The sequence below is a fragment of the Rahnella sp. BIGb0603 genome (assembly GCF_024808755.1).
GTDB classification, from domain to species: Bacteria; Pseudomonadota; Gammaproteobacteria; order Enterobacterales; family Enterobacteriaceae; genus Rahnella; species Rahnella contaminans.
On sequence record NZ_JANUEX010000005.1, the window covers coordinates 230269 to 287939 of the forward strand.

The following is a 57671-nucleotide window of genomic DNA, read 5'->3' on the forward strand; positions in this document are numbered from 1 at the left end:
AACACGCACCGCCAGCAATGAACAACAAACCCGTCAGGTGGCCAGGAATGCGGAAATAAATCAGCAAAAAACGGCTCAGGTGGCTGAACGTACAGAATCGTTAGCCAGCATTAACAACAAAACCAGCAGTGCGCCTGAAGGCTTCAAATTCTCAGGCTATGCCCGTTCCGGCGTGATCATGAATGATTCCGGCACATCAACCGAAAGTGGCCCGTACGTGACCCCGGCCGGGCAAACCGGCGGTGCGGTGGGTCGTCTGGGCAACGAAAACAACACCTACGTTGAATTAAATCTGGAACATAACCAGACCCTGGCCAGCGGCGCGACCTCCCGCTACAAAGTCATGCTGGCGGACGGCCAGCGCAGTTATAACGACTGGACCGGTGCAACCAGCGATCTGAACATCCGCCAGGCGTTTGTTGAATTAGGCTCTTTGCCGACGTTCAGTGGTCCGTGGAAAGATTCGACGCTGTGGGCAGGTAAACGATTTGACCGGGATAATTTCGACATTCACTTCCTCGATTCCGACATCATTTTCCTTGCCGGGACCGGTGGCGGTATCTATGACGTCAAATGGGGAGAAAACCTGAAAAGTAACTTCTCACTTTACGGACGTAACTTTGACGATCTCGAAAATAAGAATAAAGACGATACGCGGATTGAGAACTACATCGTCACGGCGAACAACTACGCCGGACCTTTCCAGTGGATGCTCAGCGGCCTGCGCGCCAAAAACAATCAGGATCGCGAAAATACCGGCACTCAGGGCATCACGAATGCCGCCGATACCGGCTTCCACACCCTGCTGGCGTACCACGGGGACAGCTTCTACGGGCTGCGCGACGGGACATCCACGACCGCACTGCTTTACGGTCATGGCCTGGGCGCAGAGGTTAAAGCGCTGGGTTCGGACGGTCATCTGACCGATAACGCGAATACGCTGCGTCTGGCAACTTACGGGATCACGCCGTTAAGCAAAAACTGGAGCATCGCCCCTGCCGTTCTGGCGCAGCAGAGTAAAGACCGCTATATCTCCGGCGATGATTACAAATGGGTGACGTTCAACACCCGCCTGATTCAACAGATCACCGAAAACTTTGAACTGGCGTATGAAGGCAGCTATCAGTACATGGATCTCGATCCGCAGGGTTACAACGATTACAACAAGGTGAAAGGCGGATTCTACAAACTGACCTTTGCGCCAACCTTCAAAGTGGGTGATATCAGCGACATGCTGAGCCGCCCGGAAATTCGCTTCTTCGCCAGCTATATGGACTGGAGCAAAGATCTCGACCGCTATTCTTCCGGCGATTCGTTCGGCACGGATGGTTTTACCGCAGGCGGACAGTGGAATTTTGGTATCCAGATGGAAACCTGGTTCTAAAAAACAGGGTGTGATTCACCAGGACGCGCCCGGTTAAACCGGGCGATGTCGATAATAAAAACGGTAAGGGACAAAATGAATATCAATGCAATTGCGACGCAGTTGCTGCCATTACTTGGCGGCAAAGACAATATCGCCAGCGCGGCGCACTGCGCGACACGCCTGCGTCTGGTGCTGGCCGATGACAGCCTGATCAATAAAGGTGGCATAGAAAAAGTTGAAGGCGTGAAAGGCTGTTTCAGCAATGCGGGCCAGATACAGATTATTTTTGGTACCGGTCTGGTGAATAAGGTTTACGCCGAGTTCATTAAAGTGGCGGGCATCAGCGAGTCCAGCAAGTCTGAAGCGGCGGATATTGCGGCGCAAAAACTGAATCCGTTCCAGCGTATTGCCCGTGTGTTATCCAACATTTTTGTGCCGATTATTCCGGCGATTGTGGCTTCCGGTCTCCTGATGGGCCTGCTCGGCATGGTGAAAACCTACGGCTGGGCCAATCCTGAGAGCGCGATTTTTATCATGCTCGACATGTTCAGCTCGGCGGCATTTATCATTCTGCCGATCCTGATTGGCTTTACGGCGGCGCGTGAATTTGGCGGTAATCCGTTCCTGGGGGCCACGCTGGGCGGAATTCTGACCCACCCTGCGCTGACCAATGCCTGGGGCGTTGCCAGCGGTTTCCACACCATGAATTTCTTTGGTATTGAAATTGCGATGATCGGCTATCAGGGCACGGTATTCCCGGTGTTGCTGGCGGTCTGGTTCATGAGTTTCATTGAAAAACGCCTGCGAAAAATCATCCCTGATGCTCTGGATTTAATCCTCACGCCGTTCCTGACGGTGATCATTTCGGGATTCATCGCGTTCCTGATTATCGGCCCCGCGGGTCGTGCGCTGGGTGACGGAATTTCGTTTGTGCTCAGCACGCTGATCGCGCATGCAGGCTGGTTCGCCGGGCTGGTATTTGGCGGATTATATTCCGTGATTGTGATCACCGGGATTCATCACAGCTTCCATGCGATTGAAGCCGGGCTGCTGGGGAATCCGAACATTGGCGTTAACTTCCTGCTGCCGATCTGGTCAATGGCGAACGTGGCGCAAGGCGGTGCCTGTCTGGCGGTGTATTTCAAAACGAAGGATGCCAAAATCAAAGCCATCGCCGTGCCTTCGGCCTTCTCGGCCATGCTGGGCATTACCGAAGCGGCAATTTTTGGTATTAACCTGCGATTCATGAAACCGTTCCTCGCCGCGCTGGCGGGGGGCGCGCTGGGCGGAGCCTGGGTGGTGGCGATGCACGTGAATATGACGGCCGTCGGCCTGACCGGTATTCCGGGGCTGGCGATCGTACAGGCCAGTTCGATCCTCAGCTATCTGATTGGCCTGGTAATTGCTTTTGGCAGCGCATTCCTGCTGTCATTGTTGCTGAAATACAAAACGGAGAGTGAATGATGACGGAAACGAGCTTGCTTAAACAAGCCCTGCGCAGCGTGGTTGCAGGGCAGGTCAAAGCAGCGTCGGACCCTTACCGGCCCGGCTGGCATCTTGCGCCACCGGTAGGATTACTCAACGACCCGAACGGATTTATTCAGCATAAAGGCCGTTATCATGTTTTCTATCAGTGGAATCCGCTGGCCTGTGCGCATGGCGCGAAATTCTGGGGGCACTGGAGTTCGGCGGATTTACTGAACTGGCGGCACGAACCGCTGGCGCTGGCACCGTCGGAAGCCTACGAAACCCACGGCTGTTATTCCGGTTCTGCGGTCAGCGATCACGGTCACCTGACGCTCATTTATACCGGCAACGTGAAATACCCTGATGGCAGCCGCACCGCGTTCCAGTGTCTGGCGCGTGAAAACGCAAAAGGTGAATTTGATAAAACCGGCCCGGTGCTGGATTTACCGGAAGGCTATACCGGTCATGTGCGTGACCCGAAAGTCTGGCGAAAAGGCGGCCACTGGTTCATGGTGCTGGGCGCGCAAGATCTCAGCCTTCAGGGCAAAGTCTTATTGCTCCGCTCTGACGACCTGCTCAGCTGGGAATTTCTGGGCGAAATTGCCGGATCGAATCTGAACGGATTAGGGGATTTCGGTTACATGTGGGAGTGCCCGGATTTATTCAGACTGGACGGTCAGGACGTGCTGATTTGCTGTCCGCAAGGTCTGCCTGCGCAAGCAGACCGTTATCTGAATACCTTCCAGTCGGGCTATTTTGTCGGGCATCTGGATACCGAAAAAGCGAAGTTTCCGCATGGCGAATTCACGGAGCTGGATCTGGGATTTGAGTTTTATGCGCCGCAAACGACGCAAACCGATGAGGGGCGCCGGTTGCTTATCGGCTGGATGGGTATCCCGGACGGCGATGAGTTTTATCAACCCACGGTGGAAAACGGCTGGCTGCATACCCTGACCTGCCCGCGCGAACTGACGCTTGTAGCCGGTAAAATTTTTCAGCGCCCTGCCCGTGAATTGCAGGCTCTTCGCGGCGACATGCAGCAGTGGCAAGGGCTGGCGGACGACGCACCGGTTTGGGATGTTACCCGTGCTGAAGTGGACATTGAAACCGTACAGGCTTTCAGCGCTGATTTTGGCGGAGACCTGCTGCTGAGATGGGACGGTGATTGTCTGCATCTGACGCGTAAAAACCGGCGCACCGGATTGCCGGAAGAACGTGTCTGGCACGGCTCATTACGCAAACTGACGGTAATGTGCGACAGCTCGGGCATCGAGATCTTCATCAACGACGGGGAAGCGGTGATGACCTCACGCTATTTCCCGGTATTACCGGCCAGATTAAACTTCAGCGGCCATTACCCGATTGCGCTGCGCCACTGGCTGTTAGCCGATTGCGTGTTAGAATAAAAACCTTTCCGGACAACAGAATATGGCGCAGTGAAAAAGACCAAACGCATCACTATCAGTGGCATAGCAGAGCTGGCTGGCGTATCGAAATCGACTGCCAGCCAGGTTCTTAACGGACACAGCAAGAAGTTTCGCATCTCCGATACGACGCGCGATCGCGTGCTTGCGGTGGCCGCCGAGCAGCATTATCAGCCCAGTATCCACGCCCGTTCACTTAACGTCACCCGCAGCTTCACGCTGGGTCTGGTTGTCCCGGAAATGACCAACTACGGTTTTGCGGCCTGTTCCAACGAGCTTGAAACGCTCTGCCGCGAGAACGGCATGCAACTGCTGATTGCCTGCACGGATGAGAACACCAGTCAGGAAACCATGGTGGTGAATAACCTTATCCAGCGTCAGGTAGACGGACTGATCGTGGCGTCCAGTATGCTCAGTGATGCGGAATACGTGAAAATCAGCCAGCAGTTACCGGTGGTTCTGTTTGACCGTCATTTGCAGGAAACGCAATTGCCGCTGGTCGTGTGCGAAGCCATCGAATCCTCGGCCGAACTGGTCGCGCGGGTGGCAAAAAAGCATCCGGATGAGTTTTATTTTCTCGGCGGCCAGCCACGCATCTCTCCAACGCGCGACCGTCTGGCCGGTTATCAGCTGGGGCTTGAGCGTGCGGGTGTTAGCCTGAATCCTGAATGGATAATGTACGGAAATTATCATCCCAGCTCAGGTTATGAAATGTTTGCCAATCTTTGTGCCCGGCTCGGGCGTCCGCCTAAAGCGCTGTATGTCGCGTCCTGCGGGCTGATGGAAGGAGTATTGCGTTATATGAGCCAGCACAAACTGCTCGGGAGCGATATTCATCTGTGCAGTTTTGACGATCACTATCTTTATGACTCACTCACGGTGAAAATTGATACCGTCGCGCAGGATTGCAAAGCGCTGGCAATTCATTGTTTTGACATGATTATCAGCCTGATCAATGAACAACCGACTGAGCAGATTCAAAGCTATTTAGCGCCAAAACTTCACTGGCGGCATCCAGATTCTGCGGAAACCACAAACTGAATATCATCCTGCGCGCATGAATCTGTTGACCCGAGGAATGCGCCTGAATCCATCACTTCACATCAATCTGGAAAATGCGTAAAAACGCCCTTTTCCCTTCTTCAGTAAACGTGACTTCGCGATAGCCCGGCGTTCTGTTCAGCCACCCTTTTCGCTCAAAAGCGGCCAGTAAAGCGGCGCCGGAATCGCCCCCGAGATGGAAACGTCGCTCGCTCCAGTCGAGACACGCGCAGCTGCTTTTGCGCCGGGTGTTCGGGTTCAGAATGGCGCCTAAATTTTCAATATGCTGCTTACCGGCGGGCGTCAGCGCATTACCGTCAGGTTCCAGCCAGCCTTCGTTACTCATGAATTCGTAAATCCCGACCGCGATTTTTCCTGCCAGATGGTCATAGCAGGTTCGCGCGACGCGCAAATGTACCGGCGTTTTGGGCTGCGGCGATTTCATGGATTTCATGGAAATCCCCATCAGGGTTTCCAGAAGATGGGCGACATCGCTGCCAGCCAGCCGGTAATAACGGTGTCTTCCCTGCGAAAGGCAGGTAATTAACTCGCTGTTGAGGAGTTTGGTCAGGTGCGCGCTGGCCGTGGACGCCGCAATATTGGCGACCGAACTCAGCTCTGTCGCGGTCCACGCGCGGCCATCCATCAGCGCGCAAAGCATGCTGACCCGCGAAGGGTCAGCAATGGCCGAAGCAACCGCGGATAACGACAGTTCAAGCTGCAATCCGTCATCATCCGTTTTACGAACGTTGGGTAAACTCATTCAGTCGGTACGTCCCATTCTGCTGTCACCTGTGTGGCCAGTGTATTGTTATCGGTAAGCAAAATCAGCCGGTTATCGTGATCGCTGTACTGCACCAATATGTTAATCCCGTTCTGCGCGATGACTGCGGCAATGGCACCCAGTTCTCCGGGGCGTTTCTGTTTCAGCTTTCTGATGACCGGCTTTGTGACCTGCCGGACGTCCAGCCCGGCGGCCGCCAGCACCGTGCGGGCCAACTCGCCCTCTTCAACCAGAAAATGCGCATGGCTTTCATCGCCTGCCGTAAACACACCGCCGCCTTCAAGCCCTACACCATTTTTGCCGAGGACAGAACCGAGGCGCGCCAGCTCACCGGGCGCATTGCGGAGAATAACGTGAATATCATACATGCGAATAACCTCCTTTTTCAGATGAATAGTCCCTGAGAACCTCAACAACGCGGATCCGGTAAAAAGAGAAAATAGTGTTCCGTCCCTCGGATTGTGCAGCCTGATGTTTCAGATTCTTTTTCCACGCCAGCACCGACGCTTCATTTTCCCACCATGACAGCGACAAAATTTTTCCCGGTGTACTCAGGCTCTGAAAACGTTCAATAGAAATAAAACCCGCAACGTCGTCCAGCAAAGGTTTTAGCTCTGCGGCCAGCTCAAAGTAGCGGTCCCGTTGTTCAGGAAAGGCGTCAGCCTCGAAAAGTACAGCGATCATAAAATGCTCCGGTATGAATGTCTTCGGAGCTCACTATAAGACGCAAAAATGGGTGACACTTCGGTGGCGGACGAAATGTTGATGTTCGTATCCCCCCCACTTTTCAGAATAAAAGCTGACGGGTAAAGTACATGCCCTGTTTGCCTCTGTGACGGAAAACGATCCGCTGTAATTTACCGCTACCTGAAACTCCACTGCACGCTGACCACAAACACGGAAGGAATGATGATCCCGGTTTCTACGCCGAAATAGCTGGTGAAGTTGTACTGGATGGCATGGTAGATGTACGGTGAAAATCCGATGCCGGTGACTTTTTTGAAATCCTCATAGGAACCGTCATCGCCGCAGTGTTTGAAAGCGTCGAAAAAGAACTCGCCGGTATAACCGTAGACGCCTTTAAATACCCAGTTGGAATCTCCCTGGATCCAGTCCCGGCGCAGCCCGAGCGCAATACAGCGGTCGCCGAAGCTGTTGTTCATGGTACCGACCAGTGCGCTGTATTTGGAGTCTTCAGAGAATTTACGTTCTACCGACATGAATTTATTATCGAAAAACTCGTTGTATTGCCCGTAGTTACCGGTCAGGTGGTAAACAAAAGAACCGGTATTGAAGGAATATAAATTAATTTCATCGGCATGAAGACCCACGGCGACAAGGAGTAAGAAGAAACACAGAACCCGGCTTGAATTTTTTATCATTTAGATAATCTCTTTGATTATAAAGACATAATTTTATCTAAAAAATTTAAATCATTGATATGAGCGTGATCAGGCCCGTAAAAATTATTCTAAGACAGGATTTGTGTTTGTACAAAAAAGCCCCGCTAAATCCGGCAACAAGGCGGTGCCTGTTGCCGGACATTTATTCAGACCGCAGATTTATTCGTTTTTAGCCCCCCTTCCCAGTTCAACGTCAACGTGATGATCCTGCCCGTCATCGGTGAGCGGGATCTCATCATTCGCCAGCAAGTTGCCGTCCAGCGTCACGCGATATTCTTCCGTACTTTTGCGCACGGTAATCAGATAACGGCTGCTGCCTTGCTGGTATGCGACGCTGATTTCCGGCCAGTTTTCCGGAAGCTGGCTGTGAATGGAAATGGTGTCGCCTTTGCGCGTGATCCCTAGCAATGATTCGGTGATCAGGCGGTACGTCCACCCGGCGGAACCGGTATACCAGCTCCAGCCACCGCGTCCGCTGTGCGGCGCGCCCGAATAGATATCAGCCGAAATCACGTAAGGCTCGGCTTTGTACCGGCCAACCGCCTCTGCGGTCAGGCTGTGATTGATCGGGTTGATCATCGCCATCAGTTCCCAGGCACGCTCAATATTGCCCTGTTTCGCAAAGGCCATGACTGCCCAGATAGCGCCGTGCGTGTACTGGCCTCCGTTCTCGCGGACACCCGGCAGATAGCCGCGAATATAACCGGGGTTCGGGCCGTTGCCGTCGAAAGGCGGCGTCAGCAGTTTGATTAAACCAGCGTCATTGTCGACCAGGTATTTATCTACTGACTGCATGGCGCTGGCGGTGCGGTCAGGTGTTCCCGCACCGGAAAGCACCGACCAGCTTTGGGCGATGGCGTCGATCTGACATTCGTTATTCAGATGCGAACCCAGCGTTTGTCCGTCGTCAAAATAGCCGCGCAAATACCAGTCGCCGTCCCAGGCGTGATCGTTGAGATTTTGTCTGAGCCGCGCAGAGTGTTCACGGCAAAGCGTGGCGACCTCTGCGTCCTGACGCTCTTCCGCCAGCGCGCCATAACGTTGCAGAACGTCATAGAGGAAGAAGCCCAGCCAGACACTTTCGCCGCGTCCACCCAGCCCGACCAGATTCATGCCGTCATTCCAGTCGCCCGCGCCCATCAGCGGCAGGCCGTGGTCGCCCAGCTTCAGCCCGTTTTTCAGCGCGCGGACGCCGTGCGCCCACAGGGTTTCCTGCGTGTTGCTGACCAAAGGTTGTTCATAGAAAGATTCCTCGCCGGGAGCCAGCAGACGCGATTCGAGGTATGGCACGATTTCTTTTGCCACCGCGCCATCACCGGTCACGGCAATATAATGACTGATTGCCAGCGGCAGCCACAGATAATCGTCCGAGCAGCGCGTGCGGACGCCATTGCCGGTCGGTGGATGCCACCAGTGCTGGACGTCGCCTTCAATAAACTGCCGCGAGGCGCACAGTAGGATCTGCTCGCGCATACGTTGTGGCGCGGCATGCGTCAGCGCCAGCGTATCCTGCAACTGATCGCGGAAACCAAACGCGCCGCCGGACTGATAATACCCGCTGCGCGCCAGTATACGGCTGGCGAGGGTCTGATAAATCAGCCAGCCGTTAGTCAGTAAATCGACGGATTTATCCGGCGTGGTGATCTGAATTTTATCCAGCACCTGATGCCAGTGATGATGAACGCGATCCAGCTCAGCCTGTGCTGCGCCTTCCTGGAAGAACTGATGGATCAGCGCTTCGGCGTCTCCGGCGTTTTGCCCCAGACCCAGCGCAAAAGTAAAGGTGCGCTGATCGCCGTCAATCAGCGTGGTCGCTGACTGTACCGCGCCGCAAGGATCAAGCATTGCGCCGGTTTTATCCGACAGGCGCTGCGTCTTCATTGCTGCGGGTGATGCGGCGGAACCTGTTCTTCCGAGGAAATCACGGCGGTCGCCGCTCACGGAACAATGTGCGCCGGTCACGGCAAAAAAGGCCGTGCGCGGTGAGCCGTTGCTGGTGTAATGATTGGTCGCCAGCACGCCGCAGCCCTGCACAACGTGTGCCGCCGAGGTGACAATATGCATGGCTGATTTCACCCGCAGATCGGCCATCACCCACTCGACGTAACCGGTCACCGAAAGCCTGCGCGGCCTGCCGGAAACGTTGGTCAGCGTCAGCATGATCAGTTTGACCGGTGCGTGCTCAGCGACCAGCACCGTCATTTCGCTGCTGATCCCCCGTTCGGTATGCTCGAAAACGCTGTAACCAAAACCGTGTCGCGTCACGTAGCCGCCGGGTCCTCGCACGGGCAATGGTGCCGGCGACCATACGCTGCCGGTCTCTTCATCGCGCAGATAAAACGCTTCGCCGGAACTGTCGCTGACCGGGTCGTTTTCCCACGGCGTCAGGCGGTATTCATGGGCATTTTCATACCAGGTATAAGCCTGACCACTTTCCGAAATCACCGAGCCAAATTCCGCATTCGCGAGCACGTTCGACCATGGCGCAGGGGTATTTGCTCCGTCGTTGAGGACTATCTGATACTCACGCCCGTCCGGCGAGAATCCGCCATGTCCGTTGAAATAACTGAGGTCACGTGGAGGAGCCGTGACCGGCTGATTGTCGTTTAGCGTGCGTACCGGCAGTAAAGCGGGCAGTGAAACATGCGGTGGCTGCATGCGCTGATTCAGCTGATCTGCCAGCGACCCGCGGCGGTCGTCGATCACCACGCGGGCGACGCTCATCAGCAGTGTGCGGTCGTCCTGCGTCATCTGTTCGCCATTACGGACAAAAATGCCGCCCGGAATATCGGTCTGGCTGGAACCCGCGCCGGACGCCACCAGGCTGAGGATCTGGTTTTGCAGCGCCTGCTGGTAGCCGCCGGAATCATTACACAGAATCACCAGATCGACTTTCAGCCCTTTCAACCGCCAGTAATGGTGCGCACGGATCAGCAACGTCACCAGCCCGATATTTTCATTGCTGGTCATTGTCAGCAGAACCACCGGCAAATCGCCGGAAAGCGATTGCCCCCACAGGCCGGATTGCCCGCGACGGTTAGCGCTGACCGCCTGCGCATCGCCGCGCATTTCCTGACTGGCGAACAGAATGGCACCGGCCAGCCGGTTAAACAGCCCCGCGTCTTCCTCGGTGGCATTCAGCTGACGCAGCACCACCTGACTGTGCGACCAGGTGATTTCAAATACCCGATCAGCAATATGGTGATCGCGGTATTTTTCCAGCAACGCCAGACTTTGCAGGCGGGTGTCGGCAATCCCGTAAACCATATCGATGATGACCGGTACACCGGGTTTCAGGCGGATGCGCTGACGGATTGCCATCACCGGATCCAGCACCGCACCGGCGCTGTTACTGAGTGCCCCGGCACGGCGCAATGCCTGCGGATTGGAGGCCGTATTGCCGCGCCCGATAAACTGCGCGCGGTCAGTTTCAAATGACGTTTCCCGCTCGACGGAACCGTGGATCGCCATCATGTGGAACATCCACGGGCACTGTTCTTCCGGCTCGCGCGGGCGGCGATGACACAGAATCCCTTCCTGCGCGGGCAACAGTTCAGTCTGCACAAACAGATTGCTGAATGCCGGATGCGCCGCGTCATTAGCCGCCGGTGCCAGTACGACTTCGGCATAAGTGGTAATTTCCAGCTCACGGGCATGGCGGCCATGATGCGTGACCGTCATCCGGCGGATTTCGACATCATCTTCCGGTGAAACCACGATATGCGTCTGCATCGTCAGCGAACCGTGCGTGCGGCGGAACTCGGCACCGGCATCGGTCAGTACGGCGTGATACGTGCCCTTTTGTTTGCCGAGCGGCTGCCACGTATTGCTGGTGACCGTGCCGGATTCCGGATCACTCAGATAACAGAATATCCCCCGGTCATCGCGCGTCGCATCTTCCCGCCAGCGTGTCAGCGTCAGGTCTTTCCAGCGGCTGACGCTGCCGCCCGCCTGCGTCACCATCAGATGATAATTCGTATTGGAAAGCAGCTGAACTTCCGGCGCCGGGCTGTCGGCGTTGCTGAATTCGCGCAGCTCGATATTCACTTTTTGCAGCGTGCTGTCGTGGGATTCGAAATGACGGCGCGGGCTGTAAAGCTCCACGGCGTCCGGTACGCGTTCCTGCAAAAGCAGGCGCGCAGACTGGAATGCCGCATTCGCCGCAAAGCGCGCGTTCATGGGCGCATCGAGCAGCACATTCGCCAGCGCCAGAAAACCCATGCCCTGATGGTGAGCCATGTACGAGCGCACCACGATGTAAATCTGCCCGCGGATCAGGCGAGACGGCGTGTAGTCGAGCGCGTCATAAAAACCGTATTCGCCGCGTGCGCCGCGATTTTCCAGCTCAGCCAGATTGAGGCAGGCTTCCTGTGGCCGGATCATCAGCGCCATCAGCGTGGCGTAAGGCGCGACGACCATGTCTTCGGCGAGCCCGCGTTTCAGCCCGAGGCCGGGCACGCCAAACGCGTGATACTGATAATTCTGGTTGAGATCAAACGCGGCATACGCGGACTCCGAAATCCCCCACGGAACCTTGTTCTCTCTGCCCCAGGCAATTTGCCGGTCAACCGCGGTCTGGCACATCTGCACCAGCAGCGTGTCCGGATACGCAGGCATGACCAGCTGCGGCATCAGGTATTCAAACATCGAGCCGCTCCACGACATCAGCGACGGTTGCTTGTCGATCACCGTGAACAACCGGCCCAGCGCGAACCAGCTTTTTTGCGGCAACTGATTGGTGGCAATGGTGACGTAATTGGTGAGGCGGATTTCCGACGGCAGCAGATCGTATTTCCCGCTGTCCATTTTATGCGCGTCGCAGTTATAGCCGACGGTCAGCAGATGAGTGTTTTTGTCGTAGAGGAACTGGAAATCCATGCGCGCATGGTCGTTCAGGCGTTTCTCCAGCTCACGGATGATGTCAAGCCGCTGACGCGCCAGCCCGATCGCGCGGGATAAATCCGGCTGCGTTCGTGCATCCTGTTGCGCCAGCCATTGCAATGAAGGCAGGACGCTGCTTTGCACTTCCGGCGGGAACACACCATAAAACTCAGTCCACTCTTCCAGACCGGCGTCAATTTGTGCGGCCAGACGTTGCAGCCAGACGCCATCTGCAGGCGTGATCAGCGCGCGCATTTCCCGCAAAGGATCCAGCGCCTGCACGTTTGCCGCAGTATGCGGCATCAGCTGGCGGAGTTTGTTCAGCACCGGCATTGGCGTCTGCTTTTCGGCCATTTGCAAGGTATCTTCCAGCCCGGTCAGCCACTGTCCGATATCCATCGCAGGCAGCGTGCGCCACAACCGTAAACCGGTGCTGAGCGTCAGTAAATGCCCGGCCAGATTGCCGCTGTCCACGCTCGAAATGTAGCGCGGATTCAGCGGTTCCAGCGTGCGCGTGTCGTACCAGTTATACAGATGACCGCGATAATGCTCGAGTTTGTCGAGCGTATCCAGCGTCAGGCTGGTGCGTTCCAGCACCTCTTTTTGCGTGAGGTAGCCGAAATCCCACGCGGTAATATTGGCCAGCAAAGAAAGGCCGATATTGGTGGGTGACGTGCGGTGTGCAATGGTGGGCTGCGGGATTTCCTGGAAGTTATCCGGCGGCAGCCAGTTTTCAGTTTCCGTGACGAAATCTTCGAAGAAAGCCCAGGTCTGGCGCGCAGTCTGGCGCAGGAAAGCGTGTTGCAGAACATTGAGATCCGGCATCTCACGTTTTGCTGGCTGACTGAGCCAGCACAGAATGCGCGGCGCCAGAAACCACAGAATGCCCAGCGGCAGTGCGAATGCCAGCAGCGGCAGATGGGAATACGCCGCCACTAAAATTACCGCCACACCGGCCAGCGGGTTGGCCCACATCCGGCGATAAAAATATTCCGGAGAATGCGCCCGGCTTTGGGCACCAATACTCACGCTTGCCCATTCGTGCAGTTTGCGATGGCTGACGTTCAGCCGCCACAGCGTCAGCAAAATTGCCTGTACGGAGTAAACCGCTTCATGCGGCAAAGTCATCAGGTGCAGAAAAATACGCGAGACCCGGCTGACGGTGGCAGAAAATACGCTTTTCAGATGCGGGATCAGCGCGCGTCGCGGGCCTTTATTGAACAAATCCAGCACCAGCGCAACCCCTGCAGGGAACAGCAACATAAAGCTGATAAAACCGAACCAGTAAAGCTTGTTGGGCACCAGAATCAGCGTGCTGAAAATGAGGATTAATAAGGCGGGCGCGACCAGACTGCGGCGCAGGTTATCAAACAGTTTCCAGCGCGAAAGCAGGGTCAGCGGATTGCGGGCGCGCTGGCCGTCTTCCTGGGTCACCCGTAAACCCAGCCAGTTCAGAAGCTGCCAGTCACCGCGGATCCAGCGGGTTTTGCGCGCCACATCCGCCAGATAATGGTCAGGATATTGCTCGTATAACACCACATCGCTGAGCATCCCTGAGCGGGCGTAACAGCCTTCCAGTAAATCATGGCTGAGCACCAGATTTTCCGGGCAGGTATTTTCCGTGGCCTGAATAAAGACATCCACGTCGTAAATGCCTTTCCCGACAAATGAGCCTTCGCCGAATAAATCCTGATAGATATCGGACGACATGGACGAGTACGGATCGTTTCCAGGCACGCTGCTGCATAACGCGGCGTAACGTCCCTGCCCGTTTTCCGGGATTTCTTCCGCCAGCCGTGGCTGGAGAATGGCGTAACCGGAAACCACCCGCTGAAGCTTTTCGTTGTACACCGGATGATTCAGCGGATGCGCCATCGCAGCCACCAGCTGATGCGCCGTCGCGCGCGGCAGAACCGTATCGCTGTCGAGCGTAATCACGTATTTCACCTGCCGCAAATGTTCCTGCGTGCTGCCTTCAATCAGCGAGAACGGCTGGCCCTCATCGCGCAGCCAGCGGTTCAGCGCGTTCAGTTTACCGCGCTTACGCTCATACCCCATCCACACGCCCTGCGCCGTATTCAGTTCACTGTCGCGATGCAACAGCGAAAACCGTGCGCCCTGCGTGGCGGGATAACGGCGGTTCAGGGACTGGATCTGGCGGGTGGCGTAAATCAGCAGCGCGTCATTTTCAGGATTATCGCGTTGAGTGCTGTCATGGAAATCACTCAGCAGCGCGAAATTCAGGTGCGCGAGCATGTTGCCGATGTAACACACCTCGAGGCTGTTAATCAGCGCATCAATATTTTTCTGGCTGCCCAGCAGACAGGGAATGACCACCAGCGTACTGGCGTTTTCAGGAATACCCCCGGCGAATTCCAGACGCGGCAACGGTTGCGGCGTGCGGCTACGGGTGGTGATTTCACTGAGAAGATTAAGCGCAAACTGGCTGGCGACCAGCACCACCGGGATCAGCAGCGCCCACCAAAGCCAGTGCAGCGCCGGATGTGCTGAGCGGTAAAGCGCATCGGCGGTAACGGCCGTGGTCAGCAGCAACAGACTGCCGAGCCACGAAAGCAGCGGCGTCTGGCTCAGTCTGGCGCGTATACGGGTGATCAGGGAAGAACGGGCGTTGAGATCTTTCTCTAACGTTTTTCTCCCGGCATCAATCAGATAGTAGCCGACGTGTTGTTGCTGATAAGAAACCGTTGCCTCGCGGGCCAGAGCTACGGCGCGGGCGGCGACAAAGGCTTCGTCATGACGGGAATTGCGTGAGAGACGTTCAATCTGATGGCGGTAATTATCGCGGGTATCAAAATGCATCAGCGGATAAATCCCGGCCGGGTCGCCGTGCAACGTCTGCTCCACCACGCTGAGATTTTCGGCAAAATCAGCCCAGTCCATTTCGGTCAGCTGGCGTAAACCCATAATGCTGTTGCTGACAGAAAGCTGATTAGCGGCCAGCTGCTGGTTAAATTTGTCGATCACTTCACGTTGCGTCAGCCCGACTTCGCTAAGGCGTTGTTCCACCCAGGTCAGCGGCAGCGCCAGCATCGAGCCATGCCCTTGTAAGCGACGCACCAGTTCGGCGACAAACGCGCTGGTGCGCGGCGGATTGGTGCGCGCCATATCGGCGATAATAATGATCTGACCGGACGGATCGTTTTCAGCGCTGTCTTGCAATTTATTGACCCAGTAATCGGCCAGATTGCGTTCCTGCTGGGCATTCGCCACTTCAATGCTGACGCGGCGCAGATTCTCAATCAGCGCCAGCCGCAGCATGCCGGGAAATGCCCACAGCTCGCCGAGCGTCAGCGGTTTGACGCTCTGATAGGTGGTAAAAAATCGGGTGAGCGTGGTGACATCCAGAAGCCCGTCACTGTGGCTGACGACTTCCGTGGCGATGTCATATATACGCGGGCAGAAATGCGGAGCGCCGAGCGACGGCAGGCCTTTGCCGAAGTTTTTCGGCAGCAACTGACGTACCAGGCGGATTTGTTCTTCAATCAGATAAAAGTTATCGAGCAGCCATTCACCGGCCGGCGTGATGCTCGCTTTCTCTCCGTTGCTTAAAATCAGACAACTTCGGGTCAGGACTTTTTCATTATCATCGAGGCGTTTAAGCAGGTAATACGGGAGTTTTTTACCGGAGAGCTTGTGCGAGAGCGCCAGTTTCCCGCCGTAGCGTTCCATCTGATCTGCCGAGAAAAGCTCCGTGCGGATCGGCACCGGTTGCTCCAGCGCGCTGGCCCGGTGACGCCGCGTGATTGAAATAACAGGCGGTGCGCGTTTGCTTTTGAACCAGTTAATGACAGTCTTTTTCACATCTTCATACCATACGCGGACCCGAGAAGGCAGTTGCCTGAGCTGCGATTAGAGTTCACATAAAAAGGAGAGAGGGTAAAGGTCAGGGAGGCAGAACGGGTTTATCACCCGCAGCGGGCAATACTTTTCATACTAGTCTTTTTAGTGGTAGTCAGTGGGTTTATTTTCCAGATCACAACATATTTACAGAGCGGACATCTCTGTGTAATATCGCCGCCAGACATCAGGGTGCCCGCCCTTTTGCGTAAGCGTTAACGTCAACCAACGCACTTTCTGCAGGATAATCCTGCTCATTGTGCGGTGTATTTATGACTCAGCCTCAGACGTCGTCGGCGCGTCCTTCGTCAATTGCCAATTCTGCTTTTTTCCTGTTTCTTATCCTGCTCACGGCAGCGAATTTACGTTCCCCGATCACCGCAACCGGTCCGGTTCTGGCAGATATTTGCGCGACGTTTGGACTGAGTGCTTCAGCCGCCGGGCTGCTCAATTTTATCCCTTTGATCCTGTTTGCGGCTATTGCGCCGCTGGCTTCCTGGTGCGGAAATAAAACCGGACTGGAGAAAAGTTTATGGGTCGCGGTTTGCCTCATCACGCTGGGCTCTGTAGTGCGCGTGATGCCGTATGCCAGCGGATTGTGGGCCGGCACCGTGATCCTCAGCACCGGGATTGCTGCGGCAAACGTGCTGCTTCCGCCGTTAATTAAGCGCGATTTTAAACTCCATACGACCAAATATATTGGCCTGTATGCCTCAACCATGGCGATTACTGCCAGTCTTGCCTCCGGCATCGCGGCTCCTTTGCAGCACACCAGTGGTTTTGGCTGGAGATTGTCGCTCGGCATCTGGATTGTTCCTGCCCTTATCGCCACCGTCGCCTGGCTGCCTCTGTTGAAAAATACGCAACCGCGTGAATTATCGCGTCAGCAGGCGGCGCCTGGCCGGTTGAAATCACCGTGGAAATCCATGCTGGGCTGGCAGGTTTCTTTGTTTATGGCGCTTCAGTCGATGGTTTTTTACACCCTGATAGACTGGTTCACGCCTTACGCCAGTTCACACGGCATCAGCCAGGAAAGCGCGGGCTGGATGTTATTTGTCTATCAGGCGGTGGCGATCGTGGCCAATCTGGTCTGCATGACGGCGCTGAAAAAATACCGGGATCAGCGCGGGATCAGTTTTATCGCCTCACTGGCCATTTTCACCGGATTAGCCGGGCTGCTGATCTTCCCTGCTTTGCCCTTGTTGTGGCTGGTTATTGCCGGTCTTGGCGCTGGCGCTTCCATGGTGATTTGCCTGTCGTTATTTAATCTGCGGGCGACCGACCACCGCCAGGCAGCGGCACTTTCCGGGATGGCGCAATGCGTGGGGTATGGCGTGGCGGCGCTGGGGCCGTTAGTTTTTGGCATGCTGCACGAAGTCAGCCACAGCTGGACGGTGCCTTTGATTGTGCTGACGGCAGTTAACGCGCTACAGCTGGTGATTGCCCCGCTTGCAGGTCGCGCCAAACATATCGGGTAAACGGACGTCACTTTTAAAATTTGTTGTTAAAAAATTCAGGCGGATTTCTCCGCCCGTTTTTTTCGTAATTTGTCACATCACCGTTTTAGCTGATATCTGCGCCGTTGGTGGCGATCACTTTCTGATACCAGTGGAAAGATTTCTTCTTGTAACGGTTGCCGGTGCCGGAGATTTTGTCATCGAGATCGACATAAATCAGGCCGTAGCGTTTGCTCATCTCGCCGGTGGACATACTCACCAGATCGATACAACCCCATGGCGTGTAACCCATCAGATCCACGCCGTCTTCAATGGCTTCTGCCATCGCAGCGATATGCTGGCGCAGGTAGTTGATACGGTAATCATCGGCGATAAAGTGGTTTTCATCCGGCTTATCGACGGCACCTAACCCATTCTCAACAATAAACAGCGGCTTTTCATAGCGGTCGTAAAGCTGGTTCAGCGCGATGCGCAGGCCCACCGGATCGATTTCCCAGCCCCAGTCGCTGGCTTCGAGGAACGGGTTACGCGCGCCACCGAGCAGGTTGCCTTGCGCGGACACCGCGTCGGGATTGGTTTTGTTGATGGTTGAAGACATGTAATAGCTAAAACCAATGTAATCCACCGTGTGCTGTTTAATCAGCGCCAGATCGTCCGGCTGAATGTCCAGCACGACGCCCTGCGATTCCCATAAACGTTTGGCGTAGTACGGATATTTACCGCCCGCCTGCACGTCCGCGCAGTAGAAGTTAAACGCCTGTGTCTCTTTCAGGGTTTCCAGCTGGTTCACCGGATTGCAGTCATAGGCGTAATGGGTGGCGAACAGGATCATGCAGCCGATCTGAATCTGAGCATTCGTTTCGCGGGCAATTTTGACCGCCAGGCTGCTGGCCACGAACTGGTTATGCCATGCCTGGAATTTGGCCTGAGCTTCCAGCGCGCCGGTTTTGACCGTCAGCCCCTGGCTCATGATCGGGAAATGCGCCGCACTGTTGATCTCGTTGAAGGTCATCCAGTATTTCACTTTATGACCAAATCGCGTCAGCACCGTGCGGGCAAAACGCTCGAAGTGGCCGATCAGTTCACGGTTTTTCCAGCCACCGAATTCGGTCGCCAGATGCAGCGGCATTTCGTAGTGGGAAAGGGTAATTACCGGCTCGATACCGTGCGTGATACAGGCGTCAATCACCTTGTCATAGTGCGCCAGACCGGCTTCGTTCGGCTGTTGTTCAATGCCATCTGGATAGATGCGTGTCCAGGCGATAGAGAAGCGGTAACATTTGAAACCCATTTCCGCAAACAGGGCAATATCTTCCTCAAAACGATGATAGTGATCGATGCCCTTGTGGTTCGGATAGGTGTATTTTTCGGTATCCAGCGTGAAATCAAATTCAGCTGAAGAAACAATGCTTAACCGGTCTTTACCGCCGGGAATGGCATCAACAATCGACAGCCCTTTGCCGTCCTGATCGTACGCCCCTTCAACCTGATTGGCCGCTGTCGCGCCGCCCCACATAAAGCCTTGCGGAAACTTCTCTTTCATAAAAAACTCCCTTGAACAGTCAAAATACCAATGCATGAATAGCGCTGCGAATGAGGATGCCGATGATCGCGCCCGGTAGCGCAAAGCGGAACAGCCGGACGAAGCGGCTGGCGATCCCCAGAAAAATACCGATACCGGGTAAATCGAGCGTCTGGATCATAAAACCACTGGAAGCATTGACCTGCTGCGGGGAAAAAAGCCCGCGATGAATCAGGTCAGACACCACGCCGTAATAGGCGGTGCCGCCCGCAAGCATTTTGGTCAGCGCGGGCAGAACGTACACGTCTGAAATACTGAAATATCCCAGCACTGGCCCGAGCAGACGGGTCAGAAACTCAATCGCCCCGGCTTCTTTTAAAATACCGACGACGGTCAGCGAGAGGATCAGCATCGGCACAGAACCCAGCGCCAGACGGATTGCATCCGAGCCCGCGCCGTTAATGATGGCGATCAGCCCTTTGCCGGCCTTGTCTTCCAGCGGATTACCTTCACGTTCCGGTGCGGTAGCCGAAAGGCGACGGCCAAACAGATAGTAGGTCGCACTGGCTGCGCCGAGTCCACCGACAATAGAAATGATAATCGCCGCGCCCCAGTGCAGGCCGTAAGGAATAAGCGGATAAAACACATTGCCCTGCCCCATGGCAAAAAGCATGGCCAGCGTGGCGGCGAGATGGCGGTCGGACGTCCCTCTCTTTTCCATCAGCGCCAGTGACGCCAGCGGTGCCGCGAAACTCACAAAATTCAGCTGGATCAGGGCAAATACTGCCATACCCGTGACGCCAAAAGGGCGTAAAACCGGCGTCACCAGCCGGACAATCCCGTCGAGAACGCCACGAACTTCCAGGTACTTCATGATGATCAGCATGACCACCATGATTGGGATCAGCGTGTAAAGCGCCACGTTAACTGAGGCTTTCCCCGCCGAGAGAATGATCCCGATAATGTCCATTACCCGCTCCGCAAAAATAAATTGCCAGTAACATAGCGCCAACCTGACGTGTTGTCATGCGGTTGAGCAATGATAAAAAAGCGGCTAACGTAACTGAATGCCTGTCAGCTTCTATGAAAACAGTCAACACGGTAAACCGGCTAACCCGCTCATTTGCCGGACGATCTCAGGAGATTTCCATGTCAGATAAAGTGTCCGCCCAATGTCATTGCGGTTCGGTTGTCTTCAGCGCCGTACTGACTGATGGCTATAACAACGTGCTCCGCTGCAATTGTTCGTTCTGCCGTATGCGCGGGGCGGTCGTCGTCCCGGCTCAGGAAGTGGATGTGATCAAGGGCAAGGACTTGCTTACCGAATACCGGTTCAACACCGGCGAAGCAGCCCATTTCTTCTGCTCAGTTTGCGGGATTTACACCTTCCACCAGCGCCGTTCCAATCCTGAATTCTATGGCGTTAATGTCGCCTGTATCGAAGGCGTATCGCCGTTTGATTTCCCGGTGGTCAGCGTCAGCGACGGCATTAATCATCCAAAAGACGGCGGTAAAGGCGGCGTGGCTGGATATATTCGTTACGAGCCGAAATAAATACGAGACGAAGTAATCTGGCTCTGAAAACTAACAAAAATGGCGTCCCGGTAACGCCATTTTTATTTTATCAAATAAAGTCGCGTCCCGTTTAAATGACAGCGGCCCGTTATCTTTACGGGTTTATCTTTTCTGAATTTACCCTGACATTGTTGTTTCTCTTTTTCTGTCCTAATGTTTTTCCCGAGAATAATTTCTCTCTATGGACAAATAAAATTGCAGCGTAGTTTTGCAAATTTATTCGCATTTCAATTTTGCGTGGAGAATTATTGTGACTAACACAACTGTTGCTATTTCAGAAAGTGATTCAGCGGCTTTGCATTTATTAGAGCAGGCAATGGGATATACCTTTCAGGCGTCACTGCGCGCCGTGGCGGAGTTATGCGTTGCTGATTGTCTGGTCAAAGGCCCTAAAACGCCCGATGTACTGGGCAAAGAACTGGGCGTCAACCCGCGGCAACTCTACCGTGTAATGCGGATGGTGGCGTCTAAGAATATCTTTAAGGAACATGAAAACGGTGAGTTTTCCCTGACGCCTTCCGCCGAATTCTTACGTTCAGACGTCCCCGGTTCCCTGCGTGCGGCAGTATTAATGCTGACGCATGAAACACTCTGGCTTCCGCTCGGAAATGTTATAGAAAATATTCGCGGCGAATCCGCCTTTAAAAATCGTTACGGTATGAATTTCTACGAGTATTGGGCTCAGGAAAGTGCGCATGACGGTATTAATGATTTTGACCGGGGAATGTCATCCATGTCTTCGATTGAAAATAACTTCATCGTTCGGAGTTATCATTTCCCTGATAAATCAACCGTCGTGGATATTGCCGGTGGCATGGGCGGATTATTATTAAAAGTGTTGCAACATAATCCGACGCTGCACGGTATTTTATTCGATCAGCCGCAGGTCTTGCCTAAAAACCGTCTCAGCGAGCTGGGCGATGATTCCCGCTGGGAATTGCATCCCGGCAGTTTCTTTGAATCCTGCCCGACGGCGGATTTTTATATGTTGAAATACATCACGATGGACTGGCCGGAAGAACAGGCGCGCCAAATACTACGCACCTGCCGCAATGCCATGCACGCCGGTTCGAAGCTGCTCATCATGGAACCGGTCATTCCGCGCGGAAACGCCTGGCACGGCGGCAAGGAAGTCGATCTGCTTTTGCTGGCAAGTTTTGATGGCGGGCAAACGCGTTCCGAAGATGAAATCAAAGCGTTGCTGGCGGATGCCGATCTCAAACTGAACCGCATTATTGATACAGGTTGCTACGTCTCGATTGTTGAAGCGGAAATTCGCTGATATCTGGCGGGAAAACGTTGCGCAGATGCAGTGATAAAGGGGCACGCGGGATATTGCCAGTGCGTGCCCCTTCTGTTTCCGTCGCTCTTTGGCAAAAAAGTCAGGCGGCTTTCACTGCGCGGGCTTTTTTCGGTGCAGGTGCTGCTTTTTCTTCCGTTTCTGCATCCGCTTCGACCTGTTCCACGGCTACAGGCTCTGCGGTTTCTTCAGTGGTCTCGTTCGCAACGACCGCTACGGTTTCCGGTAATTTACTGGTGCGCAGGATATGCTGAACGGCATCTTTTTGCTCGGCGAGGTGCAGCGCGATATTTTCCGCCAGCACTTCGTCAATCTCAAGCCCGCTCTGCGATAACCACTCGGTGAAGGTATCTGCCATATCGAGCATCTTGTCGTAAGCGTCTGCATCTTTTTTATTGGCAAATGTCATTTTCTCTTCACCTTTTCTGACGACAACAAATTTTGTTTCAACAGCCATGACTCGCTCCTTATACTGTAATTATATACAGCATATTAATGATGAGTGCAGGATACAACATTCAGCCAGCTTTTTACAGCCCGACTGTATGAAATCTCGACCGGCCTGCGCTACATTCGTACGGTGATCATTAAAACAACCGAAACTCGCGGAGAATACAGTGACAGCAACCGACGTATGCCAGTGGACAAAAGGCGCATTCCATATCACCACGGATAAAACCGCGCAGGATATTCCGGCGATCCATCGTTACCTGACCCGCTCAACGTGGGCTGCCGGAATTGACGAGCAAACCGTGCGCGATTCCGTTGAAAACAGTCTCAACTTTGGTCTGTTTGAAGGCGAAAAACAAATCGGTTTCGCCCGCTTTATCACTGATTACGCCACCTTTGCTTACCTGTGCGACGTCTATGTGCTGGAAGACTATCAGGGTAACAACCTCGGCGGCTGGCTGGTCGAATGCTGCCAGTCGCATCCGGTTTCCGCGCGCCTGCGCCGCATGGTGTTGTTCACCACCACCGCGCCCTGGTTGTATGAAAAATTCGGTTACGAACCGGTAAACAGGCCGGATTATGCGTGGGCGATAACCCGGCCTGATATTTATCGAAAGAAAAGTGACTTGAATGAGGAGGTGTAGCGTTTTGTTTACCGGCTGGCCAGCTGCGTTGTCAGGGTTTCAATCCGCTCGGCCAGCTCTTTGGTCAGCGAGGTCAACTGAATGTTCTGCTGGACTAAAACCAGTAACTGGGCGGAATTTTCTTCAGCCACAGTCTGACGTTTTGCCATCGCATCATCCAGATCTTCACGGTGCTGAGCATCCGTCAGCGCGTGTGCCTGGTCGCGTTCGGCCTGACGGGTCTGCGCCAGTAAAATCAGCGGTGCCGCGTAAGCTGCCTGCAAACTGAAGGCCAGATTCAGAAGAATAAACGGATAGGGGTCGAATTTGGACAGCCCGGAAATGTTCAGGTAGATCCAGACTGCCACAATCACTGTCTGCGCGATGAGGAACGTCGGTGTGCCAAAGAACCGGGCGAATGCTTCGGCTTTGAGGGCGAACCATTGTTCACCAAACGTGTGACTGTGGCCTTTCAGCGGGCGATAAAAACGGAATTTTTTGACGGGCTGCATCGTGTTGACTCTCATGTTTCGGTGAAAACGGCTTACGACGGGGCTTAACTCTATCGCTATTTTGCCGCTTCCCAAAGCAGTGAGAGTCCTGGCAGTATTAACATACCGTCAATGAAACGGTTGTTCCTGCACTGGCGCGTCACACCTTTACTCGTAATTCTCGCCATACAGCCCGATCAGGCGGCGGACAACGCCGTTGGTCCAGCCGAAACCGTCCTGAAGCGGATATTCGCCGCCGCCCCCTTCGCGCGCGGCGCTGCCGGAAATGTGGTATTTCTCAATCAGCTTGTGATGTTTCTGATAAAACTGATTCACCGTTCGCAGCCAGCTGCGGGCGATTTCGTCGCCCAGCGCGTCATTGCCGTACAGCTTGAAGCCCTGGATCGCCATCCATTGCAGCGGTGCCCAGCCGTTCGGTTTGTCCCATTGTTCGCCGGTTTCAAACTCCGTGGCCAGCAAACCGCCGGAAGTCAGCAGCCGTTCGCGCACCACGGCGGCGACCCTTTCGGCCTGTCCGTGCGTCGCGAGCCCGACAAACAGCGGCACCACGCTGGCGGCAGAAAACAGCGCCAGTTGCTGACGATGCCAGTCGTAATCGCGGAAGCATCCGTCTTCGTCATCCCACAGATAGCGGGTAATGGCGTCGCGGCGGATCTCCGCTTTCTGCCGGAACAGCGCCTGCGTCTCACGGTTTCCTTTCAGGCCGGAGATATTCGAAATTGCGTTTTCCAGTTTGTAGAGGAACGCGTTCAGGTCGACCGGAATGAATTGTGTGGTGCGGATACTCGCCAGTCTGTCCGGATCGCGCAGCCAGCGTGAGGAATAATCCCAGCCGGACGCCGCACCGGCGCGCAGATCACGGTAAACTTCATTAGCCGGGCGGCTGGAATGTTTCGCCGTCTCCACGTCTTCGCGCCACGATTCATCACGCGGCGTATCCCTGTCGTCCCAGTAGCGGTTCAGCAGCGTGCCGTCTGGCAGGCAAACCACGTGACGGTATGCCTGATTGGGCATCAGCGATTCCGCGCCGTCCATCCAGAATTCGTACTCTTTCAGCAGATGATCCAGATAACGCCGCGCACCGCGCACGCCGTCCTCCTCGAACAGTTCGACCATCAGGGCAAACACCGGCGGCTGTGAGCGGCTGAGATAATACGTCCTGTTGCCGTTGGGAATATGCCCGTACATCTCAATCATCCAGGCGAAGTTGTCTGCCATGGTGCGCAGCAAATCATTACGGCCGCTTTCTGCCAGCCCCAGCATGGTGAAGTAAGAATCCCAGTAATAGGTTTCGCTGAAACGCCCGCCCGGCACGATATACGCCTGCGGCAGCGGTAACAGCGATGACCACGGCACATGGTCTTCCGGCTGGCGCGTCAGCACCGGCCAGAGTTTATCGATGTGCTCTTTCAGGGAGTCGCCCGGATCGCTGACGTATTCATCGCCGTGATGTGCCGGTAGCGAAAAATGCGCATCAACAAAGCGTTGCAGATTAAAACCGGGATGATTTTTTATCCGGCGGTAGCGCAGCAGAATGTCCAGCGGATCCATTTTCGGCGGACAGTCCGGAAAGGTTTTGCTGTCTTCAAACAGGTGCGAAGACTGCACGGCGGTAAACAGTTCCATGTAGCGATCCGCCGGAGTCAAAGCATCAGATGGCGGCAGGCCTTCGATCATTTCCGGTTCCGGTTCGGCGTCCATCATCCGGTCCAGGATCAGCTCAATCGGTTCCAGGTCAGGGAATTCGTTGGTCTGTAATTTAGCGTTTTGCATATGCGACAAGCCTCTGCATTGCGTTAAAAATGACACAGCCCTTATTCAGGGCTGTGTTTAGAGAAGTTTTTCTCAGGCGACGGCGTTGTGCGCAACGTCATGGGGGGAAATGGCCAGCAAATCCTGCAAATAGCTTTCACCCCAGTGCGTAATATCGTTTTTACGCAGTACTTCCATCATGTCGTTGTAGCGTTCACGGCGCTCTTCCAGCGGCATTGTCAGTGCCTTATCGAGCGCGGCGGCCACGTCATCACGGTCATACGGGTTGACAATCAGTGCCGCCGTCAGTTCATTCGCCGCACCGGCAAACTGCGACAACACCAGCACGCCGGGGTCTTGCGGATCCTGCGCCGCGACATACTCTTTCGCCACCAGATTCATGCCGTCGCGCAATGGTGTGACCAGCCCGACGTCGGTCAGGCGGAACAGTTTCATCAGCAAACTGCGCTGGAAATGCTGATTGAGATAGAACAGCGGCGTCTGGTTCAGGCTGCCGTATTTCCCGTTGATGCGTCCGACTTCGGTTTCAAGCTGATGACGCAAGTCCTGATACGCCTGCACATCGCCGCGCGACGTCGGTGCTATTTGGGAATACCGCACTTTGCCGCGATGCTGAGGGAATTTCTCCAGCAGTGCCTCGAACGCCAGAAAACGCTCCGGCAGCCCCTTGGTGTAATCCAGACGTTCGCAGGAAATAATGTTTTTCGCCTCGCGCAGCTCGCGTTCCATGGCGGCCATTTTCGGCGGCAGCGGCCCTTCCGCCATTTTGCGGATGCTGTCCGGCGCAATGCTGATCGGATAAACCCCGGTCTGGAAGGTGTTGCCGAACGCCTGATGCAGACAGGTATCGGACGGCTGCAAAGTCGTCAGTTCGCCGAGATTATCCAGAAACGCCTGGCGGTCGCCTTCGGTCTGGAAGCCCAGCAAATCGAAATGCGACATCATCTCCAGCAGTTCGTTATGCGTCGGCACGGCATTAAAAATTTCGGGTGTAGGGAACGGAATATGCAGGAAAAAGCCGATGCGGTTTTTTACGCCAAGTTTGCGCAGCGCGGCGGCAAAAGGAAGCAAATGGTAGTCATGGATCCACAGAATATCGTCGGGTTTTATCAGTGGCTGCAATCTTCTCGCCAGCAGATCATTGACGCGGCAGTAGCCTTCCCAGGCTTCACGCTGGAAATCCACCAGGTCGATGCGGTAATGAAGCGCTGGCCAGAGTACGGCATTCGAAAACTGGCAGTAATACAGATCATAATCGTTTTGATTGAGCGGAACCGAGGCGTAAGTGATGCCATCCTCTTCCACCAGACTGAGATCATCTTCCTCTTCGCCGGAGATTTCACTGATTTCTCCGTTCCAGCCAAACCACAGCCCGGACGTGTTTTTCAGCGCATCCATAATACCGACGGCAAGCCCACCCGCGGATTTCGACCCGTCAGGAATAGCAATACGGTTAGATACGACAACCAGGCGGCTCATAATGTTGTCTCCTTATTATTAGTGATGGTTAAGTGACGTTGTAACGCTTCCAGCCACTGATACACATCGCTGACGCGTCCCAGACGGTAGCGTGCATGGCTGGAACCCTCTCCGACTTTCACGGAAATACCCTTCATGGCATTGACGACCTGGAAGCCCTTTTCATCGGTCAGGTCATCGCCAACAAACACCGGAATACGCCCGGCGAACGGCGCCTGCTGCATAAACGTCGTGATTGCGGAGCCTTTATCGTTGCCGCGCGGCTTAATTTCCGCCACGCATTTTCCGCGCTGAAGCATCAGGTCGGGATACGCGGCGACTGCCGATTCGGCCAGTTGCAGAACCTGCTGCTGAAAAGCCGGTGCCTGACGATAGTGCAGGGCAAACGCCATGCCTTTGGCTTCAAGCAGCGTTCCCGGCATTTCGGCCATTCCCTTTTCAAGCTGCTTTTGCAAGGCATGCGCCACATCTTCAGGCAACGTCACGCGGTGGAGATTCCCTGCGGCGTCGCGCAGTTCGGCGCCATGCACGCCCGCAGCCGGTAACCGGAGCGGCGCGGAAAGCTGGTCAAGCTGTTCAACCGGACGCCCGGAGATCAGCGCCAGTGCGCCTGAAGTGGCCGCAGCCAGCGTTTTCAGGTTATCGCGAACGGAAGCGGGAATGGAGACGTCGTCCGGCTCGGCGCAGATTTCGGCGAGCGTGCCGTCAACATCAAAAAAGAAAGCATATTTCCCGCCACTGAGGGCGGGGATCGGGGGCGTCTCTGTGGTGGTATCCTTCAGTTCTGTGGTCAATTTTATTCTCCTGTATACGTAGCCGGTTGCGCTGAATCGTTGTCACTGTTAACAGAAACAGCGCGGCGCAACCTCTCTACAATTGAATAAATATAACCTCTTATAAAGCATTTGCCGGGACTATCAGAATAATCCAGAAACCGGTTTCCCGAACATTGGGAAAAAATTGCGCTCCTGCTCCGGTGTTTTTATCGTTACAGATACTGTTCAATTTCAATCACTTTAATTCCTTTGCTTTTCGCCAGCCCGATGCAATCGGCGGTATCCTCTCCGCCAGAAAATGCCAGCATAATATCCGGGCGGCTGTCTTCTAACATGAAAATATTCCGGCGGATTTCTGCATATTTACCGTGCGCCGCCCAGTTGGCGGGATAGCGCACGATATGAACGCCCGCATCCCGCGCCCAGCGCTCGATTGCGCCGCCGGAGGACTGATGCCCGCCGTGGATCAGTACATGGATATTTTGCGATTGCGAATATAAATCCAGCACCCGCGTTAGTGTACTGATACCCGCATAAAAACGGCCTGAACAAATAAGCACTCTCATAAAACTTTCCTGTTGTTTTTATTATGGGATTTACACGTCTGCGTTATTTTCAACCCTGGCCCGTAATTCATCTCCGCGCCGGTCAATAACCGGATAAGCCACGGCGGCAATATGATGATGTACGCGCCGGTAATCGCGTAACACACGCTGGAAAATATCGCCGGATTCCGCCCACGCATTTTTATCATCGCGCAGCTTTTTAAAATGCTCACGGCTGGCGGTGGCTTCAATCTGGCGAATCACCTCTTTTCGCGCCACCAGCTGATGCGCGGCGCCGTGGTCTTCGCCCAGAAATGCGGTCACGGCCAGACGCTGGCTGGTGAGGATTTCCGTATGCAGCAGCGCAATATTGTTGCGCTCAAACTCACTGAACGTCTCGCCGCGCCGCGTCCTGCGGGCAGCCAGTTCCGCCAGGCTGCTGGAGAGAATGTCACCCGCATGTTCGACGTTAATCACAAACATCAAAATTTCCTGAGCACGGTCGGCATCGGCGTCGCTCAGCCCGTCGTGCGCCAGATCGGCCAGATACGCCCGGATCGCCGCACTCAGCATATCCAGAGAGTGATCCAGCTGACGTATTTCCGTGCGGCTGCCCTTCTCCGGGGTCTGAAACAGCACCTGCAACCGGTCGAGCATTATGTTGAGCATGTCGGCTGCGCGCAGGGATTCACGCACGGAATTGGATAAACCGATGTACGCGATATCCAGCCCGGTTTCGTCGAGGTACACGGGCATACCCGGATCACCGGCACGCGCCTCTTCCGGGAAAAGCCGCTCAAGCAGGCGGGCGACCGGCGCGGTCAGGCCGATAAATACCAGCGCCAGCACGGCGCTGAACGCGGTATGAAACCACACCACCAGCTGCGGCAGGGTCAGCGCTAAGTGGTCTGCAAGGCGCGCCAGCAGAGGCATTAGGGCCAGTGCTGCCACGCAACCGGCGCAGCGGATCAGCAGATTGCCCACGGGCAGACGGCGGGCGACGGCTTTGCCGGCATTCAGCACCGGCGGCAGCGCACCACCGATGTTCGCGCCGAGCACCAACACCATGGCGGTTACCGGCGTCATGACGCCCGTCGCTGCCAGAGAGGCGATCAGCAAAATCACCGCCACGCTTGAATGGCAAACCAGCGTGAGGATCACCGCCACGGACAGCGCGATCAGCGTATCGCCCTGTAGCCCGGACATCACGGCGCGGAATACCGGCGTGGATTCGATGTGTCCGAGCGTTGCGCCCAGCAGGCTCAGCGCCAGCAGCATCAGCCCGAGGCCAATCATCGCGCAACCGGCGCTTTCAAAGCCGGTATGGTCGCGCATTTTAAAGACGATAAATCCGCTCAGCATCAGTAACGGCACCGCGATCGCGGTGTTGAAACTCATCAGCTGAACCACCAGCGTCGAACCGACGTTGGCACCGAGCATCACGGCCAGTGCAGGCGCGAGGCTCAGCGTTCCGGCGGCGGTAAACGAGGTGGCCATCAGGCTGACCGCGGTGCTGCTTTGCAACAGGCAGGTAATGCCCGCGCCGGACAGCAACGCCATCCCGCGATGTTTAAGATGACGCCCCATCCAGTGGCGTAACGGTGTCCCGAATCCGCGTTGCAGCGCGGAGGAAATCATGTGGGAACCCCACAGCAGCAGGGCAATAGCGCCTGCCAGGTTGATCAGTAAGGTGGTGCCAGATTGGGTTGTTGCAAACATAATCGCTCCCCTTTTTCAGGGTTGTCATTGTGAAGCGTGGTGCTATTTTCAGTCTTAAAACGGTGCCGCAAAACGCTGCGGCACCGGTCAGGTTTTAATGAAAAATCAGGACATCAGAACCACTGTTTAAAACGACGGATGTAGAACGTTTTCATGCCCTGTGCGACGCAGCAGTACGCCAGCAGCGTACCGGCCAGCCACGGGAAGTATTGCCACGGCAGCGCCTGTAACCCGACGATCGGCCCCAGCGGAGAGAACGGCACATAGATACCCACGGCCATCACCAGCCCGGTCATCAGCATCACCGGCCACGCCGCCGTGCTCTGGATGAACGGGATTTTCTGGGTACGCAGCATATGCACCACCAGCGTCTGGGACAGCAGCCCTTCCACAAACCAGCCGGACTGGAACAGCGTCTGCATATGTTCACTGTTGGCGCTGAACACGTACCACATCAGGGCAAACGTCGTCATGTCGAAAATGGACGATGTCGGGCCAATCCACACCATGAAACGGCCAATGTTTTTGGCATCCCATTTACGCGGTTTTTTCAGGAACTCCTTGTCAATTTTGTCCCACGGCAGCGCCAGCTGGGAGATGTCGTACATCAGGTTTTGCAGCAACAGCTGAATCGCCAGCATCGGCAGGAACGGGATAAACGCACTGGCAACCAGGACGGAAAACACGTTGCCGAAGTTGGAACTGGCGGTCATGTTCAGGTATTTCATGATATTCCCGAACGTCTCGCGCCCTTTCAGCACGCCCTCTTCCAGCACCATCAGGCTTTTTTCCAGCAGGATAATATCGGCAGATTCTTTGGCAATATCCGTACCGCTGTCGACGGAAATCCCGACGTCCGCATCACGCAATGCCGGTGCATCGTTGATACCGTCACCGAGGAATCCGACCGTGTGGCCGTTGGCCTGCAACGCTTTCAGCACCCGCGATTTTTGCAGCGGCGTCAGTTTTGCAAACACCGTGCGCTCTTCCACCAGCTCACGCAGCGTGGCGTCATCGAGGCGTTCAATCTGCGGCCCGAGCAGCGGTTCACCCGGTTCTAATCCCACCTGATGACAGATGCGGCTGGTCACGACGGCGTTATCACCGGTCAGCACTTTTACGCCCACGCCGATATCACGCAGCGCCGCAATGGCCGGGCCGGCAGATTCTTTCGGCGGATCAAGGAAGGTCAGGAACCCCTGCAGGATCAGGTCGTGCTCATCGGTTGTGCCGTACTGTCTTTTCGCCTCACTTTTGCGGATGTCGCGGGTCGCTACCACCAGCACGCGGAACCCTTCCTGGTTGTAGTCATTCGCCAGCGCCAGCAGTGCCTCACGGCGTGCCGGAGTCAGTTCCACCATCGCGCCGTTTTCCTGCATGTGGGTGGAAATACTCAGCATCTCTTCTACCGCACCTTTACAGATCAGCAGATGATTTTCCTTCGCATCCTTCACCACAATCGACAGACGGCGGCGGACGAAATCGAACGGCATTTCATCCACTTTGCTGTAACCCTGAGGCCTCGTGAATGGTGAAACACCATTCTCGGAGAAGTGCAGAACCGCCTGGTCCATCAGGTTTTTGATGCCGCTCTGGTGATAACTGTTCAGCCACGCCAGCGCCAGCACGGATTCGTCTTTTGCTCCTTTTGTGTCGATGTGGTGCTCAAGAATGATTTTGTCCTGCGTCAGCGTGCCGGTTTTATCGGTACACAGAATGTCCATCGCGCCGAGGTTCTGAATGGCGTTCAGACGTTTGACGACCACTTTGCGTTTTGCCATCGCCATCGCGCCCTTCGCCAGATTGGCGCTGACGATCATTGGCAGCATTTCCGGCGTCAGCCCGACGGCGACCGCGACGGCAAACAGCAGCGCGTCCCACCATTCGCCTTTCATGATACCGTTGATCAGGAAGACCACCGGTACCATCACCAGCATGAAGCGGATCAGTAGCCCGCTGACGCTGTTCACGCCGCGATCAAACGCCGTCTGCACGCGGGTGCCGACAATGGCTTTCGCCAGCGAGCCAAAATACGTTCTTGCCCCGGTCGCCACGACAACGGCCTGCGCCGTGCCGCTGACTACGTTGGTGCCCATGAAACAAATGTTGGGAATATCCAGCAGGTTTTCATTTTCCGCACTCACGTCGCTGGCCGATTTTTGCGCCACGTCGCCCAGCGTGTCGTACTTTTCAACCGGCAACGCTTCACCGGTCAGCACGGCCTGGCTGATGAACAGATCCCGCGATTCAATCAGACGGACATCCGCCGGGATCATATCGCCCGCATAAAGCTGCACGATGTCGCCGACGACCAGTTCGCGCATCGGGATTTCACGCAGCGAACCGGCTTTTCCCATGCGGTCACGGCGCAGCACCGTGGCCGTGGTTCTGACCATGGCTTTCAGCGCTTCAGCCGATTTCGCCGAGCGATATTCCTGCCAGAAACGGACAAGCCCGCTCAGCACCACCATCGTGCCGATGATGTAAACCCCGGTAAGATCGGTTTCTTCTCCGGCGCGCAGCGGGAACCAGAAATCGGTGAAGAAGCTGATGACGGCCAGCACAGCTAACACATAGATGAACGGGTTGTTAAAGGCTTTCACCATCTGAATCAGCGCGTGAGGCGGCTTGTCGTGGGCGACTTCGTTGTAACCTTCTTTCTCCAGACGTGTGGCGGCACTGGCTTCCGTCAGGCCGTCGCGTGTGGCGTTAACATTAATCAGCGTAACCGCGACGCCGTTTTTCGCTTCCTGCGCGGCACGCATGGAGAGCGTCTGTTGTTTCTTTTTTTCTTGTGTGGTGTTGTTTTGTACAGTCATGGTGGTGCTCCTGTCGCGCAACAATAGGGGCGTAATATCTGTAAGCCTTATTTCAGGCCGCAGAATATTGCCCGTATCGTCGAAACGATCGGTATTTTCATTTATTTTATGCAGGGCTGTTCGCTGTTTATTTTAAGATAAACAGAACAAGCCTTATTGTGTGTCTATTATTTCTGCTTCAGGTTTCGCCGGGCGGAATTATTCTCTGAAATAACTTAGTCGAACCCGTTCAACGGAATTAAATCAGCGATATTCCTGCCGGAAAACGATCAGGCAGTAATAAGGACGAGATCCAGCGCGGGATAAACCACGGGCTAAATCAGGCGGGGGAAAACCGACTTTGAGGTTCTTCGCTGTCAGCCATGATGCAACGCTGTTCGAGCTGGCCGGTCACAGGACTGACGCGCCAGGTGGTCACGCGAAGATTCATGTTACTGATTTTAGAAGAAAAAATGGAATGCGAGTCTTTGCCGCGCGCAGACAGAACCCTGTCTCGGGACGGACGGACACGCAGAAGTGATGTCAGGGTTTTGACATCGGGATAAAGGATTGATTTGAAGTTCATAACACACCCCGGGACCGTAAACACTCAGGTTGAGGTGAGGTAACACAAGAGCATCAGGCTCTGGCGAGGCGCACCCAAACGATGAAATGATCACAGTCGATTTCATGTTTAATATTCCGAAGCGCCGGTTCAGCGTCATTCGGGAAGCTACTAGATACAGTGTCCATTAGTCTCTTATGTTAAGTGAGGAAAGGCCGCAACTTCCGGCAGGTGCAATTTACGCATGCTGTATATTATTGTCAACCCGTAAACCGCTATTAAAAGTTTTCGTTTATATTTGGGCGAGGTTACGGCGAAATATAAACGAACATCAACAACCTTATTATTTCGTCGATGGCAGACTTTCTGCCAGCCTGCGGCTGATCGGTTCGAACTCCGGCGTTGCGCGGCGTTTCAGATTGTCTGGTTTATTTTGTTCAATCGCCTGCCAGTATGACCACGGGACTTTGCCTTTACCCAGTTCGTAATCCATCGCGTCCCAGCTGTCTTCGCGAAAACTGTAAAACGCCCAGTGCGCCTGATTTTTATCGAGCACGGAAAGAACGTCATTCAGATACTGGCGGCAATCGTTCAGCATCCTCACGCAACCAAACTCACCGGCGACCATGCGGCTGGCAGAAATGCCCCGCTGTTTAGCCCAGTCGAAAGGTTGCTGAAGATAATCCGCCACGCGTTTTGCATCCCATCTTTCAGGCTTCCCGCTGAAAGGAACGTCGCCCGGATACGTAAAAGGCCGGTCGCGTTTGTGATTGGGTCCGCTGGTGGCTTCATACGGTTCATACATGTGGAAACTGTACAGCACGCGCGCATCTTTGAGCGGCTCCGGCCAGTAACCGAAACTGTCAGCGGCAGCGTACCAGCCGCTGTCCACCATCACCGGTGTGACCGGATCCACCTCGCGAATGGCCTGAATCAGCAGGGTATAAAACGCCGGTAAATCACGCGCGGTACCCTGATGCTGCTGATACCAGCGCTGCATATCGGCCTGTGACGCATGTTCCTTCACCCCGCCATTTTTCTCCGGGGCAGGTTCGTTGATGAGATTATAGGCCGCTACGCCGGGCGTATCTTTCAGCGCCCTGGCAAGGTCACGCCAGAAATCCGCGCTCTGCTGCCAGTATTTTTTATCCTGCCAAAGCCGCCCGTCAAATTTGTTGCCGTTGTTCTGCGACCAGCGCATCCCCGGCAGCGACAGCGGCGTGATCACCACTTTCAGCCCGGCGGCGTGTGCACGTTTGAGCGCAGCTTTCAACGTGTCCAGATCTTCCGGCACCAGCCCCTGATAATGGTCGGCGTCTCCCAGCAGGAAATCACGCTGTGCGGGTTTCCATTTGTCGTAAGACAGGCGCACCCAGCTTGCGCCATAGCCCCGCAACGCCGAAAAATACGCGTCGTCCGGCGGCAGGCGGTTGAAACTGTTGCCGCCATATTCAGGCGTATTCCAGAAAGCGATTTCATCGGCGGCGCGGGCTGGGGTTGAAACCAGGATGCTGAGTAACAAGGCAGCTAAGGACAGTTTTGCAGGTTTAATTTTCAGGGTCATAAATTCCGTTTCATCAGTCAGTTTTTTGATCCGTAGTGACGTCATCATCTACGTGAATGCGACACACTAGCGAAATCATGGCAAAACCGCATGCTCCCTAACCGGAAATTTGAACGGGCGCACGGAGTGAAACGAAAAATGCCGGTCAGCGCAAACTGACCGGCGGCATATTCAGGCATTAATTCGGGTATTTATCAGAATGAATATTGAATCCCTAAACGGAAACGCGTCTGACGTTCATCGGTGGTTTTTCTGACAGAAACATCACCGACCTGAACATACGGTGTCCAGTTTTTATTGATATTGTAAGCGACCTTCAGATCCTGCTCATAATCCCATTTATCATTGTCATATAAAATCTGGTCGCTGTGCTTATAAATATAGTTATATTCAAATCGCCAGTCGGCAAGACGATATCCCAGCCAGATTTCACCGCGGTTGGTTTTACGGTCTTCGGTATTTTCTTTGGTATAACGGGTATATTCGTAACGATAGCGCGCATTAAAGTAAATGCCGCTGTCGAAGGTATATCCGGCAGTTAGAAACGGTTTGTAGATGCTGCTGTCAGAACTGGATTCGAGCGTAAATCCCGGTTGCAGGAAGAATGCTGGCGTCACTTTATACTGATAGCTGATGGTGCTTTCAGTGCCGTTATCCACCAGATTATTAAAGGGTTTGTTCGGATTGTCACCGCCGGATTTCCACTTGGCTTCCAGTGAGAAACCGAAGCCATTGGCGAACCGGTGTGAGACTAACGCCCTGTCTTTATGTTGTTTACTGTCATCGAGCCATTCATGGCGAAGGTCGATCGTCACGGCCTGGCTGCTGGCGCTGGCCAGCAGCAGACCGCAGATCAGCAGTCTGTTATTTTTCATTTTTAAAGTCCCAGAGATATTGAGTTTTTTATTTTATAAGTAATGCTTGTTATTCATTACGCCGCTTTATTTTTGTTTCAAAAAGTCAGCGTAATTAAATCCGCCGTCAGAAAAACGGGTAACCGGATCCGGCAGCCTGAGAGAAATAAACTCTCCCGGCGTAATTTCTTTACTCAGCGTATTCACGCTTTTGTTATTCAGATAAAAATAATTACTCTCATCGATATTACCGCTGACAGAATCGTCATATTTGCCCGGCGTGGTGCGCACCGATATGTTGTCTTTGAATACGCCCTGCTTATCCGCGGTGGTGTACGGCGACGGACGGAACAGGAAATTGAAGCGTTTGTTGTCCACTGCGCGGTTGCCTTCCACGTAAAGCGCGCCGGGGTTGAAGTTGTCGGTGAAGCCGTCCATTCCGTTTTCCACCGCCACGCTGTTCAGCACGCGGTGCGCCACCGGCAGGCCTTCTCCGCCGAGCTTAAATCCGTTACTGCCGTTGTGAACCGACAAGCTGTTTTCGATCGTGACGCTGCCGTTCGGGCCGTCCTCGATTTTATTGAACAGGTCGAATCCGTCATCCACGTTGTCATGTGAATAGCAGTTCACCAGCCGGTTGCCCTCGCCCACGCGCATTTTCACTGCAAAACCGTCGGCATTTTTACGCCCCGGATCCTGATTTCCCCAGGATTCAGAATTGCTGATGAGGTTATGGCTGGCCCACAACGCCCGACCAATGCCGTCCGGCGAAGCCACCCAGATGCCGGTATCGTCGGCATGATGGGCTTTAACGCGGTCAATATGATTATGACTTCCGGCAATATGAAAACTTTTCTGCGTGACGGTAATGCCCTGCACGTTCCAGAAACTGGCCTCGAGTTTTAATCCGTTAAACACCGCATTTTCGCCCAGCGGACGCAGCGTTTTCTGTTTTGCCAGAGTGCCGCTGGCGGTGGCCGGGATCACACTGGCCGGATAGTCACCGTCCGCCAGCCACAGGGTTCCGCCTGGCGCTAACAGATTCACCGCGCTGGCGAAATCCAGCGGATGCGCCTGCGAACCGTCGTTTTCAGCCGTTCCCTGCGGCGAGACATAAAGTGCATCAGGATTGCTGACCAGCGCCATACGAACCGCAAATTCCTGCGTCAGCGGTTTTCCGTTTTCCGGCGTAAACGTCACTTTGAGTGTGGTGGAAGGCTGCCCTGCGTGGAACGGCACGACAACCACTTTGCCGCCCTGAACGGTTTTCTGCCGTAACAGCGGTTTATTCGCTTCATCTATCTGCAATAGTCCGTCGCCGTTGGTGCGCAGCTGAAATACGCTGTCGCGGCGCGCGACGACCGGCGAGGACATGAATTCAATGCGCGGTTTCAGTGACGGTGTCACGTAAGCCGCCGAAGGCAAGGAATGCGCTTCGCTGAGTGTCAGCTTAGCGTGACTGACCGTGATCCTGGCATTGCGAGAAGCGAAGAAACCGACGTAATACCCGGTTTTATCGAGCTGTGTGACCCGATCTGCGCCTTCAACGGATTTTACCGTCCACTGGTCGCTGCCCTGTGGCGCATAGGCGACATCAAAACCGCTGTCCGTTCGCGTCAGCCGCAGTGAGAAATGTGCGGGCGTGGTCAGCGGATGGTATTCCTCGCGCACAATGCCGATCCCGGTATTTCCCCACGGCTGTTTGACGCCCTGCCGTGCAATCAGTACCACGACCGGCGGTTTATCGCCCACTGCCATCACGCTGTTCATCACCATATTTGAGGCTGCCGGTAACTCCTCAATGCCCGGTTTGGTGACGGGCTCGCGCGGTGCGCCGAGAATGTCGCGCACCAGTAATCCCGCACCTTCCTGACCCGCCGGTTTTGCACCGTTTTCCGGGCCAAACTGATCGAGCGTGATATCGGCTTCCAGCTGGAAATTCGACCCGGCGGGCAGACGCGTATAAAAATAGGTCAGGCCGTCGTGGCTGTTCCCCACTTTTCCGCCGCGACTTTCCAGCGTGAACGGTGTGGTCAGCGGAACACCCGTTTCGGGAACGGGCTTGTTATCCGCCAGACGCACTTCGTTCATGCCGATTTTTTCCGGCAATACGTTGGTGGCGAAATTGACGTCTGTGGACTGACCAAAAGTGATGCTGTGCCAGCGCAGATTTCCCGGTTCAGGCAATGCGGCGGCTACGCTGTGTGCGCTGATCCCGAAGGAGAGCGCGACCACAGCCAGTTTGTATTCCCACATAGATTTTCTCATCCTTAAAAAATACGGGGTTGCTGGCCGGTTATCCCGGCCAGCCGGTGAGTTCAAAATACAGGGTGACGCTGAGATTACGGCTGTTGCGTGGTGCCGGTCAGCGGTTTAGGCACGTCCACACTGACGGCGGGCGTGTTGAAGATTTTGCGGCACACAGCGCTGTTGCCCCAGCATTCCTCATACGGATGGCCGATCAGATCTTCCATGACCGCACGTGCGTCTGGCTTGATATGGCCGATGGCGCCACCCGCTTTGATACGCGCCACTTCGCCGAGCACCACCAGATGCGTTTTACGGTTCAGTTTCATTTGTTTACTGAACACCATTGCCATCAGTGCAAGGCCAATTACGCCAATGCAGAACACCAGCGCAATCGCCATCACCGCACTTTCGGGCTGGGTATGTGATTTGGACTGGAAGCCGTAGAAGCTCAGGATGGCGCCCATCACAAACACAATCACCGAGCGCATCAGCTTGCCGGAGAAGGTCATCGCACCCGCGTAGATCCCTTCGCGACGACGGCCGGTAAAGGCTTCATCCACATCGGCCAGGAAGGTGTATACCGTCCACGGAATGTAGTAAACGCCGCCGGTGCCGATACCGAAAATCACGGTAATGGTCAGCATCGCCACGGTCGCGTACTGCTGCGGCAGGTGCAGGAAATGCAGCAGGCTGTAGCAAAGGACGGAGAACACCACAATTCCCAGCGCCAGAATATAAGGCTTGCTGAAACCGTGTTTCACACAGATACCGATGAAAATCGCGGTAGAGAACAGTTGCAGTATAGAGTTCAGGCTGCTCAGCCCGGCGACCATGGACGGGTCATATTGCAGCACGAAAATGATGAAGTAGGTAAAGACCGACGCGAACAGCCATTCCGCACCAAATCCGCACAGATACATGCCCAGATGTTTACGGAATACGCGCAGGTGGAACGTCGATTTCATATCACGCACCAGCGTCAGCATGGTTTTGCCGAGGCTCATTTTGGTGTCGTCAACCGGCGTAGTCTCTTCCACCGGGCGTTCCCAGGAAGACAAATACAGCAGGCCGATGGCAACGAACAGGATCACCCCATACGTCAGCGCCGTGAAGAAGAATGGCTGCGCGGAGTCTTTGCCGTAAATCAGGATGAACTGGCCGGGAATGAAAGCCGCAAGGAAGTTTGCCACTTTACCGAAAATCGCCTTGTAGCCGGTCAGTTTCGAACGGGCTGAAAAGTCGGTGGTCATTTCAGTGGCGAGCGTTTCATACGGCACCATGACCGAGGTATAAATCAGCTCGAACAGCACGTACGTAGACAGGTAATACCAGAATCCGAAGCCTTCGACCCACAGGAGCGGATAGAACATCATCAGCGGTACGCCGAGCAAAATGAAGAAACGGCGGCGGCCAAAGCGTTTGCCGAGGCGCGTTTTACCAAAGTTATCCGAGAGGTAACCCATCAGCGGGTTACTGATGGCGTCAATAATGCTGGCAACCGAGAAGATGGCTGAAGCCTGAAGCAGCGTCAGGCCGCAAAACGTGGTGTAGAAATAAAGCAGCCAGATCCCGGCAATCGCCAGTGCCCCGCTGCCCAGCAGATTTCCACCGCCATACGCCAGCTGATGTTTAAATAAAATGGGTTTTTCTGTGTTCATGTGTCGTTCCGCCAGAGAGTTTATAAATATGAACCGCTGTTTCGTTTTTATAGAGATAGCGTTTTATATAGGCGGAATGAATGAATTGATGTGAATCAGTTCACATTTGAAAGCGCGGCGGGTGATTTGTCAGGCAATTTTGCGATACGTGTAACATTCCCGTCCATCAAAAAATCACAATTCACGAGAACATTCATTTTGCATTAGTTTGGAGTGGAATGGTTTGCTGACTATTATTAATTAAAATCAGGATGTTAACTGGTGAAAAATCTGAGGATTTCTTTTCACCTTAAAGTGAAAGGTCATGCATGAAAGGAATAAAACAGGCCAGTCCCTGGCCATATTGCCTGCTACAGCGGGTTATTCTGATTCATAAATCGCCCGGAAAATCAGGCTTTCAGCAGTGACGCTGTGCTTTCACCGAGTTCATCCAGCAAGGTATAGCGTTTACGGTATTCGGAACGTTTTTTGCTCGGGAGTTCTTCCATGGTTTTGCGGGGCAGTTCGAGCGGAACGTCATATAACGCGGATGAATACACCGTCGCGCTGACGGAATCCCAGAATTCGTTATAGCTGGCGACAAACACATTTTTCTTCCGGTGACGATAACGCAGGCTGCGGAAAACATGTCCGGTATCGCTGACGGCAAGAATGCGTTTCACACCGGTAATTTCTGCAATGCGTTGCAGGCTTTCGAGTAACAGACGTTTTGGAAACAGTCCGTAGCAGGATTTGGTCGCCTGTTTAATCACTTCATGCGGCGTTGAACGGTGCGCGCCCTGGAAACCGCCTACCACGATCGTCGGCCCTTCCGGGCTTTGCACCACACTGAACGTCAGTGCCGCAAGGCGGGTTTCATTCATGTACAGGAACATGTTGGCTTCACCTTCACGTTCTGATTTGCCGATGGAACCCAGCACAACACGGAAACTTTCGCCGTCTTTGCCTGTAAATTGCGTGACGGTGTAACCGCCAACGCTCAGCAAAGCATTTTTTAGCGTCGTATTGCTGAGGCTTTTAACAAATTCGTAGTGATCGACCAGCGCATCCGCACGCCCGGCGGACGGCAAACCGAGATACAGATAGGGCTTGTGAATTTTGTTGGGCAATTTTGTCTGTACGCTCAGCGCTTCCTGCCAGACCGGCTCTGCGGCCATCTTGTCGAGCACCTTCAATGTATCCAGCGGGTGCAACAAGGTTCGTACGGCGTATTTCACGCGAAACATGCGGTTTTTCCACAACGCATCCGGGGTACGCGCGCCACTCAGCAGATCCATAAACAGACTGAATCCACTGGTTTTTTTAATGTTTTTTCCAGCGGAGTAACTTCCACTGAGGGATTCTGTTTCGTTAAGGGGTGAGTGTTCCATGATTGATTTCCGGTGCCTGAAATAATCACGGTATCACCTGATTTTTAAACAATTTTACAACGTGGATTTAAAGAAGACCGGGGGTTTGGGAATATGTGCTGACCGTTTAGCTGCGGTTTACTTTACGTTTTCTTTACACAGAAACCCGCTTTTTCTGCACATTCATCGGTTACGAAACATGACGCGATTAATCCGTCAGTTCAGCCGGTCAGTGCTGTGGACGTTTCCCCACTCGCACATCATGTCTAAAACCGGGATCAGCGACTGGCCTCTTTCAGAAAGGCTGTATTCCACTTTGGGCGGAATTTGTGGATATTCCTTTCTGATGATCAAACCGTCGCTCTCCAGCTCTTTCAGTGTGAGGCTGAGCGTTCTGAATGAGATTCTGCCCAGACGGCGTTTTAGCTCATTGAAACGCACCACAGGCGTAGCCCCGGTCAGCGAGTAAAGGATGATCATTTTATATTTCCCGCTGACCAGCGAAAGCGTGTAAGCGAACCCGGTTTCTTCCTGAAGTTCGCAGGAAATAGCGACCGCTTCTTCATTCATTACGCTATCCTTTTGTATAGTACCTATCATAAGTGACAGTATTGTACTTTAAATTAAAGCTCCCTATGATGCAAACATCAAGCAGACGCTGAAATACTTCATCGAATAAAGGGAGATATTATTTGAAAACGCTCATTGTGGTTATTCATCCAAATCTGAATGAATCTGTTATCAATAAACGATGGTTCCAGGAATTAACGCAATACCCCGATCTCTATACAGTCCATAATCTTTATCAGGCTTATCCTGACGGGATTATTGATGTCCAAAAAGAACAGCAGTTAATTGAGCAGCACGGCAATCTTGTTCTGCAATTTCCGCTTTACTGGTTTAACAGCCCGCCGCTGCTGAAACAATGGCTCGATGAAGTCTTCACCTATGGCTGGGCGTACGGGTCCACCAGCGGGCACAAGCTCAGAAACCGTAAGTTTTCTCTGGCCGTGAGCGCCGGTATTAAGGAAGAGGATTTTGCGCCTGAAGGACGTTATCAGCATTCGTTAAAAGAAATACTTTTGCCTTTCGAAATGACGGCCAGATATGTGGAGGCAAATTATCATCCCTTCTATGCTTTTTACGGCGCAGAGTATGAAGTATCGCCAGAGGAATTAGAGAATAGTGCAAAAGGTTATCGTGATTATCTTCAGTCTTTAGCATCAGTTTTATAAATTCAACCCGGCAAATGCCGGGTTTTTATTTGCGGAATATTAAGTCGCCGCCGCGCGACTTATTATCCATAAATTAAAAGTTTTCCACAAATTCAAATGCCAGACGCAACTGTTCTGCATTCGGATTTCCCGGCAACAGATGAATAGATTCTCCAGCCTGCAAGGTGCGTTCAAGCAGCCGTGAGATCTGTGCTTCGTCAAGAATATCCACCTGCAACTGCGCCAGACTGACAGGAAGGTCCAGCACGCGGTACAGCGCCGTCAGCTGTTGTACGACTTCCGGCTGATTGAGCAGCGCGCTCTGCACCAGGATACCGTAAGCCACTTTGGTACCGTGCAGGAAAGCATCAGTCTGTGGCAGCGCCGTCAGGCCGTTATGCACTGAGTGTGCGGCAGCAATGCGGGTATATCTGTCACCTAATCCCCCAACCAGCCCGCCACCGGCAATGATTGCGTCCAGAACGTTGAGGAAGGATTGCGTCAGCTGATTGTCGTCCTGCGCTTGCAAAGCCGCTTCACTTTCGTTGAGCAGAACGTCACGGATCGTCAGCGCCGTGTTCAGGCCGAGCCGCACCGTTAAAGGCAGAATTTCCGGTTGCGGGCTGAGCACCACCGCTTCATACCATTTCGCCAGCGTATCGCCGATACCGGCCAGCAGATATTCTTTTGGCGCACGCAGAATAATGCGCGGTTCCACCAGCACCAGATGGTTAGCGTCGTTGAAAATTTCATAGCGCAATGCCTGCCCTTCATCGTTGTACCAAACGGAAAGCGGCGTCCAGGCAGCACAGGTGGCGGCGATAGTAGGAATGGCAACAACCGGTAATCCGAGGCGACGGGCCACGACTTTCGCGGTATCCAGCACCGCGCCGCCGCCGATCCCAATCACGACCTGACGGTCTTCCCCGCCAATAGCCGCGATGCGCCGGACTTCGGTTTCGCTGCAATGGGTGCTGAACAACACACGCTTCGCCTGCGATGCGCTGAAGGCTTCGGGCAGATAGTCCCGCGCTGCCGCCAGTGCGCGTTCGCCGTAAATCCACAGCGCGTTATCCAGTTGTTGCGGCGAGTAAAACTGCGTCAGACGATCAATCGCACCGGGGAAAGAAAAGTAGTTTGCGGGGCCGGTAACCACGCGGATATCAGTATCACTCATGGGGAAATCCTTAAATTAGAAGCTGTTAACATCCTACGCCCGGACATCCGGATGGCTAATAATCTTTGGCATTAACTTATGCCTTTTAGTTCGTTGCCAATCACTACCCTGTCATCAAAACTCGGACAATCAATTCATTAACGTATTCTAAAAGTCTCCCCAAAGGCCTGCATGAATTGTCTTCCCGTTTGAATGATGATTAACCACACACAGGGTAATTGAAATGAAACTGTTCTCCTCTTCATTGCTGGCATTAAGTTTGTTGTCGGTCTTTCCTTCTTTTGCGGCAGACACCGCCGCGATACCAAAAGCCATTGCCGATCATAAAGGGCCGGTGCGCATTGCGGTGATCCGCAATCTGGGCTCGGACGATAACACTACGCAATTTGTCTCCGGCGCGATCCAGGAAGGCCGCAAGTTAGGTTTTCAGGTCAGCACGTTTCTGAGTAACGGCGATGACGCCAAATTCCAGGATTTCGTCAATCAGGCCATCAGCCAGAAATATGACGGCATTATTTTGTCTCAGGGACGCGATCCGTACTCCACCGAATTGCTCAAACGCATTACCGCCAGCGGCATCGCGGTGTCGGTTTTTGATACCGCCGTCAGCGGTGACATTCCCGGCGTAACCGTGACGCAGCAGGATGATGCGTCGTTAACCGAAATGTCCGTGGGCCAGCTGGTGAAGGATTTCAACGGCAAAGCCAATATCGTCAAACTGTGGGTCGCCGGTTTCCCGCCAATGGAACGTCGTCAGGATGCTTATAAAAAGCTGCTGAAATCCCAGCCGGGAATTCATGAACTCGAATCCGTCGGCGCGGTGTCTTCGGACGTTCAGGGCGATACGGCCAACAAAATTGGCGCGATTCTGGCTAAGTACCCGAAAGGCAAAATTGACGCCATCTGGGGGACGTGGGATGCGTTCAGTCAGGGCGCGTATAAAGCCTTGCAGGAAAATGGCCGCACGGAAATCAAACTCTACAGCATTGACATTTCCAATCAGGATATCGGCCTGATGCGTGAGGCAAACAGCCCGTGGAAACTTAGTGCGGCGGTCGATCCGAAACTGATCGGCGCGATTAACCTGCGTCTGGTTGCCAATAAAATTGCCGGCGAGAAAACGCCTGCCACCTATGATTTCAAAGCTTCTGCCATTCCGCAGGCATTGCTGACCAGCAATCCGGACGCCGTCAACGTCGCGTCGCTGGCGAAAGTCATTCCGGGCTGGGGTAAATCGGATGATTTCATCGCGCCGTGGTTTGCCACCCTCGAAGCCAGAAATAAGAAATAAGGCCGGAATATGACAACTCAATCTCTTCCGCAACCGGAATACAGCCGCAACATGCGGCTGATCGGGCACAGTGACCAGGGTGGAAAACCTGACGGCGTGCAGGTAATGGTTCACCGTGGTTATGCCTATATCGGCCATATGGTGTCGCAGGGTTTTTCTATCGTGGATGTCCGCGACCCGAAAAATCCGCGCCCTGCCGGTTTCGTCGCGGCACCGCCGGGCACCTGGAACGTACATTTACAGGCACACGACGATTTACTGCTGGTGATCAACGCCCGCGACTTGTTTGCCGACGTGCGTTTCGCCGATGAAAAAGTGTATTACACCCGTTCCGTCAGCGAGACGGTCAAAGGCACGCAACAGCGCGGCTGGAGCGCCGGTGTGCGGATTTTTGATATTTCGACGCCCGATCGGCCAAAAGAGATCGGATTTCTCGGGCTGGAAGGCATCGGCGTTCACCGCATCTGGTATGTCGGCGGGCGCTGGGCTTACGTTTCAGCACTGATCGACGGTTACAGTGATTACATTTTCCTGACTATCGATCTGGCTGACCCGCGTCACCCGCAGGTGGCCGGACGCTGGTGGTTACCGGGGATGCATACTGCGGGCGGTGAAACGCCGGACTGGGCGGAAGGCAAACGCTACGCGCTGCATCACGCGATCATCAGCGGGGATACGGCCTATGCCAGCTGGCGCGACGGCGGCCTGACGCTGCTGGATATCAAAGACCGGGCTGCACCGCAGCTGATTTCACACCGTAACTGGAGTCCGCCATTTGGTGGCGGTACGCACACCGCGCTGCCGTTGCCGGACCGGGATTTGCTGATCGTGCTCGATGAAGCGGTGCTGGATAATCAGGAAGACGGTGAGAAGCTGATCTGGGTATTCGACGTGCGCGAGCCGTCCTGTCCGGTGAGTATTTCCACATTTCCGCAGCCGGATGAGCGGGATTATGTCAGCAAAGGCGCGCATTTTGGCCCGCACAACCTGCATGAGAACCGGCCGGGCAGCTTTGTCAGCTCGACACTGATTTTCGCCACTTACCAGAATGCCGGTGTGCGCGCGTATGACATCACCAATCCGTATCAGCCGAAAGAGACCGGTGCGCTGGTGCCGGCGGCTCCGGCCAAAATGATGGATACCCGCCCCGGCAGGCCGCAGGTCATTCAGTCCTGCGACGTGTTTGTCGATGCGCAAGGCATCATCTACAGCACCGACTACAACGGTGGCCTGTCCATCATTGAGTATCTCGGTTAATGCTGCGCCGCGTCTGAATCTGCCAGTTTAAGACGCGGCGATTTTCTTTTCCGCCACCTTCTTCCCCGGGCTGAGTACCAGCCATACCGCCAGACAAATGAGCACACCGCCCGCAAAGAACCCTTCCGACAGCGTTTCATTGAGCAACAGATAGCCCCACAAAATACCAAACGGCGGGATCAGAAACGTCACGGTCATGCTGCGCAGCGGGCCGATATCGGCAATCAGGCGGAAATACAAAATATACGCCCAGGCCGTACAGACGAAACCGACCGCCAGTACGCACAGCCAGACCACCGGTTGCGCCCAACTGACCGGTGCACCGGTCGCGGAGGTATACACAAAGAATGGCAGCAGGAACAGCGTCGCGCCCAGCTGACTGCCGGTCGCTACCAGTTTCGGATCCAGCCCGCCGCGCTCGGAAATCCAGCGGCGCGTCAGGAACCCGGCCACCGCATAACAGCTGGTTGCTATCAGACAGGCGATCACGCCCGCCAGCAGCGACGACACGGACTGCGCCGTGCCGGTGGCGGTCAGCAGCGTAATGCCGAATAACCCCAGCAGCACGCCGAGCGCCTTTTTGAGCGTCACGCTTTCATGGAAAAACAACCCGCCCACGACCACCCCCATCAGTGGCGTCGTGGCATTGAGAATGGCCGAATACCCGGCGGGCAGCCAGCGCGCGGCCAGGCAGTACATCAGAAACGGCAGCCCGGAGTTGATCACGCCGAGCAGCAACGCACTGCGGAATTTCCCCTGATATTCCCGTGGTGTGCGCAGCACCGCCAGAATCACCAAAAGCCCGACAAACCCGAACAGCACCCGTAAAAACGCGGTATTGATCGCCCCGAACGCCGGAGACGCCACACGCATAAACAAAAAGCTCCCGCCCCAGATCGCCGCCAGCAACAATAAACGGCAATAATCGCCACTTTTCATTCATTTCTCCTTTTAGTTATGGGGTGATGTAGTTTTTTATTGCACCCTGATTCCCGTATTTGTTACGGGCGACCTGAATTATGTCAATGAGTGTAGCGAATGTGTTAACGGCCCATCCCTCTTTTTCTTGCTTTCTAATTGCGCATAAGGTGCTTTGCTACAGCAAGACCTTCCCCGCTCCGCTTCCAGACACACAGACGCCGCTTTGCTGCCGCACTTCCTGCCTAAAACCGCTCTTTTTGATCCTCCGCAGATCTATAACCGGCGCAAAGGTGTGTGATAGGTTTAATACTTATCATCTATCTTTCGCTGCGCCTTGCAGCGCCTTTGTGGTGTCCGGGACAGAATAAATGAGCCAGAGTAAATCGGATGCGTCAGAACATCCGCAGGGAGATTCCGCGGTTAACTCAGGAATTTCCGTTATTGCTTTATTGGTTGCAGCCGCTTTCTTCATGGAGTTTATCGACGGTACGGTGATTGCCACCGCGCTACCGCAAATGGCCCTGTCGTTCGGCGTTTCGGCGGTGGATCTGAATGCAGGGATGAGCGCGTATATGCTGACGCTGGCGGTGCTGATCCCGGCCAGTGGCTGGGCGGCGGAGCGCTTCGGGGCGCGCAACGTGTTCACCTTTGCGCTGGGCGTGTTTACGCTGGCTTCCCTGTTTTGTGCGCTGGCGACTAACGTCAGTGAATTTATCATTCTGCGTATTATACAGGGAATTGGCGGGGCCCTGATGGTGCCGGTCGGGCGTCTGACGGTGCTGAAAACCACGCCGAAACCACAGCTGATTAAAGCCATCGCCACCCTCACCTGGCCTGCGCTGGTCGCGCCAATCCTCGGGCCGCCGCTCGGCGGTTTTATCACCCACTATGCTTCCTGGCACTGGATTTTCTACATCAACGTTCCGCTGGGAATTATCGCGATGATGCTTGCGTGGCGTCTTTTCCCGCAGGAAAAACCTGACCAGCCGAAGCACTTCGATAAACCGGGTTTTCTGCTGACCGGCATGGCGATGCTCTCGCTGGTGACGGGGCTTGAACTGATCAGTCAGGACCACATTTTATGGATCACCGCTATTGCGCTGCTGGTGGTGGGCGTTGTGCTGTCTGTTCTGGCGTTACGGCATCTGCAACATGACCCCGCGCCGATGGTACATCTGGGTTCGCTGGCGATCCCGACGTTTCGCATCAGCATGGGCGGCGGTTCGCTGTTTCGTGTGACGATCAGTGCCGTGCCTTTCCTGCTGCCGCTGATGTTGCAGGTGGGTTTCGGGATGGATCCTTTCCATGCCGGGCTGCTGGTTCTGGCGGTTTTTGCCGGGAATCTGGCGATGAAACCGGCGACTACGCCGCTGATCCGCCGTTTCGGATTCCGGCCTGTGCTGGTGGTGAACGGATTACTGAGCGTTTTCTCGCTGCTGTTTTGTGCATTTCTGACGCCGGGAACCCCCGACTGGCTGGTGATGTTGCTGCTGTTTCTCGGTGGCCTCAGCCGTTCGATGCAGTTTACCGGCATCAGCACGCTGGCATTTTCTGATGTTCCGGCCCGACAAATGGCCGATGCCAATACGCTGTTCAGCACGGTTTTGCAGCTTTCCGTCGGGCTGGGCATTACCGTCGGCGCGCTCGGTACGCGGCTCGGCGAACAGCTGATCGCTGCGATGCACTGGGATTCAATTCCCGGCCTGAGTTTTAAAGTCGCGTTCGTGGTGATTGCAATCCTCACACTCATTGGCTGGCTGGATATATTGCGGCTGAAACCTGACGCCGGTGTCGCGGTGTCCGGCAAAAAGTGAATGATGACGCTATGATTACCCGGGCTATTTAACTTCTTTTGGAGAGACCGATGTTCACAGGATTAAGCGCTTTTCCTCTTACGCCGCTTTCGGTAAACGGCATTGACGAGGACTCTTTTGTCAGGCTGATTGACCGGCTGGTCAGCGCAGGCGTGGATTCCATTGGTGCGCTGGGTTCGACAGGCAGTTACGCCTATCTGACCCGCGAAGAGCGCGCCCGCGTTGCGCGTCTGGCGGTTGAGAATGCGGGTGATGTGCCGGTGATGGTCAGTATCGGTTCTGTGCGGACCTCTGATGTGTTACGTCTGGCTGAATATGCCCAGCAGGCGGGCGTGAAGTCGGTATTACTGGCACCGGTGTCGTACCAGAAACTCACCGAAGAGGAAGTGTTTACGCTGTATGAGACGGTGTCCCGTAACCTGTCGGTGCCATTGTGCGTTTACGATAATCCGAATACGACTCACTTTGAGTTCTCCGACGAGCTGTATGTACGCGTCGCGCAATTACCTCACGTTGCCAGCATCAAAATCCCCAACCTTTCGCCGGATCCGGTCGCAACCCGCCAGCGACTGGATGCGCTGCGCGCCTTACTGCCGGCACATATCGCACTGGGTGCTGCGGGGGATCTGGCCGCAGCAACCGTGCTGACACAGGGCGGCGACGTCTGGTATTCAGTTATTGGCGGTTTGTTCCCGGAAATTCCGGTCGCCATTGCCCGCGCGGCGAAAAGTGGGAATGCGGAGCGCGCTCAGGCGTTATCAGCGCAGCTTGAGCCGTTATGGGTGTTATTCAGAAAACACGGCAGTGTCCGCGTCGTGGCCGCCGCCGCCGAATTACTGGGCATGGTTTCTGCGCCCTGCCTGCCGTTACCGCTAAAGTCTCTGGGCGGCGATGATCGTCAGCGTCTGGCGGCCGTACTCGAACAACTGGGTTTGCAGGCCTGATTTTGATGGCGGGCGTTTGTCCCGTCGTTATTCCCTTCTCTGTTCCCACGGCATAAACAGCCACCCTTTTTGTTGCTTATTCCCCCGTTTGATTTCGCTTAAATCCCCTAAAGTGTCAGCATCATGAACCTTTTCTGCCTGTTTTCTTCCGCAGCGCAAAACCAATAAAGGCTTTTCAGGCGTGGCAAAATCATTTTTACGCAGTGGCAGTCTCAACGACATCCTTGCGCTGGGCGAAAACGGGCAACCGGTTTACGCCTCAGCCCTGCAATTACGGGAAACCTTACGTCTGCGTAAACAACCTGCAATTGCCGATTGTCTGGCTATTCCGCAACTCAATGAAGCCGGTGACCGGCTTGACTGGTATTCACCGCGCGAAGGCAAAGTCGTGTCGTGGGCAGCGGCCACCGATGCGGCCCGTGCCTCCGCGCTGCGCCAGCTCGAAAACTGTCTGGATGCCGTGGCGCAAATCAGCAAAACGGCGAAAGCCTCTGAAAAATCCGCGAATCAGTTTTTCGGCTCCCTGCTGGAAAAGGCGTTTCGTTTCCCGGATCAGAACCACGTTTATCTGGTGGGCGGCCAGCCGGTACTGACGTTCTGGGGCTTTGTCAGTCTGGATAACACTCATAACGCCGACCCGTTTGCCGCTTTGCGTAATACGCTGAAAGCCGAAGAACCGCTGCCGACGCTGTCGCTCGCCGCCGAAAAACCGCGCGTGCAGGAACCGGTCATCGAACTGCCTCCGGCACCGCGCGTGATCAAAACTATTGAAGCCCGCGCCGCCGAACAGGAAAACGCAACGCCTGAACCGGTCGCTGCGCCGCGCCGTAAAAAATCACCGCTGATCTGGGCATTGCCGGTCGCGGCGCTGGTCTTCGCCGGTTCTGCTGCCGCCTGGTTGTATTCACGCGCACCTGAGCCAAAAGTGGAAACCGCCAAAACCGAAGCGCCAAAACCGGCGGCTGAACCGGTCGCGATTGCGCCACCACCGGTCGCAACGGAATTGAAAGCGCCGGAACCGGAGGTTGCGAAACCGGCTCCGGCCGCCCTGCCGGTGGCTCAGGCTGCGGTGGTTGTTCCTGCGCCTGAACCGGTGGCAGAAGCCGAGAAGAACCCGGTCGTTGCTGAGCCAGCGCCTGCACCGGTCAGCAAAAACTCGCTGGTGCTGCCAGCGGACGCCGTAAAAATCGGTTCAACCAAATTCCTCAACGGTAACTGGACCGCCATCGTCGATATTAAAGATCCGGTGACAGGCAAACCGCCGGTGCTGCGTTATCAGATTAAACAAGGTCAGGGAACGGTGAAAATCACCTACGGCGCGGGTGTGACTTGTCACGCTGAGACGGGCGCAGGCCTGATGCAGTCGGGCAAGCTGGTGATCAACAGCCGCTACAGAGCGAAATGCAGCGACGGTTCCCGTTATCAGATGCCGGAAATCAGCTGTACTCAGGGCGCCACGGGCGCGGCGGTGTGTCAGGGGCGTTACAACGGTGACACGGTTTACCCAATTACCATGAAGCGCGAAGGTAAATAACAGCATGCTGGCAACCATTACAGATTTTAAACAGACCATTTTTAAGCAAGCCGTGACCCTGATTCAGGACAGCGGTATTCAGTTTCTCGACTTCGCGCTCAAACCGGTGTGGGATGATGCGCTGCCTGCTAAATTCGTGCGCAAAAGCGCCAACGGCCCGCTGCTGCGCCTGGATTTCAACCCGCAAAATGGCCGTCATTTCTTACCCGGCGTGGACGGCGGTGCACCAGAAGTGGTGCGGCCTGAATTCAGTTTCCCGCTGGAACAGTCGCTCAAATTGCTCGATCAGATCTGGCTGCCGTTGCCGTTCCTGCGTTTTAATCCTCCGCGCACTTTTATGGCGGGCCCGGATAACTGGGCGCGTGTGCAAATCCGCGCGCTCGATACGCCGGAAGCCGATGGCAGTACGCACCGCGTGGTGGTGGCGTTTGATACCCGCGTGACCGAAGGCGATGAAGAACAGGCGCTGCTGGCTCCGACGCCGGACGACGTGAAAAACGGCATTAACTTTGCGCTGGCGTGGCACAACGAAGAGTTGCCCGAGTTTCTTGACCAGACCTGGGTAGACGGCTGGCTGCGTGAAGTCTTTACCGAGCAGGCGGCACTGCGCGAAGACCGTGAGGTACGCAATATCAAAGTGGCGCTGCGCGAATTTGAATATCAGGCGCACTATCTGAACCTGCTGGAAATGCTCGGCAGCCAGCTGAGTATTCCGGAGCTGAAGATCAACGGCGCGACGCTTCAGGAACCGGCGATCAACGTGGATCTTATCCTCGACGTCGGTAACTCGCACACCTGCGGCATTCTGGTTGAAGACCATGTTGGCGAAACCGACGGACTGAAACAGACCAGCGAACTGCAACTGCGTGACCTCTCACAGCCGCATTTTCTCTATAACGAGCTGTTTGAAAGCCGTGTGGAATTTGCTCAGGCGCGCTTTGGTAAACCGAACTTTTCCGTTGAAAGCGGCCGTGACGATGCGTTTATCTGGCCGTCAATTCTGCGTGCCGGGCGTGAAGCCAGCCGCCTGGCGCTGCTGCGCGAAGGCACGGAAGGATCGACCGGAATTTCCAGTCCGCGACGTTATTTGTGGGATGAAGACAGTTACACGCCGGGCTGGCGTTTCAGCCAGGGCGGCCACAGTACGGTGCAGGAGCCGGTGGCGGCGGCAATGCCGCTGACGTTCCTCATCAATGACGAAGGTCAGCCGCTGTCTGACCTGCCGCCGGAAGATCGCCTGCCGGTGTTTTCTGCTCATTACAGCCGCAGCTCGGTGATGACGCTGATGCTGTCCGAACTGCTGGCGCAGGCGATGATGCAAATCAACAGTCCGGCGCAGCGCATCCGCATGCTGCGCTCGTCCGCGCCCCGCCAGATCCGCAATATTATTCTGACGCTGCCGTCGGCAATGCCGAAACCTGAGCGCGAAATTTTCCGCCGCAGAATGCAGGAAGCGATTGGTCTGGTCTGGAAATCTATGGGCTGGCATCCGTCGGATGACGGTTTTAAAAATCAGACCGATAAAGCCAAAAGCCGCATGCCGGTGCCCGATGTGCAGATGGAATGGGACGAAGCGACCTGCGGCCAGATGGTGTATCTGTACAACGAAACACAGGTGAACTTCGGTGGTCATACCGGCGAATTCTTTGCCAGCATGGCGCGTCCGGACCGGGAACTGGCCGACGATGAACCGGTGGGTAAAACCCTGCGCATCGCGTCGATTGATATTGGCGGCGGCACCACCGATCTGGCGATTACCCAATACTGGCTCGACGACGGTATGGGAAATAACGTCAAAATCACCCCGCGCCTGTTGTTCCGCGAAGGGTTTAAAGTCGCGGGCGACGATATTCTGCTCGATGTGATCCAGCTTTATATTTTACCTGCGCTGCATGCCGCGCTGAAGAAAGCCGGGCTGGCGAATCCGGACAGCCTGATGACGCGCCTGTTTGGCAGTGAAGGCCGCATGGACGGGCACGCGACGCTGCGTCAGCAAAGCACGCTGCAAATTTTCATCCCGCTGGCTCATGCCGTGCTGGAAGTTTACGAACGTTTTGACCCGCTGGATACGCACGCCGAAATCGATGCGCCGTTTGGCGAACTGCTGGGGCAACATCCGACGCAAAAAGTGCTGGATTATCTGCACAGCGAAATTCAGCGCGTGCTGCCTGCCGGTTCCGCCGTTTTCGATATTTTACAGGCTCCGCTGGTGCTTAAACTCAGCAAACTGCACAACGAATTCTTATCTAACCGCATGAGCATCACGCAGAATCTGCGTTCGCTCTGTGAAGTGGTGTCGCTGCACGATTGCGACGTGCTGTTGCTGACCGGCCGCCCTTCGCGCTTCCCCGGTATTCAGGCGCTGTTCCGCCATCTCCAGCCGTTACCGATTAACCGCATGCTTTCGCTGGACGGTTATCACACCAGCGGCTGGTATCCGTTTAACAAACAGGGGCGCATTGATAACCCGAAATCGACGGCGGCGGTAGGTGCGATGCTGTGCCTGCTGGCACTGGATTTACGGCTACCGGGCTTCTATTTCAAGGCCGGTGATTTCCAGCCGTATTCCACGGTGCGTTATCTCGGCATGCTCGACGGTAATCAGGTTCTGACCGACGACAATGTTTGCTACAGCGATATTGATCTGGATGCGCATGATTACAAGCTCGACAGCGCCGCCAGTTTCCGTATCCGTGGCGCGATTTGTCTCGGTTTCCGTCAGCTGGAAAATGACCGCTGGCCTGCGTCGCCGCTGTATACCTTGTCGATTGCGGAGCCGGAACTGGCACGTAAAGTGGCTGGCGACAGCGTGCTGCGCGTAAAACTGGCCGTTAAAAAAGGCGAAGATCACCCGACACCGGAATTTTTCGACATCGCCAGCGCGGTGCTGGATAACGGCACCAAAGTGCCATCTCATCACCTGCGGCTCAGGCTGAACACACTGGGCGAAAGCCATTACTGGATCGACAGTGGGAGCGTATTCGTCTCATGACAACAAGCATGACAGTTTCAACCCCGGCACCGGCGCTGACCACCAACGAATTACAGCGTCAGTTTGCGGCCGCTGCCGCGACAATGGGCGACGCGCTGGAGTGGGTGGACACCACCCGTGAACAGGCACCGCGTCTGGATCTGGAAGCCGACCGTTTGCGTCTGCAACTCAAACGTTGCCGCGACAAAGCACAGCGTCTGGCGCTGGCGTGCGAACTGCCACCTGCGCTGGGTTTCTTCGGGCATTCTCAGGCCGGGAAATCCTATCTGATTTGTTCTCTGGCGGCCGGAAACTATGGCCGTCTTGAAACCCGCCTCGGCGGCGTGACGCTTGATTATCTGACGCAGATTAATCCGGGCAACCGCGCCGCCCGTCTGGCGACCCGCTTTACGCGCCAGGTGGATGTGAGAGACCGCGCTTTTCCGGTGCGCATGTTGCTTCTCAGTGAAGCCGACCTGGCGCGCATCGTGACCCGCGCGTTCGAGCCGGACGCCAGTTATCACGTTCCCGATACGCAGCAGATCACCGAGCATCTCAATAAGCTGATGATGCACCGCCAGCCAGAGCCGGTAGAAGGCTTTACCAGCGAGCAAATGATGGGATTATGGGATTCGATGATCCGTCTCGACGCCCGCCGTTTCCGTCATCTCAACGCACATTACTGGCCGGTGGCCGTGAAGCTTGCGCCGTATCTGAACGTTGACGACCGCGCACGCCTGTTCTCTTTGCTGTGGGGCAATACGCCCGCATTAACCGCTGCTTACCGTCATTACGCCCATACGCTGCAACATCTCGGCAGTGCGCAAAGTCTGCTGGCACCGCTGAGCATTCTGGTGGATGACGCGATGCAGCCTGCGGACGGGATCTTCAGCCCGTCGCCGACCTGGGATATTCAGGTGCCGGTCTGCCCGCAGTTTGGTGAAGAAACCGGTTCACAGGTGACGTTGTCACTGGCTGAACTGACGCTGCTGGCCTCCGAAGTGCAAATTCCGCTGCTTTCGCCGCCGCGTGAAGTGCTGTTCGAACAGACCGACCTGCTGGATTTACCGGCGCAGAGCGCGCGGGCAGAAGACGGTACAGACGACGAAAAAGACGCCCTGTTCCGCGCCAAAATGGCCTATCTGCCCGAGCGTTATACCGACCGCCACGAAATGAATATGCTGATGGTGTGTACCGCCGCGGATAAACGTGAAGACGTGGTTGCCGTTGGCCGCACGCTGGAATACTGGGTCAAAGAAATGCAGGGTGAAAACACCCAGGTTCGCGGCCGCCGCAAGCCGGGGCTGGTCTGGGTGCTGACGCCGTTTGACCGCCGCATGACTGAATCGGTGCATTTCGATGAAGCCGTGCAGCGTCACGTCGGTAATCCGGGCGATGCCTGGGGCGCATTGCTGGCGATGGACGAGCGCGGCCTGCAACGTATGGCCGATTATCTGGTAGCGGAAATTCGCCCGGAAATCCGGCTGAACCGTCTCGAAGAACTGCGTGACGAACTTTACCGCGAGCTGGCGGATAACCTGCTGGGGCGCTGGTTCCAGAAAGGCGAAGTGGCTGACCCGGCGAAAAAGCAGCATACCGTTCAGACCGTGATTAAAGCCTTACAGACGCGCACCGGCGTCCACGGCGAATTGCTGGAAAAACTGCTGCCCGGCCGCGATGAGCTGCACAGGATTTATCACGAAATTTCCGGGCAGGACGCCGGAACCGACCCGCAGGATCAGACTGCCGCCGAAAGCTTTGGTATCGGTATCGACATTGATTTGTTTGCCGAGCAACAGGATGTGCAGCCGTGGCAGGAAAAACAGGATGACGGCGCGGCGTTTGCGCGTCAGGTGCAGCGTTACTGGATAAACCATCTGCGCGGTTTACCGGAAAATGAACCGCTGATCGCTCTGCTTGGTGTGGCGAAACCGACCGTAGAGTTGCTGATAGAAGAGCTGATCACCGCCAGTTTCCGGCTGAATATGGGGGAGGCGCTGGTGCGCTCACTGGGCGGAACCTTGCCTGCCGGTGCGCGTGAACATGAACATCACGCCGACCGGCAGGTTTCCCGCGCGCTGACCGTGCTCGGTGATTTTGTTGCGTGGCTCGGCTATGAAAAACTCAGCGAAGCCGAACGCCCGGAAAGCCGCATCAATAAGGGCAATAAGATTTTCGCCAAGCCGCAGAAAAACGTCGCCAGCTGGAAATCTTCCCGCAGGCTGACCAGACTCTCGGCAACGCCGACCAATTCGACCGCGTTTTACATTTACGACTGGCTGGTCGGATTGCAGGAAAGCATCATGCGTAACGCCGGTTACGCCGCGGGCGGTGAAATTCCTGCGCAACAGCGCGAACAGTTGGAAAGCCTGCTCGGAAAATTAGCCGTTCCGGCCTGAAAATAACCCGTCACAGGGGCAAAACGCCTCTGTGACGCGGGTTTGCAGTGAGATCTAAATCACAAAATTCAGTGGGTTAGCGCGACATCAAAACCGCTTACCGCCTCCAGTAACCGCTTAGCTCCCCATACAACCGCTTAACCACTCTTTCCCCCGTTTGGCGGTGAAATTCGCCATCCTGTGTCTGGCAAAAAAATAGTGCCCTTCTCTTATAAAAGCTCCTCTCAAAATCCGTGAGGGGCATTTGTTGGCTATTCTGACAACCAGGTTTCCTATGAATACAAAATCAATATTCAAGCATATACCCTGGATGATTCTGGGAATCATCGGTGCTTGCTGTCTGGCAGTCGTTGCCTTACGGCGAGGTGAACATATCAGTGCGCTGTGGATTGTGGTGGCATCGGTTTCGGTCTATCTGGTGGCCTACCGCTATTACAGCCTCTACATCGCGCAAAAAGTGATGAAGCTCGACCCGACGCGTTCAACGCCCGCGGTGCTTAATAACGACGGGCTGAACTATGTGCCGACGCACCGCAACGTGCTGTTCGGCCACCACTTTGCGGCCATTGCGGGCGCAGGTCCTCTTGTCGGGCCGGTTCTGGCGGCGCAAATGGGCTACCTGCCCGGCGTGCTGTGGCTGCTGGCGGGCGTGGTGCTGGCAGGAGCTGTACAGGATTTCATGGTTCTGTTTATCTCCTCGCGCCGTAACGGGGCGTCGCTCGGCGAAATGATCAAAGAGGAAATGGGGCCGGTGCCGGGCACCATCGCCCTGTTCGGCTGTTTCCTGATCATGATTATTATTCTGGCGGTGCTGGCGCTGATTGTGGTGAAAGCGCTGGCGGAAAGCCCGTGGGGCGTGTTTACGGTCTGTTCGACGGTGCCCATCGCGCTGTTTATGGGCATTTACATGCGCTTTATCCGGCCTGGACGCGTGGGTGAAATCTCGGTGATTGGCGTGATTTTGCTGATTGCTTCCATCTGGTTTGGCGGCGTGATTGCCCATGACCCGTACTGGGGCCCGGCGCTGACGTTTAAAGACACCACCATCACCTTTACCCTGATTGGCTATGCGTTTATTTCTGCGCTGCTGCCGGTCTGGCTGATTCTTGCGCCGCGCGATTATCTGGCGACATTCCTGAAAATCGGCGTGATCGTC

Annotated in this window: 41 protein-coding genes (2 of these 41 only partly in view); 17 read left to right on the plus strand and 24 right to left on the minus strand. The window is 55.0% G+C overall.

What is annotated here, in order from left to right; genetic code table 11:
• From M2403_RS15230 to M2403_RS15245, 4 genes are all read left to right on the plus strand, one after another.
• Positions 1 to 1384: the 3' portion of a carbohydrate porin gene (locus M2403_RS15230; protein ID WP_259229867.1), read on the plus strand. Its footprint begins 197 nt before the window's first position; the window shows 1384 of its 1581 coding nt (coding positions 198-1581); its start codon lies beyond the left edge, outside the window; the stop codon is at positions 1382 to 1384.
• A gap of 75 nt (positions 1385 to 1459) precedes the next feature.
• On the plus strand, positions 1460 to 2830 hold the full coding sequence (locus M2403_RS15235) for a sucrose-specific PTS transporter subunit IIBC (RefSeq protein ID WP_259229869.1): 1371 nt from the start codon (positions 1460 to 1462) through the stop codon (positions 2828 to 2830).
• Positions 2830 to 4239 (plus strand): sucrose-6-phosphate hydrolase, encoded by a 1410-nt coding sequence (locus M2403_RS15240; protein WP_259230170.1) that lies wholly within the window; start codon positions 2830 to 2832, stop codon positions 4237 to 4239. The genes M2403_RS15235 and M2403_RS15240 overlap by 1 nt, the downstream gene beginning before the upstream one ends.
• A 30-nt stretch (positions 4240 to 4269) precedes the next feature.
• Positions 4270 to 5298 (plus strand): substrate-binding domain-containing protein, encoded by a 1029-nt coding sequence (locus M2403_RS15245; RefSeq protein WP_152323905.1) that lies wholly within the window; start codon positions 4270 to 4272, stop codon positions 5296 to 5298.
• A 52-nt stretch (positions 5299 to 5350) separates the two neighbouring features.
• On the opposite strand, the gene M2403_RS15250 is transcribed toward M2403_RS15245, so the two are convergent.
• From M2403_RS15250 to M2403_RS15270, 5 genes are all read right to left on the minus strand, one after another.
• The gene (locus tag M2403_RS15250) at positions 5351 to 6061 is read right to left on the minus strand and encodes a helix-turn-helix transcriptional regulator (RefSeq protein WP_259229870.1); all 711 of its coding nucleotides are present in this window, start codon (positions 6059 to 6061) and stop codon (positions 5351 to 5353) included.
• Positions 6058 to 6450 carry an amino acid-binding protein gene (locus M2403_RS15255; RefSeq protein WP_165060399.1) on the minus strand — a complete coding sequence of 131 codons (393 nt, stop codon included), beginning with the start codon at positions 6448 to 6450 and terminating at the stop codon, positions 6058 to 6060. Before M2403_RS15255 ends, M2403_RS15250 begins: the two co-directional genes overlap by 4 nt.
• Positions 6443 to 6766, minus strand: coding sequence for an antibiotic biosynthesis monooxygenase (locus tag M2403_RS15260; RefSeq protein ID WP_152323908.1), 324 nt, complete (start codon positions 6764 to 6766; stop codon positions 6443 to 6445). Before M2403_RS15260 ends, M2403_RS15255 begins: the two co-directional genes overlap by 8 nt.
• A gap of 179 nt (positions 6767 to 6945) precedes the next feature.
• A complete protein-coding gene (locus M2403_RS15265; RefSeq protein ID WP_229893226.1) occupies positions 6946 to 7464 on the minus strand; it encodes a hypothetical protein in 519 nt (172 codons plus the stop codon).
• Between the two features lie 180 nt (positions 7465 to 7644).
• Positions 7645 to 16188 carry a GH36-type glycosyl hydrolase domain-containing protein gene (locus M2403_RS15270; RefSeq protein ID WP_405047830.1) on the minus strand — a complete coding sequence of 2848 codons (8544 nt, stop codon included), beginning with the start codon at positions 16186 to 16188 and terminating at the stop codon, positions 7645 to 7647.
• A 308-nt stretch (positions 16189 to 16496) separates the two neighbouring features.
• Here M2403_RS15270 and M2403_RS15275 point away from each other — a divergent pair, with 308 nt between their 5' ends.
• On the plus strand, positions 16497 to 17702 hold the full coding sequence (locus M2403_RS15275) for an MFS transporter (protein WP_259229875.1): 1206 nt from the start codon (positions 16497 to 16499) through the stop codon (positions 17700 to 17702).
• Between the two features lie 85 nt (positions 17703 to 17787).
• Here the strand turns inward: M2403_RS15275 and M2403_RS15280 are convergent, their stop codons facing one another.
• Positions 17788 to 19224, minus strand: a complete 1437-nt coding sequence (locus M2403_RS15280; RefSeq protein WP_259229877.1) for a glycoside hydrolase family 1 protein — start codon at positions 19222 to 19224, stop codon at positions 17788 to 17790.
• 19 nt (positions 19225 to 19243) lie between these two features.
• Positions 19244 to 20173, minus strand: coding sequence for a nucleoside recognition domain-containing protein (locus M2403_RS15285; protein WP_259229878.1), 930 nt, complete (start codon positions 20171 to 20173; stop codon positions 19244 to 19246).
• A gap of 179 nt (positions 20174 to 20352) precedes the next feature.
• Between M2403_RS15285 and M2403_RS15290 the strand changes: the two genes are divergently transcribed.
• Together M2403_RS15290 and M2403_RS15295 are read left to right on the plus strand one after the other, a co-directional pair.
• Complete coding sequence (locus M2403_RS15290) at positions 20353 to 20757, plus strand: GFA family protein (RefSeq protein WP_165060405.1); 405 nt, start codon at positions 20353 to 20355, stop codon at positions 20755 to 20757.
• A gap of 271 nt (positions 20758 to 21028) precedes the next feature.
• Entirely contained in the window at positions 21029 to 22060 is a 1032-nt protein-coding gene (locus M2403_RS15295) for a methyltransferase (protein ID WP_259229879.1), read from the plus strand.
• Between the two features lie 100 nt (positions 22061 to 22160).
• On the opposite strand, the gene M2403_RS15300 is transcribed toward M2403_RS15295, so the two are convergent.
• Positions 22161 to 22535 (minus strand): YebG family protein, encoded by a 375-nt coding sequence (locus M2403_RS15300; RefSeq protein ID WP_259229881.1) that lies wholly within the window; start codon positions 22533 to 22535, stop codon positions 22161 to 22163.
• A 160-nt stretch (positions 22536 to 22695) separates the two neighbouring features.
• Between M2403_RS15300 and M2403_RS15305 the strand changes: the two genes are divergently transcribed.
• Positions 22696 to 23172, plus strand: coding sequence for a GNAT family N-acetyltransferase (locus M2403_RS15305; protein ID WP_152323915.1), 477 nt, complete (start codon positions 22696 to 22698; stop codon positions 23170 to 23172).
• 8 nt (positions 23173 to 23180) lie between these two features.
• Here the strand turns inward: M2403_RS15305 and M2403_RS15310 are convergent, their stop codons facing one another.
• The 14 genes from M2403_RS15310 to M2403_RS15375 all read right to left on the minus strand — a co-directional run bounded on the left by M2403_RS15310 (position 23181) and on the right by M2403_RS15375 (position 41563).
• Positions 23181 to 23663 (minus strand): DUF1003 domain-containing protein, encoded by a 483-nt coding sequence (locus M2403_RS15310; protein WP_152323916.1) that lies wholly within the window; start codon positions 23661 to 23663, stop codon positions 23181 to 23183.
• 147 nt (positions 23664 to 23810) lie between these two features.
• Positions 23811 to 25436 (minus strand): alpha,alpha-trehalase, encoded by a 1626-nt coding sequence (locus M2403_RS15315; protein WP_165060411.1) that lies wholly within the window; start codon positions 25434 to 25436, stop codon positions 23811 to 23813.
• A gap of 72 nt (positions 25437 to 25508) precedes the next feature.
• On the minus strand, positions 25509 to 26915 hold the full coding sequence (gene otsA, locus M2403_RS15320; RefSeq protein ID WP_152323918.1) for an alpha,alpha-trehalose-phosphate synthase: 1407 nt from the start codon (positions 26913 to 26915) through the stop codon (positions 25509 to 25511).
• Positions 26912 to 27697, minus strand: coding sequence for a trehalose-phosphatase (gene otsB, locus M2403_RS15325; protein ID WP_405047836.1), 786 nt, complete (start codon positions 27695 to 27697; stop codon positions 26912 to 26914). Before otsB ends, otsA begins: the two co-directional genes overlap by 4 nt.
• A gap of 206 nt (positions 27698 to 27903) precedes the next feature.
• Positions 27904 to 28257 (minus strand): SLOG family protein, encoded by a 354-nt coding sequence (locus M2403_RS15330; RefSeq protein ID WP_152323920.1) that lies wholly within the window; start codon positions 28255 to 28257, stop codon positions 27904 to 27906.
• Positions 28258 to 28287: 30 nt separating this feature from the next.
• Entirely contained in the window at positions 28288 to 29955 is a 1668-nt protein-coding gene (locus M2403_RS15335; protein WP_152323921.1) for a Na/Pi cotransporter family protein, read from the minus strand.
• Between the two features lie 113 nt (positions 29956 to 30068).
• Complete coding sequence (gene mgtA, locus M2403_RS15340) at positions 30069 to 32774, minus strand: magnesium-translocating P-type ATPase (RefSeq protein WP_259229888.1); 2706 nt, start codon at positions 32772 to 32774, stop codon at positions 30069 to 30071.
• A gap of 319 nt (positions 32775 to 33093) precedes the next feature.
• Positions 33094 to 33339 (minus strand): hypothetical protein, encoded by a 246-nt coding sequence (locus tag M2403_RS15345; protein WP_152323923.1) that lies wholly within the window; start codon positions 33337 to 33339, stop codon positions 33094 to 33096.
• 322 nt (positions 33340 to 33661) lie between these two features.
• Positions 33662 to 34882 carry a glycoside hydrolase family 5 protein gene (locus M2403_RS15350; RefSeq protein WP_217152826.1) on the minus strand — a complete coding sequence of 407 codons (1221 nt, stop codon included), beginning with the start codon at positions 34880 to 34882 and terminating at the stop codon, positions 33662 to 33664.
• A 194-nt stretch (positions 34883 to 35076) separates the two neighbouring features.
• On the minus strand, positions 35077 to 35757 hold the full coding sequence (locus M2403_RS15355) for an oligogalacturonate-specific porin KdgM family protein (protein ID WP_152323925.1): 681 nt from the start codon (positions 35755 to 35757) through the stop codon (positions 35077 to 35079).
• Positions 35758 to 35823: 66 nt separating this feature from the next.
• Complete coding sequence (locus M2403_RS15360; protein WP_259229889.1) at positions 35824 to 37992, minus strand: right-handed parallel beta-helix repeat-containing protein; 2169 nt, start codon at positions 37990 to 37992, stop codon at positions 35824 to 35826.
• A gap of 86 nt (positions 37993 to 38078) precedes the next feature.
• On the minus strand, positions 38079 to 39644 hold the full coding sequence (locus M2403_RS15365) for an MFS transporter (RefSeq protein ID WP_217152828.1): 1566 nt from the start codon (positions 39642 to 39644) through the stop codon (positions 38079 to 38081).
• A 389-nt stretch (positions 39645 to 40033) separates the two neighbouring features.
• Positions 40034 to 41014 (minus strand): VirK/YbjX family protein, encoded by a 981-nt coding sequence (locus tag M2403_RS15370; protein WP_259229890.1) that lies wholly within the window; start codon positions 41012 to 41014, stop codon positions 40034 to 40036.
• 195 nt (positions 41015 to 41209) lie between these two features.
• Positions 41210 to 41563, minus strand: coding sequence for a helix-turn-helix domain-containing protein (locus M2403_RS15375; protein ID WP_208951861.1), 354 nt, complete (start codon positions 41561 to 41563; stop codon positions 41210 to 41212).
• Positions 41564 to 41685: 122 nt separating this feature from the next.
• Here M2403_RS15375 and M2403_RS15380 point away from each other — a divergent pair, with 122 nt between their 5' ends.
• On the plus strand, positions 41686 to 42228 hold the full coding sequence (locus tag M2403_RS15380; protein ID WP_152323930.1) for an NAD(P)H-dependent oxidoreductase: 543 nt from the start codon (positions 41686 to 41688) through the stop codon (positions 42226 to 42228).
• A 73-nt stretch (positions 42229 to 42301) separates the two neighbouring features.
• On the opposite strand, the gene M2403_RS15385 is transcribed toward M2403_RS15380, so the two are convergent.
• Positions 42302 to 43384, minus strand: a complete 1083-nt coding sequence (locus tag M2403_RS15385) for an oxidoreductase (protein ID WP_259229893.1) — start codon at positions 43382 to 43384, stop codon at positions 42302 to 42304.
• A 223-nt stretch (positions 43385 to 43607) separates the two neighbouring features.
• On the opposite strand from M2403_RS15385, the gene M2403_RS15390 reads away from it, so the two are divergent.
• Together M2403_RS15390 and M2403_RS15395 are read left to right on the plus strand one after the other, a co-directional pair.
• The gene (locus tag M2403_RS15390; RefSeq protein WP_259229894.1) at positions 43608 to 44675 is read left to right on the plus strand and encodes a sugar ABC transporter substrate-binding protein; all 1068 of its coding nucleotides are present in this window, start codon (positions 43608 to 43610) and stop codon (positions 44673 to 44675) included.
• 9 nt (positions 44676 to 44684) lie between these two features.
• Positions 44685 to 45932 (plus strand): LVIVD repeat-containing protein, encoded by a 1248-nt coding sequence (locus M2403_RS15395; RefSeq protein WP_208951858.1) that lies wholly within the window; start codon positions 44685 to 44687, stop codon positions 45930 to 45932.
• Positions 45933 to 45959: 27 nt separating this feature from the next.
• Here the strand turns inward: M2403_RS15395 and M2403_RS15400 are convergent, their stop codons facing one another.
• Positions 45960 to 46871 (minus strand): DMT family transporter, encoded by a 912-nt coding sequence (locus M2403_RS15400; protein ID WP_152323934.1) that lies wholly within the window; start codon positions 46869 to 46871, stop codon positions 45960 to 45962.
• A 350-nt stretch (positions 46872 to 47221) separates the two neighbouring features.
• On the opposite strand from M2403_RS15400, the gene M2403_RS15405 reads away from it, so the two are divergent.
• From M2403_RS15405 to M2403_RS15430, 6 genes are all read left to right on the plus strand, one after another.
• On the plus strand, positions 47222 to 48667 hold the full coding sequence (locus M2403_RS15405; protein WP_152323935.1) for a DHA2 family efflux MFS transporter permease subunit: 1446 nt from the start codon (positions 47222 to 47224) through the stop codon (positions 48665 to 48667).
• A 50-nt stretch (positions 48668 to 48717) separates the two neighbouring features.
• Positions 48718 to 49611 carry a dihydrodipicolinate synthase family protein gene (locus M2403_RS15410; RefSeq protein ID WP_259229899.1) on the plus strand — a complete coding sequence of 298 codons (894 nt, stop codon included), beginning with the start codon at positions 48718 to 48720 and terminating at the stop codon, positions 49609 to 49611.
• A gap of 181 nt (positions 49612 to 49792) precedes the next feature.
• Positions 49793 to 51145, plus strand: a complete 1353-nt coding sequence (locus tag M2403_RS15415; RefSeq protein WP_259229900.1) for an SrfA family protein — start codon at positions 49793 to 49795, stop codon at positions 51143 to 51145.
• Between the two features lie 4 nt (positions 51146 to 51149).
• Positions 51150 to 54137 (plus strand): virulence factor SrfB, encoded by a 2988-nt coding sequence (locus M2403_RS15420; protein ID WP_259229901.1) that lies wholly within the window; start codon positions 51150 to 51152, stop codon positions 54135 to 54137.
• Positions 54134 to 56515, plus strand: a complete 2382-nt coding sequence (locus M2403_RS15425; RefSeq protein WP_405047831.1) for a virulence factor SrfC family protein — start codon at positions 54134 to 54136, stop codon at positions 56513 to 56515. The genes M2403_RS15420 and M2403_RS15425 overlap by 4 nt, the downstream gene beginning before the upstream one ends.
• Before the next feature lie 274 nt (positions 56516 to 56789).
• Positions 56790 to 57671: the 5' end (the start) of a carbon starvation CstA family protein gene (locus M2403_RS15430; protein ID WP_152323940.1), read on the plus strand. The gene runs 1269 nt beyond the window's last position; only the first 882 of its 2151 coding nucleotides appear in the window; its start codon is at positions 56790 to 56792; its stop codon lies off the right edge, out of view.

Coding starts and splice junctions, on each gene's coding strand:
- M2403_RS15260 (WP_152323908.1), bottom strand. CDS start 6,766: ATGATCGCTGTACTTTTCGAGGCTGACGCCTTTCCTGAACAACGGGAC.
- M2403_RS15345 (WP_152323923.1), bottom strand. CDS start 33,339: ATGAACTTCAAATCAATCCTTTATCCCGATGTCAAAACCCTGACATCA.
- M2403_RS15395 (WP_208951858.1), top strand. CDS start 44,685: ATGACAACTCAATCTCTTCCGCAACCGGAATACAGCCGCAACATGCGG.
- mgtA (WP_259229888.1), bottom strand. CDS start 32,774: ATGACTGTACAAAACAACACCACACAAGAAAAAAAGAAACAACAGACG.
- M2403_RS15265 (WP_229893226.1), bottom strand. CDS start 7,464: ATGATAAAAAATTCAAGCCGGGTTCTGTGTTTCTTCTTACTCCTTGTC.
- M2403_RS15355 (WP_152323925.1), bottom strand. CDS start 35,757: ATGAAAAATAACAGACTGCTGATCTGCGGTCTGCTGCTGGCCAGCGCC.
- M2403_RS15310 (WP_152323916.1), bottom strand. CDS start 23,663: ATGCAGCCCGTCAAAAAATTCCGTTTTTATCGCCCGCTGAAAGGCCAC.
- M2403_RS15235 (WP_259229869.1), top strand. CDS start 1,460: ATGAATATCAATGCAATTGCGACGCAGTTGCTGCCATTACTTGGCGGC.
- M2403_RS15370 (WP_259229890.1), bottom strand. CDS start 41,014: ATGGAACACTCACCCCTTAACGAAACAGAATCCCTCAGTGGAAGTTAC.
- M2403_RS15250 (WP_259229870.1), bottom strand. CDS start 6,061: ATGAGTTTACCCAACGTTCGTAAAACGGATGATGACGGATTGCAGCTT.
- M2403_RS15385 (WP_259229893.1), bottom strand. CDS start 43,384: ATGAGTGATACTGATATCCGCGTGGTTACCGGCCCCGCAAACTACTTT.
- M2403_RS15405 (WP_152323935.1), top strand. CDS start 47,222: ATGAGCCAGAGTAAATCGGATGCGTCAGAACATCCGCAGGGAGATTCC.
- M2403_RS15255 (WP_165060399.1), bottom strand. CDS start 6,450: ATGTATGATATTCACGTTATTCTCCGCAATGCGCCCGGTGAGCTGGCG.
- M2403_RS15410 (WP_259229899.1), top strand. CDS start 48,718: ATGTTCACAGGATTAAGCGCTTTTCCTCTTACGCCGCTTTCGGTAAAC.
- M2403_RS15360 (WP_259229889.1), bottom strand. CDS start 37,992: ATGTGGGAATACAAACTGGCTGTGGTCGCGCTCTCCTTCGGGATCAGC.
- M2403_RS15285 (WP_259229878.1), bottom strand. CDS start 20,173: ATGGACATTATCGGGATCATTCTCTCGGCGGGGAAAGCCTCAGTTAAC.
- M2403_RS15420 (WP_259229901.1), top strand. CDS start 51,150: ATGCTGGCAACCATTACAGATTTTAAACAGACCATTTTTAAGCAAGCC.
- M2403_RS15350 (WP_217152826.1), bottom strand. CDS start 34,882: ATGACCCTGAAAATTAAACCTGCAAAACTGTCCTTAGCTGCCTTGTTA.
- M2403_RS15290 (WP_165060405.1), top strand. CDS start 20,353: ATGTCAGATAAAGTGTCCGCCCAATGTCATTGCGGTTCGGTTGTCTTC.
- otsA (WP_152323918.1), bottom strand. CDS start 26,915: ATGAGCCGCCTGGTTGTCGTATCTAACCGTATTGCTATTCCTGACGGG.
- M2403_RS15335 (WP_152323921.1), bottom strand. CDS start 29,955: ATGTTTGCAACAACCCAATCTGGCACCACCTTACTGATCAACCTGGCA.
- M2403_RS15315 (WP_165060411.1), bottom strand. CDS start 25,436: ATGCAAAACGCTAAATTACAGACCAACGAATTCCCTGACCTGGAACCG.
- M2403_RS15425 (WP_405047831.1), top strand. CDS start 54,134: ATGACAACAAGCATGACAGTTTCAACCCCGGCACCGGCGCTGACCACC.
- M2403_RS15300 (WP_259229881.1), bottom strand. CDS start 22,535: ATGGCTGTTGAAACAAAATTTGTTGTCGTCAGAAAAGGTGAAGAGAAA.
- M2403_RS15240 (WP_259230170.1), top strand. CDS start 2,830: ATGACGGAAACGAGCTTGCTTAAACAAGCCCTGCGCAGCGTGGTTGCA.
- M2403_RS15330 (WP_152323920.1), bottom strand. CDS start 28,257: ATGAGAGTGCTTATTTGTTCAGGCCGTTTTTATGCGGGTATCAGTACA.
- M2403_RS15280 (WP_259229877.1), bottom strand. CDS start 19,224: ATGAAAGAGAAGTTTCCGCAAGGCTTTATGTGGGGCGGCGCGACAGCG.
- M2403_RS15365 (WP_217152828.1), bottom strand. CDS start 39,644: ATGAACACAGAAAAACCCATTTTATTTAAACATCAGCTGGCGTATGGC.
- M2403_RS15390 (WP_259229894.1), top strand. CDS start 43,608: ATGAAACTGTTCTCCTCTTCATTGCTGGCATTAAGTTTGTTGTCGGTC.
- M2403_RS15375 (WP_208951861.1), bottom strand. CDS start 41,563: ATGAATGAAGAAGCGGTCGCTATTTCCTGCGAACTTCAGGAAGAAACC.
- M2403_RS15400 (WP_152323934.1), bottom strand. CDS start 46,871: ATGAAAAGTGGCGATTATTGCCGTTTATTGTTGCTGGCGGCGATCTGG.
- M2403_RS15275 (WP_259229875.1), top strand. CDS start 16,497: ATGACTCAGCCTCAGACGTCGTCGGCGCGTCCTTCGTCAATTGCCAAT.